This is a genomic window from Pseudomonas sp. ICMP22404 (genome assembly GCF_006227205.1).
GTDB lineage: Bacteria > Pseudomonadota > Gammaproteobacteria > Pseudomonadales > Pseudomonadaceae > Aquipseudomonas.
Window position 1 is genome coordinate 1 of the sequence record NZ_VCNG01000006.1, and the last position, 56,367, is coordinate 56,367.

Consider the following 56,367-nt stretch of genomic DNA (forward strand, 5'->3'; position numbering starts at 1 on the left):
GCACCCGGACAAACCGGTGATGGACTACGAGGCGTTCTTCCGCGAACGCCAGGAGGCCCGTTACGGTGGCAAGGGTGGGCCGAAGTGCTGTTGACCCGACGGCCCTGAGGTAACCCCCCTGTGGGAGCGAGCCTGTGTGAGCCTGTGGGAGCAAGGCTTGCCCGCGAAGGCGTCGGGTCAGTGATGAAGATGTCAACTGATCCACCGCTATCGCGGGCAAGCCATGCTCCCACAGTTGTTTTTGGGCGGGCTCAGGGTGTGTATTCGCCACCGATTCCCTGTGGGAGCGAGCCTGCTCGCGATGGCGTTGGGTCAGTGATGAAGGTGTCGACTGATCCACCGCTATCGCGACCAAGGTCTGTTGCTGGCTCACGCTCACTCCGCCAGCAACACCGCCGCGTCGAACCCCACCCGCAGATTGCCCCAATGGCGGCCGCCGAAGAAGAACGGTACGTCGATCTCGGTCATGATTTCCCCGGTGTCGCGCAGGTAGGTCTGGAGCAGGAAGCGCTGGACGTTGCCCGCTGCGCGCAGGCCGATCGGGTCGTTGAAGATCCGTTTATTGCGACACACCGGCAGGTCGACGGCGCGGTCGCCGGTGGGTGGCTTCGAGACCCAACTGTTGTTCACCGGACAGTAGCCCTTGGCGTCGACGATAAACGAGACCTTGCCGCCCGGTGTGCTGCGGGTGAGGGCATCGCAGGCTTCCTGGCAGACCTGGGCAAAGCGTTCGGTGTAGCCGGTCATGTACTGCTTGGGATCGGTGCCGGGGACCAGCTGATAATTCTGGTCGAACAGGTTGAGGCCCTCGCGTTGCAGCGCCTCCAGGCGCACCTGGAGCGTGTCGCGGCACTCGCTGGCGCGGGTGATGGCGGCATCCAGCTTGCCGTGGCCGAGCACGAACCGGCCCAGCAACGCTTGCACCCGTTCAGCAACACCGGAGAGGTCACGAGTGGCGGTCGCCGAATGTTGCATGCGCTGGTCGATCGACTGGCTGTCGGCGTGGATCTGGGTGACCCGTTCGTTGATGCCGGTGTTGGCATCGGCGAACTGCTGGATATGATCGGCGATGTCGGCCAGCTTGCCGTTGGTGGATTCGAAATCAACGATCATGCTCTCGAAATGGCCGGAGGCACGTTCAACGACTTTTTGGGTTTCCCGGGCGCTGTGGCTGATCTGGGTGGTCTGTTCGTGGGTGGAACCGACTTCTTCGAGCATGGCGTCGATGTTGCGTGAGATGTCGTCCGTGGCCCGGCTGACGTTCTGCGCCAGGGTTCGCACTTCATCAGCCACCACGGCGAAACCCCGGCCGCTCTCGCCGGCACGGGCAGCTTCGATGGCGGCGTTGAGGGCCAGCAGGTTGGTCTGGGCAGAGATCTGCTGGATCAGCCCGACGATGGACTTGATGCTCGAAGAACGTTGGTTCAAGGCCCCCACCAGGGTGGCGAATTCATTGAGGCTGCCGGCGATTTCGCCGATGTTGCCGGTCACTTCCAGCAGCTCGGCATAGGAATCGCGGGCCATGCTCAGGTTCTGCGCGGTGGTGCTGGAGATGCCCTGGGTCTGGCGCGAGACTTCTTCGATACGGTCCACGGCGGAGTTGCTCTGCTCCATCACTTCCTTGGCGAAGCGTGCCTGGTGGGTGGCGCTGTCGCTGGAGTCGCTGATGTTCTTGAGCGAGCGCGCCGACTCCACGGCGATGTGCACGGTGAGCGCCTGGACGTTGCTGATGATTTCACGCTGCTTGGCCAGGAAACGGTTGCAGGTGCTGGCCAGTACGCGGATTTCGTCATGGGTCACCAACGGCAGGTCCCTGGACAGGTCGCCTTCGCCGTTGGCGATCTCCTCCAGCGCCCGGGTCATGGCGGTGACGGGGCGTACGATGAGATGGCGAAAGTACCAGACCATGAAGCTGATCATGCCCAGCGTCAGGAGCGCACCGAACAGCAGGGCCTGGGTCAGGCTGTCGAGCCGGCCCTCGATCTGCCCCAGCAGGGCGGCGTCGAGCTGCGCGTTGCGCAACTGCGCGACGATGTCGGTACGGGCGCTAAGGGCCACCCAGTACAACAACCCGCTGACGATGACCAGCAGGAAAAGGCTTGAGAGTTTCTTGGTGAGCGTATCGAAAAATTGCATTTCGATGGACTCGTACAAAGCCTTCAACGTCTGCATGCCATAGCTCCTGGGCAAAAAAACCTCTCAATGGAATACATTCGACCGCGAGGGCCAAAGCTTTAGCGAGTTAGGGCGTTTTGATATCGCTTTGGCCACCTCGTGTGTTTGATGTGCGGAGGATTTGTGGGAGCGAGCCTGCTCGCGATGAAGGTCTCCCATCCAGGCAGGCGGTGACTGATACACCGCTATCGCGAGCAGGCTCGCTCCCACAGGGGGCGGGCGTGGTTATGAGGTCCATAGAAAGTATTTACTGGGAATCATTCTCAAAGTATATTCGCTCGCATTAACGTTCCCTGTGAGTGCCGCGTCTTGAATCGTTCCACCCCTCCCGCGAATCGCAACGTCTTCATCAAGTGTGTATTGCCGACTTTGTCCTGCTGTTTCATCGCAAGCCCGCTGTGGGCCCAGGACGTACTCGAACTGCCCACCACGGACATCCAGGGCAGCCGCATCACTCAAGATGAGGGCTACACGGCGTCGCAGGCCAGCACGGCGAGCAAAAGCGACGTACCGATCAAGGAAGAGGCACAATCGATCAATGTGGTGACCCAGCAAACGCTGGACGATTATCAGGTGCGCTCGCTGGACGACGCGATGAAGTTCGTCAGCGGCGTCAGCCAGGGCAATACCTTGGGCGGTTCGCGGGACTCGCTGATCAAGCGTGGTTTCGGCACCAACGACGATGGCTCGATCCTGCGCGACGGCGTGCGTTCGAACCTGGGGCACAACTTCAGCGCCACCACCGAGCGGGTCGAAGTGCTCAAGGGCCCGGCCTCGATGCTGTACGGCGCGCTGGAGCCTGGCGGTTTGATCAACGTCATCAGCAAAAAGCCCGAATACACCCAAAGCACCACGCTAAGCGGCTCGGCCTATAGCGAAGGCGGCGGCACCATGGCGGTGGACACCACCGGGCCGCTGGGCGATACCGGGCTGGCGTATCGGCTGATTGCCGAGCGTGGTCATGAAGATTACTGGCGCAACTACGGCGTGAATGAAAGTACGCTGGTTGCGCCGTCCCTGGCCTGGACCGGTGAGCGGGCTTCGTTAAACCTGAGCTATGAGTACAACGAATATTCCAACCCGTTCGACCGTGGGACGGTGTTCACCGATGGGCATCCGGCGGATATCGATTATGACAAGCGCCTCGACGAGCGCTGGGCCAAGAGCGTGGGGATTCGCGAGACGGCGACGGCACGTTTCGAGTATGAGCTGAGCGAGGCGTGGAAGACTCGCGTGACTTATGGCTGGAACAATGATCGGTACAGTCTTTCGATTGCGCAGCCCAATACGTTGACAGGCAATACGTTGCGTCGGGCAGCCAACGGTGCCCATTACGATGATGAAACCCGTTATGCGAGTTGGGATTTCATCGGCAAACAAGAGCTGCTTGGTCAGCGTCACGATCTGTTGATCGGTGCTGATAACCAGGTATCCGATCAGTATCGCGGGAAGACCTACCGCAACGCGGTACGCGGTGGTTTCGATATCACTTCACCGGTCTATGGCAACTTGCCCGAGCCTAGCCTGGTCAGTGCCGCCCAAAGCGATTTGCGCAACGAATTGACTTCCAGCTCCCTGTACTTGAAGGACAACTGGCACCTCGATGACCGTTGGATCCTGGTCTTTGGGGGGCGCTACCAACATTACGACCAGTACGGCGATCAAGGACTGGGCAACAGTTACAGAGTGAATCGCGATGACAACGGCGATGCCTTCGTGCCGTTCCTTGGTCTTGTCTACAAAGCCACCGACACGTTGTCGCTGTACGGTAACTACAGCCGCTCGTTCAAGCCGAATGACACCGTTGACGATGCCGGTAATACCTTCGATCCGGAGGAGGGGCGCAGCTACGAAGTGGGGGCCAAGTATGATCCGCTGCCGGGCTTGAACATCAACCTCGCGCTGTTCGATATCTTGAAGAAAAACGTCGTGACGTCCTCCACGGTCGGCGGCGTGACCCTGGCGGAAGCGGCTGGCAAAGTCGGCTCCCAAGGGCTGGAACTGGACATTACCGGGCGCCTGTCCGAACGCTGGGACCTGATCGGCACCTACGCCTACACCCACACGGAAATCCTCGACGACCCGGACGACGAAGGCCATCGCCTGGGGGACGCCCCGAAGCACACCGCCAGCCTGTACCTGACCCACCACTTGAACGTCCCGGCCGAATTCGGCGCCTGGCACGCCGGTGGCGGCGCTCGCTACGTCGGCGAGCGCGCGGCCAACAATGCCAACGATTTCTGGTTGAGCAGCTACACCGTCGCCGATGCCTTCCTGCGCTGGGAGTCGCCGGTATTCGGGTACAAGACGTCGCTGCAACTGAACGTGGACAACCTGTTCGACAAGCAGTACTACCCGTCCTCCACCGGCAGCCAATTGCAGGTTGCCGTCGGGGAACCGCGTACCGCGCGCCTGAGTGCCAGCGTGACCTTCTGATCCTTGAAACAGAAAATGCCCGGACCTTCAAGTCCGGGCATTTTCATGGAGCATCTTTTCCTTCAGGCCGCCTTCGCGAGCAGGCTCGCTCCCACAGGGAAGTTAGGGTGAATACAGAATAAGTGCACACCTGCGCCCCATGTGGGAGCGAGCCTGCTCGCGATAGCGGTCTGACTAGCCGGAACAATTACCGAAACGCCGGCACCACGTGCTTGATGAACAGCTCCAGGGATTTCTTCTTCTCCGCATGGGGCAGGCTGTTATCGCACCAGAAGCTGAACTCGTCGACGCCCAGTGCCTGGTAGTACTTGATGCGGGGAATGATTTCTTCCGGAGTACCGATCATGGCGGTCTTGTGCAGGCTCTCCAGTTCGAATTCCGGGCGGCCGGCGAATTTCTCTTCCGGGCTTGGCGCCAGGAAGCCATTGACCGGGGTTTCCTTGTTACCGAACCAGGCGTCGAAAGTGCGGTAGAACTTCGCGATGGCCTTGGCTCCGACTTTCCAGCCATCGGGATTATCCTCCGAGTGCACATGGGTGTGACGCAGCACCATCAATTGCGGGCGCGGCACATCGGGGTTGTTGTCCAGGGCTGCCTGGAATTTGTTCTTCAGGTCGAGGACTTCTTCGTCACCCTTCATCAACGGCGTCACCATGACGTTACAGCCGTTGGCGACGGCGAAGTTGTGTGAGTCCGGGTCGCGGGCAGCGATCCACATGGGCGGGTTCGGCTTCTGGATCGGCTTGGGCACGCTGGTGGAGGTCGGGAATTTCCAGATGTCGCCGTCATGGGCGTAGTCGCCTTGCCACAGTGCCCGTATCGCCGGAACCATTTCCCGCAGTGCCTGGCCGCCGGAGGCCGCTGGCATGCCGCCGGCCATGCGGTCGAATTCCACTTGGTAAGCGCCACGGGCCAGGCCGACTTCCATGCGGCCGTTGCTGATCACGTCCAGCAATGCACATTCACCGGCTGCCCGCAGCGGGTGCCAGAACGGCGCGATGATGGTGCCGGCGCCCAGGTGAATGGTGGTGGTCTTGGCCGCCAGGTAGGCCAGCAGCGGCATCGGGCTTGGCGAAATGGTGTATTCCATGGCGTGGTGTTCGCCGATCCAGACAGTGCTGAAGCCACCGGCCTCGGCCATCAGGGTCAGTTCGGTGAGGTCTTCGAACAACTGGCGATGGCTGACGCTTTCGTCCCAGCGCTCCATGTGTACGAACAGGGAAAATTTCATGGCGCTATCTCTTGATGATTGACGATCGGTTCAGGCGAGGACGGGCAGGGCGCCCATCTTTCCGTGGCAATAAACCAGCGGGCCTTGGGTGTGTTGCGGCACGATCAGGTTCTTCACGGCGCCGACCATGATGGCGTGGTCGCCGCCTTCGTATTCGCGCCACAGTTCGCATTCGATGATGGCGGTGGCGTTGCTCAGCAAGGGGTTGCCCAGCTCACTCAGGGTCCATTCGATGCCCTGAGCCTTGTCCTTGCCTTTGCGGGCGAAGGCATAGGCTTCGTTCTGTTGCCCGCCGGAGAGCAAATGGATGGCGAAGCGCTTGTTGCGGATCAGCACCGGGTAGGAATCGGAGCTGTAGTTGGGACAGAACAGCACCAGGGCCGGGTCCATCGACAACGAGCTGAAGGCGCTGGCGGTGAGGCCGACGATCTGCCCGTCGTCATCAAGGGTGGTGATGACCGTCACGCCGGACGGGAACGAACCCATGACTTGTTTGTAAACGTTGGCATCAATCATTTAACAGTCCTCGTACGCAGGCGGTAATGACTTCGTGTTCATCAATGAGCACCGGCGGCTTTGTTCAGGTCGCTCTCGGCCCATTGGGTGTAGACACACGCATCGGCAGCGGCCCAGCGCACCCGCACCGGGTCGCCAGCCTTGAGTGGCATGCCGGCGGCGGAAAGGGCCTTGACGGTCATGGCGGTGCCGCCGGACGTCACCACGCTGCAAGTCTGGCTTTCGCCGAGGAACAGCACCTCGACGACCTTGGCCGAGACTTCATTCCAGCCGGCTGCCAATGGCGCTTGGGCGGCCTGCTCGGTGCTCAGGGCCAAGGCCTTTTCCGGGCGTACCATCAGCAACACGTCCTGATCGGTTTGCAGGCCGGCGGTCAGGCGGATCGACAGCGACTGGCCTTCGAAGGTCGCCACCGCATTGCCCTGGGCCTTGAGCTTGAGGAAGTTGGAGTTGCCCAGGAATGACGCGACAAAGGCATTCGGCGGGTTCTGGTAGAGGTCGTAACCGGTACCCAGGCCGACGATCTTGCCGTGGCTGAAAATGGCGATGCGCTGGGACAGGCGCATGGCTTCTTCCTGGTCGTGGGTCACGTAGACGATGGTGATGCCCAGACGCCGGTGCAACTGGCGCAGTTCATCCTGCAGGTCTTCACGGAGCTTTTTGTCCAGGGCACCAAGGGGTTCGTCCATCAGCAGGATGCGTGGTTCATAGACCAGCGCCCGGGCGATGGCGACCCGTTGCTGCTGGCCGCCGGAGAGTTGCGAAGGGCGGCGATGGGCAAACTGCTCCAATTGCACCAGCTTGAGCATCGCGTCGACCCGCCGGTCGCGCTCGGCCGGCGCCAGTTTGCGGATCGCCAGCGGGAAGGCGATGTTGTCGCGCACTGACAAATGCGGGAACAGCGAGTAGCGCTGGAACACCATGCCAATGTCGCGCTTGTGCGGCGGGACGTTGACCAGGGATTTGCCGTCCACCAGGATCTCGCCGCTGCTGGGGGTTTCAAAGCCGGCCAGCATCGACAGGGTGGTGCTCTTGCCCGAGCCGCTGGAGCCGAGGAAGGTCAGGAACTCACCGTCCTGGATCTCCAGGGCGATATCGTCGACGGCGGCAAAGTCGCCGTAGTGCTTGTTCAGGTTGCGCAGGCTGACCAGGGTCTTGTTGTTCTGTTGTGCAGGGTCTTTGACGGCACTCATTGTGTTCTCCTAGGCGCTCAGGCGCTGATTTCATTGCGCCGGCGCAGGGCGGCGGCGATCACCATCACCAACACCGAGAGGCCGATCAGCAGCGTCGAAGCGACGGCGATCACAGGCGTCAGGTCCTGGCGCAGGGTGGTCCACATCTTTACAGGCAGGGTTTGCAGGGTCGGGCTGGCCATCATCACGCTCAGCACCACCTCGTCCCACGACACCAGGAACGCGAACAGGGCGCCGGCGATCATGCCCGGGCGGATGGCCGGGAAGGTGACCTTGAACACCGCTTGCAGTCGCGAGGCGCCGCAGATCACGGCGGCGTCTTCGATGGACTGGTCGAACAGCTTCAACGAGTTGATGATCGAGATGATGGTGAACGGCAACGCGACAATCACATGGCTGACCACGAACGCGAACATCGTGCCGGTGTAGCCCAGCTTGAGGAACAGCGCGTACACCGCCACGGCGATGATCACCAGCGGCACGATCATCGGCAGGGTGAACAGGCCGTAGAGCATTTCCCGTCCCGGAAACCGACCACGCACCAGAGCAAACGCGGTGGGCAGGCCCAGTGCGACGGCGCAGAGGGTGGTCAGTACCGCGACCTTGAGGCTGGCCAGCGCGGCGCTCATCCAGTCGGGGTTGGAGAAGAACTGGCCGTACCATTTGAATGTCCAGCCCGGTGGCGGGAAGACCAGCCACTGGGATGAGCCAAACGACAGCAGCACGATGAATACGATCGGCAACAGCAGGAACAACCCGATCAACCCGGTCGTGAAGTACAGACCGAAGCGCATGCGCCGGCTCATGGCATTGGGAGTCAGGAGCATGACGATTTACCTCGCGTTACTGGCGCCAACCGGGGATTCCGGCTGGAGCTTCAGGTAGAAGTAGAACAGCACCAGCGTGATGACGATCAGCAACGCGGCACCGGCGCTCGCCAGGCCCCAGTTGAGGAACGATTGCACCTGCTGGATGATGAATTCCGGCAGCATCATGTTCTGCGCACCGCCGAGCAGCGCCGGGGTGACGTAGTAACCCAGGGACATCACGAATACCATCAGGCCGCCGGAAAACAGCCCCGGCCGGCACAGTGGCAGGAACACCCGGAAGAAGTTGGTCCAGGGACTGGCACCGCAGATGGAGCCGGCCTGCAGGATCATCGGGTCGATGGCCTGCATGGTGGCCTGCAACGGCAGGACGATGAACGGGATCATGATGTAGCTCATGCCGATCACCACGCCGGTGAGGTTGTGCACCATCTCCAGCGGCTGGTCGATGATCCCCAGGGCCATCAGCGCCTTGTTGATCACCCCGGAGGCTTGCAACAGCACGAGCCAGGAATAGGTGCGGGCCAGCAGGCTGGTCCACATCGACAGCAGCACGATGTTCAGGATCCAGCGACCCCAGCCACGGGGCACCAGAGTGATGGCCCAGGCCAGGGGAAAGCCCAGCAGCAGGCTGAACAACGTCACCAGGCCGGCCACCGAAAAGGTGTTGAGCAGCACTCGGGTATAGGCCGAGTTGGCGAACAGTTGCTCGTAATTGCCCAGCCCGGGCACCGGCTCCAGCACGCCACGCAACAGCAGGCCGATCAGCGGCGCCAGGAAGAACAGGCCAAGGAACAGCAGGGCGGGAACCAGGTTACCGGCCCCGCGCCAGCGTTGGGCCAGCGACGGACCCGTCGCTGCCTTGGCGGATGCCACGCCGGCAGCGCCAGGGGCGCTCCCGGTGTGCTGGGTTGTCGTTGCCGACATTTTCATTTGACCAGCCATTCGTTCCACCGTGTCGCGATGTCCTGACCGTTCTTGGCCCAGTACGCGAAATCGAGCGTGATCTGATCCTTGGCGTAGGCGGTCGGCAGGTTGGGAGCGAGCACCGAATCCAGGCGCGCGACGCTATCGACGTTGACCGGCGCATAAGCGGTCAGGTTGGAGAAGTCGGCCTGGCCCTTGGCACTGCTGGAGTTGGCCAGGAACTTCATGGCGGCGGCCTTGTTCTTCGAGCCCTTCGGCACGACCAGGATGTCGGCCATGACCAGGTTCTGCTTCCAGCTCACGCCCACCGGCGCGCCGTCCTGTTGCAGTGCATAAATCCGGCCGTTCCAGAACTGGCCGAGGCTGGCTTCACCGGATGCAAGCAGTTGCTGGGACTGGGCGCCGCCGCCCCACCAGACGATGTCTTTCTTGATGGTGTCGAGTTTCTTGAAGGCGCGATCCAGGTCCAGGGGATAGAGCTTGTCTTGGGGAACGCCGTCAGCCAGCAGGGCCAGTTCCAATACGCCAGGGCTCGGCCATTTGTACAGGGCGCGTTTGCCAGGGTAGGTCTTGGTGTCGAACAGCGCGGACCAGTCCTGCGGTCTGCCGGCACCGAGCTTGCCCTCGTTGTAGCCGAGGACGAAGGAGAAGTAGAAAGAACCTACGCCGTGGTCGGAAACGAAGCGTGGATCGATCTTGTCGCGTTGGATGACCGAGAAGTCCAGGGGTTCGAGCAGGCCTTCGGCGGCGGCGCGCAAGGCAAAGTCAGCCTCGACGTCAACCACGTCCCACTGCACGTTGCCGCTCTCGACCATGGCCTTGAGTTTGCCGTAGTCGGTCGGGCCATCCTGGACCACGGTGATGCCGGTGCTCTTGCTGAACGGGTCGGCCCAGGCCTGTTTCTGTGCATCCTGGGTAGTGCCACCCCAGCTGACGAAGTTGACGCTTTCGGCGGCCATCGTCGACTGGCTGGTGATACCTAGCAAGCCAGCAAAAAGAATGGCAACTGCGCTTTTCTTCAACACCATTTTCACGCCCTCATTGTTGTGTTTATTGAGCGGGCTTGTGTGTGCCCGCTTATCGGGAGCTGTAGGTCCATCTGGCTTTGCAGGACCGGGCCAAGGGCCGGATGGCTGTGCTTTCCCTTCCGCGCGCACTTGGCTGAAACGTTCGGTCTATGGAATATCATATTATGGTATTCCAAACTTTCTGCAAGCATTTTGCCGTACCGGCTATCTGTCCAAGGCAGATTTTTCTTTTGATTTTTTCCGAGGCAGCCACCGACCCTGTGGGAGCGAGCCTGCTCGCGATAGCTGCCTGACATTCGGCTTTGCAGTGACTGAACAACCGCTATCGCGAGCAGGCTCGCTCCCACAGGGTTTCGGTGTGATCTCGGAGTTATCCGGTAAACGGAATGCTCTCCACCACCTCCAGGTCGTACCCCGTCAAACCGGCATACTTGAGCGGCGGTCCCAGGTGGCGCAGTTTGCCGACGCCCAGGTCCTGGAGGATCTGCGCCCCGGTCCCGACCTCCGAATAGATGCGCGATTGGGAGCGGCTGAACTGGCGTGGTGGCTGGGTGAGTTGCGGCACGCGCTCGAGCAGTGCCTGGGAGGATTCGTGGTTGGCCAGCACGACCACTACGCCGCAACCTTCTTCGGCGACCCGTTGCAGGGCCGCCCAGAGTGTCCAGTTGGACGGGCCGTTGTATTCGGCGCCCACCAGGTCCCGTAGCGGGTCGATGACATGGACCCGCACCAGGGTCGGCGCTTCCCGGCGAATGTTGCCCATGACCATCGCCATGTGTACGCCGCCCTCGATGCGGTCCTCAAAGGTGAACAGCCGGAAGGTGCCGTGCACGGTGGGCAGTTCCCGTTCACCGATGCGTACCACGGTGTGTTCGGTGCTCAGGCGATAATGGATCAGGTCGGCGATGGTGCCGATCTTGATCCCGTGTTTGCGGGCGAACACTTCCAGGTCCGGGCGGCGGGCCATGGTTCCGTCATCGTTCATCACTTCGACGATCACCGACGCCGGTGTGAATCCGGCCAGGCGCGCCAGGTCGCAACCGGCTTCGGTATGCCCGGCACGGGTCAGGACACCACCTTCCCGGGCGCGCAACGGAAAGATATGCCCCGGCTGCACGATATCGCTGGGACCGGCATCGGCGGCGACGGCCGCGGCCACGGTGCGCGCCCGGTCGGCGGCAGAAATGCCGGTGGTCACGCCGGTGGCGGCCTCGATGGACACGGTGAACGCTGTGCTGAACACGCTGCCATTGCTCGGCACCATCTGTTCCAGTCCCAGGCGCTGGCAGTGTTCGTCGGTCAAGGTCAGGCAGATCAACCCGCGAGCTTCCCGGGCCATGAAACTGATGGCTTGGGCGCTGCAGCAATCGGCGGCCAGCAGCAGGTCGCCTTCGTTTTCCCGGTCTTCGTCGTCCACCAGCAACACCATCTTGCCCTGGCGGTAGTCTTCGATGATTTCTTGAATACTGTTAAAGGCCATGTAGGGCTCTCTTGTTCGATGGGATGCATGATGGAAACCGCTTGTGGTATACCATAATACAAATTAACGCGAGAGGTCACTATGAAGGCGTACTGGATTGCTCATGTGGATGTCACCGACGCTGATCAATATAGCCAATACACCCAACGGGCTCCGGCGGCATTTGCCTTGTACGGCGGTCGGATGCTGGCCCGGGGCGGGCGTAGCGAGGCGATGGAAGGCAGGGCCACGCCGCAGCGTAGCGTGGTGATCGAATTCGATTCCTACGAGCAGGCGCTGGCCTGTTATCACTCGCCGCAATACCAGGAGGCCAAGCACCACCGCAAGGATGTGGCCCGGGCCGAAGTGATCATCGTCGAGGGTGTACCGACCCCGTAAGCGCGGGTGTTGGGTCACTCACTTGTGGGAGCGAGCCTGCTCGCGACAGCGGTGCTCCAGTCGCTGCAATGTCGAATGATAGGCCGCCATCGCGAGCAGGCTCGCTCCCACAATGGATTTTTGGTGTGCGCAGGGTCTGTGTACGGCATCGAACCCTGTGGGAGCGAGCCTGCTCGCGATAGCGGTGGCACATTCAACGCGGATGCAGGCAGGCCTGGCGTCTTCGCGGGCAAGCCCGCTCTCACAAAGGGGTCAGCGGATGAAGTGGATTTTGCCGCTGTCGTCGTTGCCGATGTAGATGCCATAGACCCCGGCCTGGCGCTCCTCGATGTAACGTTCGAGGATCTGGCGGATGGCCGGGTAGTAGATGCTGTCCCAGGGAATGTCCTCCGGGGCGAAGAACTGGCAGGCGAGGGTTTCCGGGCCGAACTGGCCGGTGATCTCCAGCGCGATGGCACGGAAGATGATGTACACCTCGCTGATCTTCGGCACGCTGAAGATCGAGTAGGGCGAGACGATCTCCGCGCGTACGCCGGTTTCTTCCCAGACTTCCCGCAGCGCCGCCTGCTCGGTGGTTTCGTTGCCTTCCATGAATCCGGCCGGCAGGGTCCAGGTGCCTGGACGTGGGGGGATGGCGCGCTGGCACAACAGGTATTTGCCGTCCTGCTCGATGATGCAGCCGGCAATGATCTTCGGGTTGACGTAGTGGATGTAGCCGCAACCGCCACACATCAGCCGCTCATGGGTATCGCCCGCCGGCAGGCGTTGACTCAGGTCGCTGCCGCCACACTTTGGACAAAAGCTCGGGCTGAACATGTCAGTGTCCTATACGGGGTTCTTTCAGGGCGATGGGGGCCGTGATTTCTGGAATGGCGCCGGTCTCTTCCTGCTTGCGCTTGAGGTACTCCAGCGCAACCTTGGCCGCGGCTCGTACGTGGTCCACCGAAGCCTGGTGGGCGGCCAGCGGATCGCCACTCTTGATGGCCTCGACGATGCGTTCCATTTCCTGGTTGCTGGCGCCGCGGCGGTTTTCCTGGGACACCGAAGTGGCCCGCAGGTAGCTGATGCGCGCCTGCAACTGGCGCAGTTGGGTCGCGGCCACATGGTTGCCGGAGCCTTCGAGCAGCACGTCGTAGAAACCCTGCACCGAATCCAGCACCTGTTGCAGCTCACCGTCCTTGAGGGCCTCGCGGTTTTCCTTCAGGGCCTTTTCGAGGGCCTTGATGTCCTTGGCGCTGGCGCGCAGGGTGAACAGCTGGACGATCAGCCCTTCGAGCACGCAACGCAGCTCATAGATGTCACCGGCATCGCTCAGGGTGATGATCGCTACCCGTGGGCCCTTGGCATCGGCGAACTCCACCAGGCCTTCGGACTCCAGGTGACGCAAGGCTTCGCGCACTGACGTGCGGCTCACGCCCAGGCGATCGCACAGGTCGCGCTCGACCAGACGATCTCCCGGCAGGAGCTGGAAGTTCATGATGGCGCTACGCAGCTTATCCAGCACGATCTCGCGCAGGGTGACGGGGTTTCGATTGACCTTGAAGCTGTCGTCGAGTGGCAGGCGTTTCATGGGCGTTGCTCTTTAGGTGGCTGTCCATGCAAAAAGAGCACGTCGATCACCATGACGTGCTCTTTGCGAAAACAGCCAAGGTTAACTGGAGGCCTCGGCATCGGCTTCAGCGAAGGCTTCGCGGGCGAGCCGGAAACTGTCGACGGCCGCGGGTACGCCGCAATAAATACCGACCTGAAGCAGGATTTCGCGTATTTGTTCACGACTCAGGCCGTTGCGCAAGGCACCGCGTACATGCAGCTTGAGTTCGTGAGGTCGATTGAGGGCTGAAATCATGGCCAAGTTTATCATGCTGCGTTCCTTGAGCGACAAACCCTCACGGCCCCAGACGTGACCCCAACAGTATTCGGTGACCATCTCCTGCAATGGCCGGGTGAAGTCGTCGGCGTTTTCGATGGAGCGTTTCACATAGGCTTCGCCCAGCACCTGGGTGCGGATCTGTAGGCCTTTTTCATATTTCTCGTTGCTCATTTCGATTGTCTCCCGTGGGGCTCAGAGCCCGCCCATCAGGGTGTATTTGAGTTCAAGGTAGTCCTCGATGCCATACTTGGAGCCTTCGCGCCCCAGGCCCGACGTCTTGACGCCGCCGAACGGCGCCACCTCGGTTGAAATCAGCCCTTCGTTGATGCCGACCATGCCGTATTCCAACGCCTCGCTCATGCGCCAGGCCCGGCCCAGATCGCGGGTGTAGCAATAGGCGGCGAGCCCGGAATCGGTGTCGTTGGCCATCTGCACGGCCTGGGCCTCGTCGTCGAAGCGAAAGACCGCCGCCAGTGGGCCGAACGTTTCTTCCCGGGCGACTTTCATCTGCGTCGTGACGCCGACCAGTACTGTCGGCTGGAAGAACCCGTGCCCCAAGGCATGGCGCTCGCCGCCACAGATCAACCGGGCACCGTGGGCGAGGGCGTCCTGCACGTGGTCCTCGACCTTGGCGACGGCCCGCTCATTGATCAGCGGGCCCTGGCTGACGCCGGCCTCGAAACCGCTGCCGACCTTCAATTGCACCACGCGCTCGGACAGACGTGTGACAAACGCATCATGAATGCCGTCCTGCACCAGGAAGCGATTGACACAGACGCAGGTCTGTCCGGCATTGCGGAACTTGGCGATCAGCGCACCCTCCACCGCGCGCTCCAGGTCGGCATCGTCGAAGACGATGAAGGGGGCGTTGCCGCCCAGTTCCAGCGAGACCTTCTTCAAGGTTGGCGCGCACTGGGCCATCAGCAATTTGCCAATGGCCGTGGAGCCGGTGAACGACAGCTTGCGTACCAACGGGCTGCCTGTCAGTTCACCGCCGATGGCCACAGCGTCGCCGGTCACCACGTTGAAGATCCCCGCTGGAATCCCGGCCTGTTCCGCCAGGGCCGCCATGGCCAAGGCCGAGAAGGGCGTTTCCGGTGCGGGCTTGACGATGCAGGGACAGCCTGCGGCCAGGGCGGGGCCGGCCTTGCGAGTGATCATCGCCGCCGGGAAGTTCCACGGGGTGATGGCCGCGACGACACCGATGGGCTCCTTGCTCACCACGATCCGGGCATCGCCTTTGTGGCTGGGGATGGTGTCGCCGTAGATACGTTTCGCTTCTTCGGCGAACCATTCGATGAAGCTGGCGGCGTAGAGGATTTCGCCCTTGGCTTCGGTCAATGGCTTGCCTTGTTCGAGGGTGAGGATTTCTGCCAGTGCATCGGCGTTTTCAAGCATCAGCCCGTGCCAACGCTTGAGGATCTGGCTGCGCTCCTTGGCGATCAGCCCGCGCCAGGCCGGCCAGGCCTTGTTGGCGGCGGCGATGGCCTGGCGGGCCTGTTCGGCGCCCAGGTTTGGCACCCGGCCGATCAACTCGCCAGTGGCCGGATTGAAGATCTCCTGGCAGGCGCCATCGGGTGCTTCCAGCCATTGGCCGTCGATGTAGGCCTGCTGGCGGAACAGTTGCGAGGCTGCTGGACTCATGCCGGCTCCTGAAATAAAGATGGAAAATGACGCCTGGCGCTACCTTGTGGCGAGGGGATTCATCCCCGCTGGGCTGCGCAGCAGCCCTAAAACAGACAGCTCCGTGCGTCATGTCAATGAAGTTGCCTGTATTGGGGCCGCTGCGCGCCCCAGCGGGGCGGTGCGACGTTTCGCTAAATCCCCTCGCCACAACGGTGTTCGGCTCAGGTTCTCCTTGCGCCGTTCAGGCCAGGGTGGGCAAGGCGCCCAACTTGCCCTTGTGGTAGATCATCGGCGTGACCGGCTGCTCGGGCAGGATCAGGTGCTTGACCGCGCCGACGATGATCGCGTGGTCGCCACCGTCGTATTCGCGCCACAGTTCGCACTCGATGATCGCCGTGGCCTTGGCGAGGATCGGGTTGCCAAGGTCGCTCAGGTGCCAGTCGATGCCCTTGGCCTTGTCCTTGCCTTTACCGGCGAAGGCGTAGGCTTCGGCAGTCTGGTCGGCGGACAGCAGGTGAATCGCGAACTGCTTGCTGTCCCGCAGGATCGGGTAGGTGTCGGAAGCGTAGTTGGGGCAGAACAGGACCAGCGCCGGGTCGATCGACAGTGCGCTGAACGCACTGGCGGTGATGCCGACGATGTTCCCTTCAGGGTCCAGGGTGGTGACCACCGTGACGCCGGAGGGGAACGAGCCCATGACTTCTTTGTAAATGCCGGGTTCGATCATGGCGGCAGTCTCCTAGCGCATCACGAAGGGGTCAGGCATCGGTGCCTGAGAAAGGTTGATCCACACCGTTTTCAGTTCGGTATAGGCCAGCACCGAATCGATGCCGCTTTCACGTCCGTAGCCGCTGTTCTTGAAGCCCCCGATGGGCGCCATGGCCGAGACAGCACGGTAGGTGTTGACCCAGATGATGCCCGAACGCACGTCCCGGGCCAGGCGATGAGCGCGACCGAGGTCGCGGGTCCAGATACCGGCGGCGAGGCCGAACTGCGAGTCGTTGGCGATGGCCAGGGCTTCGGCTTCGTCCTTGAAACGAATCACCGAGGCCACCGGGCCGAAGACTTCTTCCTGCATGATCTTCATCGAATTGCGGTCGCATTCGAACAGGGTCGGTTCATAGAACCAGCCTTCGCCCAGGTTCTGCGGACGCTTGCCACCGAGGCGCAGCCGCGCACCCTCGGCAATGGCATCGGCCACCAGGCCTTCGACCACCGCCAGTTGCTGGGCGGTGGCCATCGGGCCCATTTCGCTGCTGTCGTCTTGCGGGCTGCCGATGCGGATGCGCTTGGCGCGCTCTTCCAGGCGCGAAACGAATTCGTCGTAGATGTCGTCCTGCACCAACAACCGCGAGCCGGACACGCAGCTCTGGCCCGACGCCGCGTAGATCCCGGCAATCGCACCGTTGACGGCGCTGTCGAGGTCAGCGTCGGCGAAGATGATGTTGGGCGACTTGCCCCCCAGTTCCAGGGACAGCTTGGCAAAGTTTTCCGCGCTGCTGCGCACCACATGGCGAGCCGTGGCGGCGCCGCCGGTGAAGGCGATCTTGCGCACCAGCGGATGGCGGGTGAGGGCGGCGCCGGTGCTGGGACCGTAACCGGTCACGACGTTGACCACGCCTGCTGGAAAGCCGGCCTCCAGCGCAAGGCGCGCCAGCTCCAGGATGGTCGCCGAGGCGTGCTCGGACGGCTTGATCACGATGGTGTTGCCGGCCGCCAGTGCAGGGGCAAGCTTGATCGCGGTCAGGTACAGGGGGCTGTTCCAAGGAATGATTGCCGCCACCACGCCCATGGCTTCATGCACGGTGTAGGCAAACATGTCCGGCTTGTCGAGGGGCAGGGTGCCGCCTTCGAGTTTGTCGGCCAGGCCCGCGGTGTAGTGGAAAAACTCTGGCAGATAGCCGACCTGGCCGCGGGTTTCGCGGATCAGCTTGCCATTGTCGCGGCTTTCCAACTGAGCCAGTTGTTCCTTGTTCTCGGCGATCAGGTCACCGAGACGGCGCAGCAACTTGCCACGGGCGGTCGCGGTCAGGCCACGCCAGGCAGGGCTTTCGAACGCCATTTGCGCAGCCTGGACGGCGCGTTCGACATCGGCTTCGCCAGCATCGGGCAGTTCGGCCCAGGCTTGGGCCAGGGCCGGGTTCAGGCTTTCGAAGGTCTTGCCCGACAGCGCATCGACCCATTCACCGCCGATGCACATCTGGAAACGTGCGAGCGTCATGCGACGATCCCCTTTATTGGATGTTGTTGGGAGTACGCCTTGTCCAGGAACTCCAGCAGCAACTGGTTGACCAGGCGTGGCGATTCTACCGGCATCATATGCCGCTGTTCGGCGAGTACGGCAACGGCCGCACCGGGAATGCGCGCGGCCAGTTGTTCGGCCATTTCGGGGGTTGAACCCGGGTCCAGTTCGCCAGTGGCGATCAGCGTCGGTGCCTGGATGCTGCCCAGGTCATCGGCGCGGTACATGTCCTGGGTGGCGAACAGTTCGTAAGTGGTCAGGTAACCCTGGGGATCGTTCTTCGCCAAGGTCTGGCGCAGCGCAGCGATCTGTGCCGGGTTGGCCGCTTGATATTCGCGGCTGAACCAGCGCGACAGTGCCGCTTCGGCGTTGGCATCCGGACCATGCTCGGCCGCCTGGGCGGTACGGGCGATGACCCCGGCACGTTGCTCGGGGCTGCGGTTGAACACACTGTTGAGTACCACCAGGCCGTGCAGGCGTTGCGGGTAATGGAGGGCGAAAGCGCGCGCCACCAACCCGCCCATGGAGAAACCGATCACCGTGGCCTGGGGCAGTTGCAGGTGGTCGAGCAGTTCCAGCAACTGGTCGGCGTAGCCGAGCAGACCGGTGCCACTGGCGGGACGCGGGCTGGCGCCATGGCCAAGCATGTCATAGGCAATCACGCGGTACTTCGAGGCCAGGCCAACGACCTGGCCACCCCACATTTCTTTGTTCAGGCCGACGCCGTGGATCAAGACCACGGGCTGGCCTTGGCCGGTCGCCAGGTAACTGGTGCCTGCCGGGGTGAGTTCAGCGGTGGGCCGAATCATGGAGCGCTCCTGCATACCTTTTCTTGTTGTGGGGGCCGGGCTGGATCACTGCGCCTTTTCGGCGGCCAGTTCTTCCAGATCGATGTAGCGGTTGCCGATGCGTGGATGCAGACGACCGCCATCGGCGCAACCCAGCACCACGACGATTTCGTCGGCGCGCGGTGCGTCTTCGATTTGCATTTCCAGGGTGATGTAGTGCGAGCGCAGGCCTTCGTCGTCCTTGTGCATCATTGGGATCTGGATCGAGGTGCCAGGGCCGCCGCGCTTGTTGGTGAAGCTCAGGTAGCTCTTGGCCTTGACCGCTTCGCGGTAGTGGTTGCCGAAGCGCAAGGTATGGATCACGGCGGAAGCATGCTCGATTTCACCGTCGGCGCCGACGACGGCGGCCTTGCCGTAGGCTTCGATTTTCTCGGCGCCGCCGATGATGCCCACCAGGCGCTCGACCATCAGTGCACCAAGGTCGGAACAGTTGGCGCGGATTTCCGGCTTCAGGTCTTCGACGAAACCACGGCCCAGCCAAGGGTTTTTCATGACCACCGCCAGCCCGACCATGGTCACCGGCTTATCAGTGACCTTGCCACCTTCGATAAAGGTTTCTTCGACATAGCTGACGATCTTGCGAATTTCGAAACTCATGAGCTGCTCCGTAGACGGGTAAAAGGTGTCTGTGCGTATGATGGTATACCATAATACTGCTGGCGCAAGTACCTCCGTTGAGTTTGTTCGCGAGGAGACGACAGAAGGCCAGCCTTTGGGGCTAATGCCAGTCAGTTAAGGATCAAACGGCGCAACGCCTGTGGGAACAAAGCTTGCTCCCACGGGTTTGTGGCTTCACTGACTGGCATGCGAGGCCAGGCTCCGGTATCGCCAGTGAGTACAAATTTCCCCATTTCAGGGCAGCTGATGACAGTTACGTGATTCGTTGCACCGATTCGACTCGTTCCGCTACGCGCTGCCGCAAGCCGAAATAATCGTTCCAGCCCTTGAGCGGCTTTTCAGTCGCCAGAACGAAAATAAATTTCGCTTTAGCGTACGTTTACGCCGGTTTTTCCAGTTGTATGCGTATATGCCGTGCGTAGGCACAGCCTTTGCTATGGTTCCTGGGGGGAGGCCATCGCACCGACGGCTTTATCAAGCGGAGACATTCATGGCGCGGATCTAACCGGCGGCGCACGTCATCCAGACGCAAAGGCCACAGCAGAGACGGATGTCTATCGAGGTGCTCAGAGAAAACAGGGCTCATTAACGCAAGGCAAGGCCGGACCATTGGAATGACGAAGTAATAAGAAATGCCGTGTAGAACGCGGCTGGGAGTTGGCTATGCCCCGAGCTTTTTTTGATGAAATGTATGATGCCAAGGGTGACTGCCGCCCGCATTACCAAGCCTTCGCACGTTGGCTGGCGGACACGCCGGGCGAACTGCTCGATCAGCGCCGACGCGAAGCCGACCTGCTGTTCCATCGAGCGGGGATCACCTTCACCCTGTACGGGGACGAGCAGGGCACCGAGCGGTTGATACCCTTCGACATCATTCCCCGCAGCATCAAGGCCAGTGAATGGCAAAAGGTCGAGCAGGGCTGCATACAGCGGGTCCAGGCGCTGAACATGTTCCTGGACGACATCTATCACCAACAGCGCATCCTCAAGGAAGGCATCATTCCCGCCGAGCAGGTGCTGGCCAACGAGGGTTACCAGATTGCGATGCAGGGCCTGAACCTGCACCGGGGCATTTACGCCCATATTGCCGGCGTCGACCTGGTTCGTGACGGTGACGGCAGTTACTACGTACTGGAGGACAATCTGCGCACGCCCAGCGGCGTCAGCTACATGCTCGAAGACCGCAAGATGATGATGCGCCTGTTCCCCGAACTCTTCGCTGCCCAGCGTGTGGCGCCCATCGATCATTACCCGAACCTGCTGCTCGACACCCTCAAGAGCTCGAGTCCGCTGGATAACCCCACCGCGGTGGTCCTGACCCCCGGTCGCTTCAACAGTGCCTACTTCGAACATGCGTTCCTGGCTCGGGAAATGGGTGTGGAACTGGTGGAGGGCGCCGATCTGTTCGTGCGCGACGACCATGTCTACATGCGCACGACCGCCGGTCCCCAGCAGGTGGATGTGATCTACCGGCGTCTCGACGATGCCTATCTCGATCCGCTGTCGTTCAATCCCGATTCGATGTTGGGTGTGCCAGGCCTGATCGCCGTCTACCGTGCGGGCAATGTGGTGCTGGCGAACGCGGTCGGTACCGGCGTCGCCGATGACAAGTCGATCTACCCCTACGTCGATGAGATGATTCGTTTCTACCTCACCGAAGAACCGATCCTGAAGAATGTCCCTACCTGGCAATGCCGCAAGCCTCAGGAACTGTCCCATGTGCTGGCGAACCTGCCCGATCTGGTGGTCAAGGAAACCCAGGGCTCCGGCGGCTACGGCATGCTGGTGGGGCCGGCGGCCACCGCGGCGGAAATCGAAGACTTCCGTGCACGACTCAAGGCCCGTCCCGAGGCCTACATCGCTCAACCGACCCTGAGCCTGTCCACTTGCCCGACCTTTGTCGAAAGTGGCATCGCGCCGCGTCATATCGACCTGCGGCCGTTTGTGCTCTCGGGCAAGGAGACCCGCCTCGTGCCGGGTGGCCTGACCCGCGTGGCGCTTCGCGAAGGCTCGCTGGTGGTGAATTCGTCCCAGGGCGGTGGTACCAAGGACACTTGGGTAGTGGAGGATTAAGACATGCTTTCAAGAACCGCTTCGGACCTCTACTGGATGTCCCGCTACCTGGAGCGCGCCGAGAACCTGGCGCGCATGCTCGAAGTCAGTTACTCGCTGTCGCTGATGCCCCAGGCCGGGCGCAGCGACGGCCATGCCGAGCTGGCGATGTCGCTGCTGGCGGCCGGTACGCTGGACGACTACAACACCCGTTATGGCGAGCTCAACAGCGAACACATGCTGCATTTCTTCGCCCTGGATGACACCAACCCCGGCAGCATCTACAGCTGCCTGCGGGCGGCGCGGACCAATGCCCATGCGGTGCGTGGGCGCATCACCGCCGACATGTGGGAAAACATCAACGCCACCTGGCTGGAGATGCGCAACATCGCCAGCAATGGCCTGGGCCGCTACGGCATCAGTCATTTCTGCGAATGGGTCAAGGAGCGTTCGCATCTGTTTCGCGGGGCGACGTCGGGCACCATCATGCGCAACGATGCCTACTGTTTCATTCGCCTGGGGACGTTCATCGAGCGGGCGGACAACACCTTGCGCCTGTTGGATGCACGCTACGAAATGTTTGGCGAAGAGTCGGAAGAGGTCAGCGACAATTCGGCGCGCGGCTACTACCAGTGGAGTGCCTTGCTACGGGCGCTGTCGTCGTTCGAGGCGTTCAACGAGATCTACCGTAATGCGCCGAATGCCGAGCAGGTTTCGGAGATGTTGCTGCTGCGTGCCGACGTCCCGCGTTCGTTGCATGCCTGCATCGAGGAGCTCGATCAGATCCTCGCCAGCCTGCCAGGCCACAACGGCCGTCCGGCCCAGCGCCTGGCCGCGGAGCTGAATGCGCGCCTGCGTTATTCCGGGATCGACGAGATCCTGGCATCGGGCCTGCACCTTTGGCTGACCGACCTCATCGACCAGATCCGTCATCTGGGCCAGACCGTTCACGAGTCCTATCTGGAGGTCGTATGAAACTGTCCATACGCCACGACACCACCTACCGCTATGCCGATGAAGTCTGCACCAGCATCCAGTTCCTGCGTTTGACTCCGAGGGACAGCCAGCGCCAGCGCGTCCTGCAATGGCATCTGGAGTTACCTCGTCTGGTGCGCAGCCAGCTCGACCCCTACGGTAACATCCTGCACGTGATGACCATGGACGAGCCCCATGGCGCCTTGGTACTGACCGCTTATGGCGAAGTGGAAATCCATCAGGCGGTGGAGATGGAGCCGGACTCGCAGTCGCCGCTGCCGTTCCTGCGCACGAGCCGTCTGACCCAGGCGGATGACGCGCTCAGCGCCTTTGCCATGGAGCAATGTGCAGGGCGGCGCGATCGGGCTGCACTGGTCGATCTGATGGAGGGCCTTGCGGCGCGCATGCCCTATAGCCCGGGCACGACCGCTGTCAGCAGCACAGCCGCCGAGGCGTTTGCCGGCGGTGCGGGCGTCTGCCAGGATCATACCCATGCCTTCCTGGCCTGCGCGCGCAGCCTCGGTATTCCGGCGCGCTATGTCTCCGGTTATTTGTACACCGAAGATGAAACGCATCTGGCGAGCCATGCCTGGGCCGAAGCCTGGCTGGACAACGGGTGGTACAGCTTCGACGTGACCAACCGCCTGACCCGCCCCGACCGACACCTGAAGCTGGCGGTCGGCCTGGACTACCTCGACGCCTGCCCGGTACGCGGCATGCGCCGGGGCGGCGGGGCAGAGCAGATGCAGGCGCGGGTGCAGGTGAACTCGATGGTGCAGGTGCAACATCAATAAGCGAGACATTCGCTGAAGCTGAAGGCCTCATCGTCGGATCCCTGCCCGGAGCAGGCTCCCTCCCACAATGGAAGTGGCGTCGGACGCAAATCCAGCGACCACCCGAATCTCCCGTGGGAGCGAGCCTGCTCGCGATGGCGGCTGCACATCCAACATCTTCGTCATCTGACCCACCGCTATCGTGAGCAGGCTCGCTCCCACAATGGGACTGGCGTCGGGCGCAAATCCCGCGACCACCCGAATCCCCCGTGGGAGCGAGCCTGCTCGCGATGACGGCTGCACATCCAACATCTTCGTCATCTGACCCACCGCTATCGTGAGCAGGCTCGCTCCCACAATGGGACTGGCGTCGGGCGCAAATCCCGCGACCACCCAAATCCCCTGTGGGAGCGAGCCTGCTCGCGATGACGGCTGCACATCCAACATCTTCGTCATCTGACCCACCGCTATCGTGAGCAGGCTCGCTCCCACAATGGGACTGGCGTCGGACGCAAATCCAGCGACCACCCGAATCCCCCGTGGGAGCGAGCCTGCTCGCGATGACGGCTGCACATCCAACATCTTCGTCATCTGACCCACCGCTATCGCGAGCAGGCTCGCTCCCACATGGGACTGGCGTCGGGCGCAAATCCCGCGACCACCCAAATCCCCTGTGGGAGCCGGGCTTGCCCGCGAAGGCGTTCGTACATTCGCTACCGGATGAACGGCGGTTTATAGTCGACGGCCATCTCGCGTTTCCAGGAAGGAGCCGTATGTCAGAGCCCACGATTACCATCGCCCGATTCACTGAAGCCCATCTCGACGCGGTCACCGCGCTTTACAACGACCCGGCGGTGACCCGTCAGGTGCTACAGATGCCGTTCCAGTCCACCGAAGTGTGGCGCAAGCGTCTGGCGATGGATGATGAGCGCCATGTGAAACTGGTCGCGCTGCATCAGGGCACAGTCATTGGCAATCTGGGGCTGGAGCAGTACTCGCGCGTCCGCCGTGCCCACTGCGGGAGTCTTGGCATGGGCGTCGCCGTCGCCTGGCAGGGCAAGGGGGTGGGCTCGATGCTGCTGGCCGCCGCGTTGGAGGTGGCGGACAACTGGATGAACCTGCGGCGGGTGGAACTGACGGTATACGCCGACAACGAGGCCGCCGTCGGGCTGTACCGTAAATTCGGCTTCGAGACGGAAGGCCTGATGCGTGACTATGCGGTGCGTGACGGGCGCTGGGTCGACACCCTGGCCATGGCGCGGCTGCGTTGAACAGGTAGCAGCTGCTGGCGCACCGAAGTCGGGTGCGTGAGTACCTGCCGGTCAATCCAAGGCAAACGCCACCGCCGCCCGCGCATGCAGGTGGGTGGTGTCGAGCAGGGGCAGGGCGCTGTGCTCGGGTTTGATCAGCAGGCCGATTTCCGTGCAGCCCAGGATGATCGCCTGGGCGCCACGTAGGGTCAGGGACTCGATGACCTGCTGGTAGACCTGGCGCGATGCCGGGTTGATCACACCCACGCAGAGTTCGTCATAGATGATGCGGTGCACCGCCTGGCGCTCTTCTGCGTCGGGGACCAGCACGGTCAATCCTTGGGCACTTAGCCGATCCTTGAGGAAGTCCTGCTCCATGGTGAACGCCGTGCCCAACAGGCCGACCGTCACGGTTCCTCCGTCGAGGGCGGCCTGGCCGGTGGGGTCGGCGATGTGCAGGAATGGAATCGAAATGGCCGACTGGATCTGCGCCGCCACCTTGTGCATGGTGTTGGTACACAGCACCACGCACTCGGCACCGCCGGCCTGAAGACGTCGCGCGGCATCCACCAGGATGGCGGCGGCATCGTCCCAGCGCCCGGCGTGCTGAGCCTGCTCCACCGGGCCGAAATCGACGCTGTGCATCAGCAGTTGTGCCGAGCGCAACGGCCCGAGCCGGTCCCGTACCTGCTGATTGATCAAGCGATAGTATTCGGCGCTGGATTCCCAGCTCATGCCGCCGATAAGGCCGATGGTGCGCATTGGATGTCCTCGGGCAATGGCCTGTGTCGACGGGACCGGCCTGCCAGGAGTCTCCAATTGTTCAGGAGCGGATGCCAGAGGAACATCAACTGTAACGCTCATCTTTGCGTCAGGTGTCATGGTGTAGTGACTTTTCTCCGCTAGTCCAAGGCAAATCTGGCATGGCGACACCTGTCATACCGAATCACTGAACCAAGGCCTGCTCCTCTGCGGAGTAGCTGAAGGAGGCCTTGCCGCCGAGGCTGGCGGCCGGTGTCAGGCGAATGATCGGCACCACGATCTTTGGACTGGTGGAGTTATAGAAGTCACGTTGATTGTATTGGGCATCGGCCAATCCCTTGCTGTTTCCTGCGATATAGAAAAAGGCCAGGATCGGAAAAGTGTTGGGCCGTCCCGGAGTCCAGGTCTTGATAATGATCTCGTTATGATCGTTGAAGACCTGGGTCGCGTAGGCTGGAGTCTTAGCCGCCAGCAGCGCCCTGGACCGCAACGACTCCCTGAACGCAGGTGCGGCAAACGTATTGCGGTCATCGCTGACATCAAACCCGCATTGCTGAATGGGGTGCTGGGCATTGGGGTCGGGATAGGTCCATACATACACCCATTGCTCGGCGATCGTAACGTTATGGTACTGACACAGATTGCTGTGATAAGGATAAAAGGGGTGGGGGCCGCAAGGTGGGCTGCGTTGCTGGGTCCATCCATCCATGGGGTATGAACACATGTAAAACAGCTGGGCCTTGCCTGCTGGAGCCTCGAGGAAGGGGTACAGGATATAGCCGTTCTGGTAGTCCCAACCGAATGCGTTGCCCCCAAAGTTGGTGTCCGCTCTCATATAAGAAAAGGACACGGCGCCGTTCTGTAAGGAAATCGGACTGGGGTCCCAGACTTTATAGACATTGAGTGGGTCTTTTATGGTGAGCCGGAGGGTCACGCCCGAACAAAGGAATGCCGGTTGGGATTCGGTCTTGTTGCAGTTGGGGAAGTTGCGATTATACAGCGTGTCCAGGTAAGCGGCGGTGTCTGGTCCGTCGAGTATTTGAACACCATCAGCCATAGTGATTTCGGGCGGTTTTGTTGCAATTGGCGCACAACTGACCATCAGCGTGATCAGCAGCATGGCCATTAATCCACTTGATCTACGCATGATGAGTTCCTGGCTCCTGCGGCCAAGAACTCGTCTGTCGTCTCGGCGGCTGGCTTTATCAAACCTCTCTCGGACGGTATTGACTACTGTCAGGTCTGACAGGTGATGGGCATAAAACCCGCTACTCATCACTTGCAGGACGTCCATTCACAACCGGCGAAGAGGCGGGTTTCCCCTCTGTAGGGCAAGTTACTTTCATGCCTGAGCGGGCGAAAGAACCGCCCATTGGCTATACCTGTAGTCCCGCCCTCGTCTCGTGTGGCTTACAGGAGTGCCAGCATGAAACTCGCGTCAATGATGGGTAGCGTATGCATCGTCTCGCTCACCTTGGTGGGTTGTTCCAGCAACGTCACTCAGCCGGACGAATACTCCGGGTTCCTGGGGGATTACAGCCGGCTCAAGGAAGAAAAATCACCTTCGGGGGTCGCGGTGATGCGTTGGGTCGATCCGAAGATCGAGCCGGGCAAATACACCCATCTCTATATCGAACCGACGCAGCTGTACCCCAAGCCGCAGCCGACCGTGAAAATTCCCCAGGCCACCTTGTCCGGCATCACCGCGTATTACGACCAGGCGCTCAGGCGAGAGGCCAGCAAGTCCTTGCCCCTGGCGACCGGTCCGGGGTCGGGCGTATTGGTGATGCGTGCGGCCATCACCGCCGTGGGCAGCAAGACCGAGGGCCTGAAACCTTACGAGGTGGTTCCGATTGCACTGGTGGCGGCCGCCGTCAGTACCGCCAGCGGTATTCGTGACCAGGAAACCACGCTAGGCACCGAGGCGGTGTTCCTCGACGGCGGGGACAATGCGGTGATCGCCCAGGTGGTGCGCAAGGGCACGGGCAGGCCATTGTCCAACGACTCCCAGGTGATGAAACCCGATGACGTCAAGGGCGTCATCGACGGCTGGGCGGCGGATCTGCACCAGTCGTTCCTGAAGCTCAAGGACAAGTAGCGGTATTCAAGCGATGACTTTTTGTGTCTAACCATAGGTCGCGGCGGTATTTCATGGTTAACTCCGGCCTCGACCTTTTTCAAACATGTCAGAAGGAATCCGTTCATGGCTCAAGTCACCCTCAAAGGCAACCCGGTTCAAGTCAATGGCCAGTTGCCGCAAGCCGGTTCCAAGGCGCCAGCCTTTTCCCTGGTTGCCGGCAATCTGTCGGACGTTTCCCTGAAGGATTTCGCCGGCAAGCGCAAGGTCCTGAATATTTTCCCAAGCGTCGACACCCCGACATGCGCCACGTCCGTGCGTAAGTTCAATGCCCAGGCCAACGAGCTGAACAACACCGTCGTGCTGTGCATCTCCGCTGACCTGCCGTTCGCTCAGGCGCGTTTCTGCGGCGCCGAAGGCCTGGAGAATGTCCAGAACCTGTCCACCCTGCGCGGTGCCGAGTTCATCCAGAACTACGGCGTAGCCATCGCTGACGGTCCGCTGAAGGGTCTGACCGCCCGTGCCGTGGTCGTGCTGGACGAGAATGACACCGTACTGCACAGCGAATTGGTCAAGGAAATCGCCGAAGAACCAAACTACGACGCTGCACTCGCTGTCCTGAAATAAGGGCTCTGATCAGAGTATTTATTACAATTGTTAACGGCCTGGCTCTGCCCAGGCCGTTTTCATTTGTACTTCAAGCGTTTAGCCTGCAACCCGATACGTAAGCCCAAGGTAAATTGCCGGTAAAGGCGCTTTGCTAAATACCTGCCAGTGCTTATCGTTCAGCCTTCCATAAAAGATGCCCACGCGCCCAATGGTTGATCACTCCATGCAATCCTCTGTTCCCCGCAATTCCCGTCGCTGGCTGTTCAGCCTGTTCGTCGTATTGGTCGTCGCGGTGCTGGCCTGGAAATTCTGGCCGGCCGGCGCGGATCACAAGTCCGCTGCAGGACAGAAAGCCGCCGCTGGACACATGGGGCGTTCGGGCGGCATGCGGCCCGGGTTCGGCGGTGCGACGGGGCCGATACCGGTTCGGGTGGCACCCGCCGTCACCGGGGATTTCCCGTTGTATTACAAGGCGTTGGGCACGGTCACGGCGCTCAATACGATCAACGTGCGCAGCCGGGTGGGCGGTGAGCTGGTCAAGATCGCCTTCGAAGAAGGGCAGATGGTGAAGGCGGGGGACCTGCTGGCCGAGATCGATCCGCGTCCCTACCAGAACGCCTTGCTGCAGGCCGAAGGTACGTTGCTGCAGAACCAGGCCCAGTTGAAAAACGCCCAGGTCGATCTCGAGCGGTACCGCGGCCTGTATGCCGAGGACAGCATCGCCAAGCAGACCCTCGACACCGCGGCTGCGCTGGTGGGGCAGTATCAAGGCACGGTCAAGACCAACCAGGCGGCGGTCAACGACGCCAGGCTCAACCTGGAGTTCACCAAGATACGTGCACCGATCTCCGGGCGCGTAGGCCTGCGGCAACTGGACATTGGCAACCTGGTGGCGGCCAACGACACCACGGCCCTGGCCGTCATCACCCAGACCCAACCCATCAATGTCGTGTTCACCCTGCCGGAAAACAACCTCGACACGGTGCTTGCCCGTTACCGCAGCGGCGCGAAGCTGCCTGTCGAAGCCTGGGACCGTGGCGATGTGAAACTCCAGGCCAGCGGCGTGCTGCAAAGCCTGGACAACCAGATCGACATCACCACCGGCACCCTGAAATTCAAGGCCCGCTACGATAATCGTGAGCAGTCGCTGTTCCCCAATCAGTTCGTCAACGTGCGCCTGTTGGCCGACACGCTTAAGGGGGTGATCCTGGCGCCGACCGCAGCCATTCAGTTCGGCACCAATGGCACCTTCGTCTACGCCCTGGAGGGCGACAAGAAGGTCACCATCAAGCAGCTCAAGGTCGGCGCCAGTGACGGCGAAAATACCGTGATCACGGAAGGACTGGCCGCCGGCGACCGGGTGGTGCTCGAAGGCACCGACCGTTTGAAGGAAGGCAGCGAGGTGGAAGTGGTCAACGACAGCCAGGATGTGCCCACCACGCCAACCGAACACCTGCAGGGCAAGCCTGCGGCAGCCCCGGCTGAACCCGCCGTGGCCGACAAGGCGAAAAAGGGCGGCGCATGAATCTCTCGCGGCTGTTCATCCTGCGCCCGGTCGCGACTACGCTGAGTATGCTGGCCATTGTCCTGGCTGGCCTGATCGCCTATCGGTTGCTGCCGGTGTCGGCATTGCCCCAGGTCGACTACCCGACCATCCGTGTCATGACCCTGTACCCGGGCGCCAGCCCCGACGTGATGACCAGTGCCGTGACCGCGCCCCTGGAGCGGCAGTTCGGACAGATGCCGGGCCTGACGCAGATGGCGTCCACCAGCTCCGGTGGCGCTTCGGTGATTACCCTGCGCTTCAACCTCGAAATCAACATGGATGTCGCCGAACAACAGGTGCAGGCAGCGATCAATGCGGCCACCAACCTGTTGCCGACCGACCTGCCGGCGCCGCCGGTATATAACAAGGTCAACCCGGCCGACACCCCGGTCCTGACCCTGGCGATCACCTCCAAGACCATGCTGCTGCCCAAGCTCAACGATTTGGTGGACACCCGCATGGCGCAGAAGATCGCCCAGATCAGCGGGGTCGGCATGGTCACCATCGCCGGCGGGCAGCGCCAGGCGGTGCGGATCAAGGTCAACCCCGAAGCCCTGGCGGCCAACGGTCTCAACTTGGCGGACGTGCGCACCCTGATCGGTGCTTCCAACGTCAACCAGCCCAAGGGCAACTTCGACGGTGCGACCCGGGTGTCGATGCTCGATGCCAACGATCAGTTGACCTCGCCCAAGGACTACGCCGAGCTGATCCTGGCCTACGCCAACGGCGCGCCGTTGCGGCTCAAGGACGTGGCGCAGATCGTCGATGGCGCCGAGAATGAGCGCCTTGCTGCCTGGGCCAACGAAAACCAGGCCGTGCTGCTGAACATCCAGCGCCAACCGGGGGCCAACGTCATTGAAGTGGTGGACCGGATCAAGGCACTGTTGCCGAGCATCACCGACAACCTGCCGGCCGGCCTGGACGTTACCGTGCTCACCGACCGCACCCAGACCATCCGCGCTTCGGTCACCGACGTGCAGCATGAACTGCTGATCGCCATCGCCCTGGTGGTCATGGTGACGTTCCTGTTCCTGCGCCGTTTCAGCGCCACCATCATCCCGTCGGTGGCCGTGCCGTTGTCGCTGATCGGTACGTTCGGCGTGATGTACCTGGCGGAGTTCTCCATCAACAACCTGACACTGATGGCCCTGACCATTGCCACCGGTTTCGTGGTGGACGATGCCATCGTCATGCTGGAGAACATCGCCCGTTATATCGAGGAGGGCGACAGCCCGCTGCAGGCCGCGCTCAAGGGCGCGAAGCAGATCGGCTTCACGCTGATTTCCCTGACGCTGTCGCTGATTGCGGTGTTGATTCCGCTGTTGTTCATGGCTGACGTAGTGGGGCGCTTGTTCCGTGAGTTCGCCATCACCCTGGCCGTGGCAATCCTGATTTCCCTGGTGGTGTCCCTGACCTTGACCCCGATGATGTGCGCACGCTTGCTCAAGCGTGAGCCGAGGGAGGATGAGCAGGGGCGTTTCTACCGTGCCAGCGGGGCGTGGATCGACTGGCTGATCGCCGCCTATGGTCGCAAGTTGCAATGGGTGCTCAGGCATCAGCCGCTGACCCTGCTGGTGGCGGTGGGCAGCCTTGTGCTTACGGTGGTGTTGTACCTGGCCGTGCCCAAGGGGTTCTTCCCGGTGCAGGACACCGGGGTGATCCAGGGCATTTCCGAGGCGCCGCAGTCGATTTCCTTCGCCGCCATGAGCGAGCGCCAGCAAGAACTGGCCAAGGTGATCCTCGCCGACCCAGCGGTGGAAAGCCTGTCTTCGTACATCGGCGTGGATGGCGACAACGCCACCCTCAACAGCGGCCGGCTGCTGATCAATCTCAAGCCCCACAGCAAGCGAGACGACAGCGCCAGCGAGATCATTGCCCGCTTGCAGCCGCAACTGGATCGCCTGGTGGGCATCCGCCTGTTCATGCAGCCGGTGCAGGACCTGACCATCGAAGACCGGGTCAGTCGTACCCAGTACCAGTTCAGCCTGTCGTCACCGGACGCCGAATTGCTCACCCTGTGGAGCGGGCGATTGGTAGAGGCGCTGGCTCGCCAGCCGGAGCTGACCGACGTCGCCAGCGACCTGCAGGACAAGGGGCTCCAGGTCTACCTGGTGATCGACCGTGACGCCGCATCACGCCTGGGCGTGTCGGTGTCGAACATCACCGATGCGCTGTATGACGCGTTTGGCCAACGGCAGATTTCCACCATCTATACCCAGGCCAGCCAGTACCGGGTGGTGTTGCAGGCCCAGTCCGGGGAGAAGATCGGCCCGCAGGCTCTGAATCAGATCTACGTCAAGACCACCGATGGTGGGCAGGTGCGCCTGTCGAGCCTGGCCCGGGTCGAGGAGCGTCAGGCCCAATTGGCGATTGCCCACATCGGCCAGTTCCCGGCGGTGATGATGTCGTTCAACCTTGCGCCGGGTGTGGCCCTCGGCCATGGGGTGGAGTTGATCGAGAAGGTCCAGCACGATATCGGCATGCCGGTGGGCGTGCAGACTGAGTTCCAGGGCGCGGCCCAGGCGTTCCAGGCCTCGTTGTCGAGCACCTTGCTGCTGATCCTGGCGGCGGTGGTGACCATGTACATCGTGCTGGGCGTGCTGTACGAGAGCTATATCCACCCGATCACGATCCTCTCGACCTTGCCCTCGGCGGCCATCGGTGCCTTGCTGGCGTTGATTCTCAGTGGCAACGACCTGGGCATGATCGCGATCATCGGCATTATCCTGTTGATCGGCATCGTCAAGAAGAACGCGATCATGATGATCGACTTCGCCCTCGATGCCGAGCGCAACCAAGGGATCGATCCGCAGACGGCGATCTATCAAGCCGCATTGCTGCGCTTCCGGCCAATCCTGATGACCACCCTGGCGGCCCTGTTCGGCGCGGTACCGCTGATGCTCGCCACCGGCTCCGGCGCGGAACTGCGCCAGCCCCTGGGGCTGGTGATGGTAGGCGGGTTGTTGGTGAGCCAGGTGCTGACGCTGTTCACGACGCCTGTTATCTACCTGTATTTCGATCGCCTCGGGCGGCGCTTTGCCCGGGTTGATGGGAAAGAGGTGCAGGCATGACGGCTTGTAGAACGATGACCACCATGCGCCCAGGGCGGAGGAGCTTTTTGTGGCGAGGGGACTCATCCCCGTCAGGCTGCGTAGCAGCCTCTTTTGTGAGCGCTGCGCACTCAAGCGGGGATAAATCCCCTCGCCACAAAAGCGCTCGCCGCTTGAAGCTTGCGGCTTGGAGCTATTGCCCATGAACCTCTCCGGGCCCTTCATCAAGCGCCCCGTCGCCACCATGCTGCTGAGTTTCGCCATCATGCTGCTTGGCGGTGTGTGCTTCGGCCTGCTGCCGGTTTCGCCGCTGCCGCAGATGGATTTCCCGGTGATCGTGGTCCAGGCCAACCTGCCGGGGGCCAGCCCGGAGGTGATGGCTTCGACGGTGGCGACGCCCCTCGAACGCTCCTTCGGCGCCATCGCCGGGGTCAATACCATGAGCAGCCGTTCCAGCCAGGGCTCGACTCGGGTGATCCTGCAATTCGACCTGGACCGCGATATCAACGGGGCGGCGCGCGAAGTGCAGGCGGCCATCAATGCCTCGCGTAACCTGCTGCCCAGCGGTATGCGCAGTATGCCGACCTATAAAAAGGTCAACCCGTCCCAGGCGCCGGTCATGGTGCTGTCGCTGACCTCGGACGTATTGGAGAAGGGCCAACTCTACGACCTGGCGGCCACCATTCTGTCCCAGAGCCTGTCCCAGGTTTCAGGTGTCGGCGAAGTGCAGATCGGCGGCAGTTCGCTGCCGGCGGTTCGCATCGAGCTGGAACCGCAGTTGCTCAACCAGTACGGCGTGGCGCTGGATGACGTGCGCAAGACCATCGCTAACAGTAACGTGCGCCGGCCCAAGGGTTCGGTCGAGGATGACCGGCGCATGTGGCAGGTCCAGGCCAACGACCAGTTGGAGAAGGCCAAGGACTACGAAACCCTGATCATCCGTTACCAGGACGGCTCGGTGCTGCGGCTCAGGGACGTGGCGAAGGTCGCCGACAGCGTCGAGGATCGCTACAACAGCGGTTTCTTCAACAACGATGCCGCGGTACTGCTGGTGATCAACCGCCAGGCCGGCGCCAACATCATCGAGACGGTCAATGAAATCAAGGCGCAACTGCCGGCGTTGCAGGCGGTGCTGCCGGCCAGCGTCAAGCTGAACCTGGCCATGGACCGTTCGCCGGTGATCAAGGCCACCCTGCACGAAGCGGAAATGACCCTGCTGATCGCTGTTGCCCTGGTGGTGCTGGTGGTGTTCCTGTTCCTCGGCAATTTCCGCGCCTCGCTGATTCCGACCCTGGCGGTACCGGTGTCGCTGGTGGGCACGTTCGCGGTGATGTACCTCTACGGTTTTTCCCTGAACAACCTGTCGTTGATGGCGTTGATCCTCGCCACCGGGTTGGTGGTGGATGACGCCATCGTCGTGCTGGAAAACATTTCCCGGCACATCGACGAAGGTGTGCCGCCGATGAAAGCCGCTTACCTCGGTGCCAAGGAGGTGGGCTTCACCCTGTTGTCGATGAACGCCTCGCTGGTGGCGGTGTTCCTGTCGATCCTGTTCATGGGGGGCATCATCGAGAGCCTGTTCCGCGAGTTTTCCATCACCCTGGCGGCGGCCATCGTGGTCTCGCTGGTGGTGTCCCTGACGCTTACGCCGATGCTCTGCTCGCGCTGGCTCAAGCCCCATGTGCCCGGACAGGAAAACCGTTTGCAGCGCGAGAGCCGGCGTCTCAACGACTGGATGGTTCGTGGCTATGCCACCAGCCTGGACTGGGTGCTGCGTCATCGACGCCTGACCTTGTTCAGTCTGCTGGTGACCATCGGTGTCAACGTCGCCCTGTATGTGGTGGTGCCAAAAACCTTCATGCCGCAGCAGGACACCGGCCAGTTGATCGGTTTCGTGCGCGGCGATGACGGCCTGTCGTTCAACGTGATGCAGCCGAAGATGGAAATCTTCCGCCGTGCGGTGCTCAAGGACGACGCGGTGCAGAGCGTGGCGGGCTTCATTGGCGGCAACAACGGCACCAACAACGCGTTCATGCTGGTGCGCCTCAAGCCGATCAAGGAACGGAGCATTTCCGCGCAGAAAGTCATCGAGCGCTTGCGCAAGGAAATGCCCAAGGTCCCCGGCGCCCAACTGATGCTGATGGCCGACCAGGACCTGCAATTCGGTGGCGGCCGCGAGCAGACCACCTCGCAATACTCCTACATCCTGCAAAGCGCTGACCTGGCGTCCCTGCGTGAGTGGTACCCCAAGCTCGTGGCCGCTTTCCGGACCTTGCCGGAGTTGACTGCCATTGACGCCCGGGACGGTGGTGGGGCTCAGCAGGTAACACTGGTGGTGGACCGCGACCAGGCCAAGCGCCTGGGCATCGACATGAACATGGTCACCGCCGTGCTGAACAACGCCTACAGCCAGCGCCAGATTTCGACCATCTATGACAGCCTGAACCAGTATCAGGTGGTGATGGAGGTCAATCCCAAGTACGCCCGGGACCCGAATACCCTGGAGCAGGTGCAGGTGATCACCGCCGACGGCGCGCGGGTGCCGTTGTCGACCATCGCCCATTATGAGAACAGCCTGGAGGATGACCGGGTCAGCCATGAAGGCCAGTTCGCTTCCGAGAGCATTTCCTTCGACATGGCCGAAGGCGTGACGGTGGAGCAGGGCACGGCCGCCATCGAGCGGACCATCGCCAGGCTCGGCATGCCCGAGGACGTGATCGTGAAAATGGCCGGCACCGCCGACGCCTTCGCGGCCACCCAGAAGAGTCAGCCGTTCATGATCCTCGGGGCATTGCTGGCGGTGTACCTGGTGTTGGGCGTGCTGTATGAAAGCTACATTCATCCGCTGACCATCCTGTCCACCTTGCCGTCGGCCGGGGTCGGCGCGCTGCTGTCGATCTACATGCTAGGCGGGGAATTCAGCCTGATTTCCCTGCTGGGGCTGTTCCTGCTGATTGGCGTGGTGAAGAAAAACGCGATCCTGATGATCGACCTGGCCTTGCAACTGGAGCGGGGTGGGCAGGCACCGTTGGAGTCGATTCGCAGCGCCTGTCTGTTGCGCTTGCGGCCGATCCTGATGACCACGCTGGCGGCCATCCTCGGTGCCGTGCCCCTGTTGATCGGCGGCGCCGAAGGTTCGGAGATGCGCCAGCCGCTGGGCCTGACCATCATCGGCGGGCTGGTGTTCAGCCAGGTCCTGACGCTTTACACCACTCCGGTGGTTTACCTCTATCTCGACAAGCTGCGCCATCGCTTCAACCGCTGGCGCGGCGTGCGCACCGATGCTGCCCTGGAAACTCCGCTATGAACGACCGTTCGTTTTTCAATCTTGTCGCGCCGCTGGCGACTGCCCGTGGCTCGCGGGCACTGAGCCTGGCGCTGTGCGTGGCCATGCTCAGCGCCTGTGCGATTGGCCCGGATTACCAGCGCCCGCAGGCCGCCGCGCCAGCGCAATACAAGGAAGCCCAGGGTTGGCGCCAGGCCAATCCGAGCGATGCCCTGGGCCGTGGTGCCTGGTGGGAGTTGTACGGGGACGCGCAGCTCAATGGCCTGGTGGAAAAACTCAATACGTCCAACCAGACCGTGGCCCAGGCCGAAGCCCAGTACCGCCAGGCCCAGGCCCTGGCGCGCAGTGCCCGGGGGGCGTTTTTTCCCTCGGTGGACCTGACCGTCGGCAAGAACCGCTCCAGCCAGGGCACGGGCAGCAGCAGTTCGAGCCTGAGCAGCTCGTCCAGTGGCATCCGCGACACCTACAGCGCCCAGGCCGGGGTCAGTTGGGAGGCTGATGTCTGGGGCAAACTGCGGCGCACCCTGGAGGCCGATGAGGCCAGTGCCCAGGCCAGTTTCGCCGACCTGGCCGCCATGCGTCTGAGCCAGCAATCGGAACTGGTGCAGAATTACCTGCAATTGCGGGTGATTGACCAACAGAAACGTCTGCTGCAGGCCACCCTGGAGAACTATCAGCGTTCGCTGAAGATGACCGAAAACCAGTACCGAGCCGGGGTGTCCGGCAAGGACGCAGTGGCCCAGGCGCAGAACCAGCTCAAGACCACCCAGGGCGACTTGATCGACCTGATCTGGCAGCGTGCTCAGTTCGAAAATGCCATCGCCGTGTTGATGGGCTTGCCTCCGGCTGAGTTCAACCTGGCGGAAACCCAGGACATTCCGTCCTTGCCGCAAGTCCCGGTGGCACTGCCATCGCAGTTGCTCGAACGGCGGCCGGATATCGCCTCGGCGGAACGCTCGGTGATGGCCGCCAATGCCAACATCGGCGTGGCCAAGGCGGCCTATTACCCGGACCTGACCCTGAGCCTGAGTGGCGGCTACAGCAGCAGTACCTATGACAACTGGATCAGCGTACCGAATCGCTTCTGGTCGGTGGGGCCACAACTGGCCATGACGTTGTTCGACGGCGGCCAGCGTTCGGCGGAAGTCGACCGCAGTGTCGCGGCCTACGACCAGACCGTCGCCACCTACCGCCAGACCGTGCTCGACGGGTTTCGCGAGGTGGAAAACTACATGATCCAACTCAAGGTGCTGGAAGACGAAGCCCGCGTGCGCCAGGAAGCCCTCGACGCCGCGCGCGAATCCTTGCGCCTGACCCAGAACCAGTACAAAGCCGGACTGATCGCCTACCTCGACGTGGTGACCGTCCAGGCCACCGCCCTGAGCAACGAGCGCAGCGTGCTCAGCCTGCAGCAGAGCCGGTTGATCGCCAGCGTGCAGTTGATCGCGGCGTTGGGCGGGGGGTGGGATGGGCAGGTGGAGGCGGACGAGTGATCGGAGGTCGCAGCAGGAGACAGTTCTGGAGAACAACTGTGGGAGCAAAGCTTGCTCGCGATAGCTGTGGACCAGCCTCCCGGGATGTTGAGGCTGCCGACCCCATCGCGAGCAAGCTTTGCTCCCACAGATTCAAGTCCATGGTCCAGTGACTGCCATCGTCTTCAATCATGCGAGGTGACCGTCCAGGCCACCGCCCTGAGCAACGAGCGCAGCGTGCTCAGCCTGCAGCAGAGTCGGTTGATCGCCAGCGTGCAGTTGATCGCGGCGTGGGATGGGCAGGTGGAGGCGGACGAGTGATCGGAGGTCGCAGCAGGAGATAGTCCTGGAGAACAACTGTGGGAGCAAAGCTTGCTCGCGATAGCTGTGGACCAGCCTCCCGGAACGTTGAGGCTGCCGACCCCATCGCGAGCAAGCTTTGCTCCCACAGATTCAAGTCCATGGTCCGGTGACTGCCATCGTCTTCAATCATGCAAGCAAGTCCTGCTTTTGGCCGATGCACTGCCTACGACCTGTCTCAATGGCTTGTTATAGTTCAAGCCTCTTTTCAGCCGGTAAAGGATCACTGCCATGTCGCAATACCAAGCGTTCAACGTTGAACTTGCAGACAACATCGCCCATGTGCAGATCAACCGCCCGGACAAGATCAATGCAATGAACGCCGCGTTCTGGAGCGAGATCATCGAGATCTTCCACTGGATCGATGACACCGACGAAGTGCGGGCAGTGGTGCTGAGCGGTGCCGGCAAACATTTTTCCTCAGGGATAGACCTGATGATGCTGGCCGGCGTGGCCAACGAGCTGGGCAAGGATGTCGGCCGCAATGCCCGCCTGCTGCGACGCAAGATCTTGCAGCTGCAAGCCTCGTTCAACGCCGTGGACAACTGCCGCAAACCGGTACTCGCGGCGATCCAGGGTTATTGCCTGGGCGGTGCCATCGACCTGATCAGTGCCTGCGACATGCGTTACGCCGCCGAGGACGCCCAGTTCTCCATCAAGGAAATCGATATCGGCATGGCCGCCGATGTTGGCACATTGCAACGCTTGCCCCGGATCATCGGGGACGGCATGCTGCGTGAACTCGCTTATACGGGGCGCACGTTCGGTGCCGATGAAGCGCGGAGCATCGGCCTGGTCAATCGTGTCTACAGTGATACCGCCAGCCTGCTCGACGGCGTGATGGGCATCGCCCGGGAAATCGCCGCCAAGTCGCCGATTGCCATCGCCGGCACCAAGGAAATGATCAGCTACATGCGCGACCACCGCATCGACGACGGGCTGGAGTACGTCGCCACCTGGAACGCCGCCATGTTGCAATCGGCCGACTTGCGCGTGGCCATGGCCGCCCATATGAGCAAACAGAAACCCGAATTTCTGGATTGACTGACCATGATTTCACGCTGGACCACCGCAGTACGCGATACCGATCTTCCCGGCGGCTGGGCCGTGGCCCGCAGCCCGGAAGGCTTCCTGTTCGATGACAACGGCGCGCTGTTTCCCCGCGAATGGCTCAAGCGCCAGGACCTGTCGGTCCTTGCCGAGCATGGCATCGGCCACCTGGATGGCGAGCCGGTCTACCTGTTGGAACTGCACGCTTCCCAGGATATTCCCGGTTGCAACTGGAAAGGCCTGCGGGCCTTCATGCTCGAAGACGACCACACGCTGTTCAAGGTGCTGGGCTATGCGGCACAGATCGGCACCTGGGCTCGAGAACACCGTTTTTGTGGCAGTTGCGGCAAGCGAATGGGCCAGATTCCGCTGGAGCGGGCGATGTATTGCGATGTGTGCGACCTGCGGCACTACCCGCGGATTTCGCCGAGCATGATCGTGCTGATTACCCGCGGCGATGAAGTCCTGCTGGCCCGTTCGCCTCGCTTTGTCGCCGGGGTCTACAGCACCCTGGCCGGGTTTGCCGAGCCGGGCGAGTCGGCCGAGGATTGCCTGGTTCGCGAAGTGCGTGAGGAAGTCAGCATCGAAGTGAAGAACATCCAGTACATGGGCAGCCAATGCTGGCCGTTTCCGCACTCGATGATGCTGGGCTTCCACGCTGAATACGCCAGTGGCGACATTGTGTGCCAGGAAGATGAAATCGAGGACGCCCAGTGGTTCAACGTCCACGACTTGCCACCGTTGCCGGCTTCGCGCTCCATCGCGCGCTACCTGATCGATCTCTATGTGGCGCGGCGCTTAGGCCACGTTGAACCAGTGCTGCCAGGCTAGGCGCACGGTCAGACCCAGGACCACGGTGATGAACACGGGCCGGATGAACTTTGCGCCGCCACTGATGGCGGTGCGGGCGCCGAAGAACGCGCCGATCATCACCGAGAGGCCCATGCTCAGGCCAATGATCCAGTCCACTTGCCCCGAGAGCATAAACACCACCAGCGCCGCGATGTTGCTGACGAAGTTCATGCTGCGGGCCACGCCACTGGCCTTGACCAGGTCGATGGGGTAGAGCAGCAGGCTGCTGACGGTCCAGAACGCGCCCGTGCCGGGCCCGGCCACGCCATCATAGAAGCCCAGGGCGAACCCCTGAGGTGATTGCCACTTCTTTTTGATCGGCGCATCGCTGTCCAGCGGCGCCTTTGGCGTACCGCCGAACAACAGGTACAGGCCACAGGCGAAGACGATCACCGGCAGCATCTTGTTCAGCCATTCGGCAGGCAGGTAATGCGCGACGACGGCACCGCTCAAGGCGCCAACCAGCGTGCCGACCAATGCATGGGTCCACTGCTTCGGATCGAACAGCTTGCGCTTGTAGAACGTGAAGCTGGCCGTCGCCGAGCCGAAGGTCGCGCTGAGCTTGTTGGTCCCCAGGACCAGATGTGGCGGCAGGCCGGCGGTCAGCAGCGCCGGGGTGGTCAGCAGGCCGCCGCCTCCGGCGATGGCATCGATGAAGCCGGCCAGGAATGCGACAACGGCAAGAATGGCGAGGGTGGTGAGGTCAACGCTGAGTTCAAAAGGCATGGAAAAGGCTTATTCGGCAGGTCGCAGAAGGGCTGCGGGGAAGGCCGGTATGTTACCCATAATGGCTCTGGCCTGCGACTCCGGTATGAAATCGCCGTGAAACCCGTGGCGAGGGAGCCTGCTCCCAGGCCGGGTGGCCGCCCCCTCGTCATGGCCCGATCACTCCGGCCGAAACACTGCGCGCAAACAGTTTTCACACTTGTCCTTGAACATCGCATAGCCCTCCACCGACTGCTCCAGCCCCATGGGATGGGTGAGCAGGTAGGAGGGGTCCAACTGACCGTTCTGGATGTACTCGAACAGTCGCGTCACATAACGCTGCCCTGGTTGCTGGCCCGAACGCAAGGTCAGGGACTTGTTGACGATGGCCCCCATCGGAAACTTGTCCAGCAGACCGCCGTATACCCCGACCACCGACACCGTGCCGCCCTTGCGACAGGCGCGGATCGACTGGCGCAGCACCGTTGCACGCTCGGTGTGCAGGCGCATCATTTGCTTGGTCTTGTCGTAGTAATAATCGACCTCGGTGCCGTGGGCCTCCATGCCCACGCAGTCGATGCAGCGATCCGGACCGCGGCCACCGGTCAACTCCAGCAAGGCCGCATGCACATCGATGGTTTCGTAGTTGAGGGCAATCGCGCCGGCCTTCTCTTCAGCGAGGCGCAAGCGGTCGGGGAAGCGGTCGATGGCGATCACCCGCTCGGCCCCCAGCAGGTAGGCGCTGGAAATCGCCATCAACCCGACCCCACCGCAGCCCCAGACCGCCACGGTGTCACCCGGTTGGATATTGGCGTTATCGGCGGCGAAAAAACCGGTAGGCACTGCATCGGAGACGAATACGGCTTGTTCGTCGCTGACCCCTTCGGGGACGGTGAACAGATTGACATCGGCGAATGGCACGCGGATATAAGTGGCGTGGCTGCCCGCAAAGCCGCCGAAGGCGTGACTGTAGCCGATAATGCCGCACGCTGGTTGGCCATAGGCGATGTCTGTGGCGCTGGGGTTGGGGTTGGAGTTGTCGCAGCAGGAAAAGTCCGCGCGCTGGCAATGCTCACACTCGCCACAACCGAGGATCGACACGGTGACGACCCGGTCGCCTTTCTTGAACTGTGTGATGGCCGAGCCGGTTTCCACCACCTCGCCCATGAACTCATGGCCGATAATGTCGCCGGCTTGCATGGTCGGCACGTAGCCGCCCAGCAGGTGCAGATCCGAACCGCATACCGACGACAACGTCACCCGGACGATGGCGTCGCGGGGACTGAGAATGGACGGATCCTCGACGGTTTCGACTTGCAGCTTGTTGGGGCCTTGCCAGGTCAATGCGCGCATCAGGCAGTTCCTCCATTGAGAGGTGTGGGTGACGAATCGTTCGATGCGGGGGGAGTGGAGCTCGCCGGATGGATGAACAGGAAATCCTTCTCACCGTGGGGCCAGATTCTGTTGGTAATCACTTCACCGGTTTCCAATTGCTGCTTGATGCTGCGCAGCAGATGCAGCAAGGCTTTGTCCGAGAACCTGGAAATGGCGGCGACCAGGGCATAGCCGGCGGCCCCGAAGGAGGGCTGGCAGGCCACGATAATCTTGATCTGCGTGCCCCGGCCCGGCGGCGCATCGCTGAAGTGCATCTGGATATCGTGTTTGAACCGGGTGCCCGGTGCGGCCAACCAGTGCAGCTTGCGGCCTTCCTTGGGTTCACTCTGTTCGAGATCGCAATGCAAGGTCTTGTCCCTCGGCCCATGGGCTACCCAGCGGTAGGTACGCTCACCGGTCTGTTCGATGGTATCGACCCAAGGCACCAGGGCACCCAGGTTGGCCGGGTTGCGGCAGAACGCAAAGACTTCCTCCCTGGGTTTGCCAACGGTGATGCTGCGGGAGATCACCTTGCTTGAGTCCCAGCCTCGATCCTGCTCGAAAGCCTGCTCGAACGGGCTGTGGGTCAGCGCTTGCTTGACCCGGCACGAGCCTGAGTAACCGCGCCACGCCGCGCAAGCCCCCAGCAGGATTTGCGGCCAACCCCTGAATCCGCCCTGGCGCAACCCGTTGGCGATCAGCAAGGTCCCGGCCAGCAGCGATACCGCACGCTCCGGTGTATCGAGATTGGGTCGCGACGGACTAGGCACCGCAGCCCGGCTCGCTACCAGTGGTGGACGTTCAGTCATGATGGTTTTCCTTATCAATCCGAAGGCGACATAAGGAATGAGCTGGTGGGGCTGTGGTTGTTCCATCGAGATCGCGGGTTTCCGATGAGGCGGATTTTCACCGGGTGCGGTTGACGATCACGGCACGGCTGCAGGGCCTCGCGAACGAGAGGGGAAAGGCTGGCCCGCCGGACGATTTTTTTTTGAAATCAAGGGGTTGTCAGCTTTGGCAAATGAGTACATAATTGCGCCCATCGAACGCGTTGGGGCGTAAAAAATCTCAATGTTTTCAAGGAGATAGCGCTTAGTTAGCGATTTCTTCCGATCAGGTTGGTACACGGTTGATGTGGTTTCATTGCATCAGGCGTTCTGAGGCCGAATAGCAAAATGGTTATGCAGTGGATTGCAAATCCACCTACGCCGGTTCGATTCCGACTTCGGCCTCCACTATAAAAAAGCTCTGTAGATCTATGATTTACAGAGCTTTTTTCTTTATGGAGCAAAGAAGCTTTTTGTCTTGAAAAGGACATGGGCAACCTTGCTTCGTCGGGGAGGGATGTATATATTTCGTCCCTCTGCTGCACTGGCCTCGACACTGTCGGATCCCTGATCCGCCGCTTCCACGGGGCTTGACCGCGCTACCGCCCGAATGGCGAAACTGGTAGACGCATGGGACTTAAAATCCCCCGCTCGTAAGGGCGTGCCGGTTCGATTCCGGCTTCGGGCACCATATAAAACAAAGGGTTGCATGAGATATCTCAAGCAACCCTTTTTGTTTGCGCTCAGTTTACCGGTGGCGTCGAAGGTCCTCATAACCGTCGCCTGAATGCCTCCAGTATCTGCCGCGTGCCTTTCTTCATCTGCAATTGTGCAATGGTATCCAATGGTTGCCAGAGACAATCACTGATTTCGTTCCGTGGGCTGGCCGCCCCGGTATCGCTGACCGACGCTTCGAATACGTGGTGCAGCGTGTCCCCGTCATTGATGCGCATCAGGTACAACAGGCTCTCGGCGTCCAGTCCGGTTTCTTCTGCTAGCTCCCTGAGCGCGGCGTCGGCGTGGCTTTCGCCACGCTCGACGGTGCCGCCCGGCAAGGTCCAACGGCTGTTGGATTTGCGCACCAGCAGGATATGGCGATTTTCTTCGCAGATGACGGTCGCTCGAATTTTCATGGGCAGTGCTTGTTCAGTGACTGTCATTAAAGTGAAATATAACTGAAACATTCGAGCCGTGTGTCATCGGCGACGCTAAACAACGATTCTCGGCTCATACTGGTATGACCGCAGCGTTTCGGGAAAGACTGAACTTCATTTGCGCCTTGATTCCTTGCCTGCCAGCGACCCTGGCACTAGACGCGTCGATGACCGGCCATCGCCAAAAATGAATCAGATCGGAAAAAAGGTATCCATGTTGGGTGGATGGCCGACCCCGGGCAGTGGGGAGAGAGGAAAGATGACCACTGTTGAAGATTTCAAAGTCAAATCCCATGAGCTCCTGGTGGAGCTCGACACGGCGACATCGGACATGATGACGCTCATTTGTGCCCATCAGATGACAGGCGCGGCTTGGGAGGAGGTCGTACGGCGCCAGCATGAAGCCTACGAACGATGGGTCGCCTATCTGAACGAGCGTTCATAGACCTGCCGATAGCAGATTCTTTGAACGGACCCGGAGTGCCTGTGCCTAATCACTCGTGGCCTGCACCGCTCATTCGTACAGGCCACGAGACCGTCAAGAGGATTGGGCCATGTCTGAATCAGCCAGTTATTTCGGGATCGCTGTCGCGGTGCTTCTGTTGCTCGTGGATTTGTGGGCGATCGTCAGTGTGTTTCGGAGTGACAAGTCGACCGGAACCAAGGCGGGTTGGGCCTTGCTGTTGGTCATTCTGCCGGTGTTGGGTTTGATCATCTGGGGCGTGGCCGGGCCACGGGGCATCAAGGAAGGCCCGTCATCGCCGGAGCACAGCAAGGGCTAGGTTGTTCCAACGGCCGCGGGTCCTTCCACGGTCTTTTGCTCTTGATGCAAGACCCGCCGCCGCTGCCTTTCAATAACGAGGCGCAAAAAGATTGCGCGTTCCATCGGCGTTGCGGCTGGTAGAACTCAGGAGAAGCCTGGCTGACGCAAAGCGTTAGCGGAATTTGGGCAAGGGCCGTTCAATGGGCTTGAGGGATGACAGCGCGTGCTTGATCGATGGAACGTCTTTATCGATATCGTTCAGGCGATCCCGGATACGCATGGCGGTTGGATGGCCGCCATTGTGGTCGACCCAGTCGGCGATTTCCTTGCACGCCGCGGTCAGGCGACTCTGGCGCGATTCCAGCAGGGTGAGCAGGGTGGTGATGGACTCTTTTTCGGACATGTCACACCTCCATTCAGGATTGATGAGGCAGCACGAAACCCGCCTCAGACGGGTCGTACTTGTCGTTTAAAGCGTAGTTGAGTTATTGCCAGTTTGCCGGGGAATCCGGCGCCCGACGAGTAGTCGGCGCGCCGAACGAATGAAGGTCATGGAATCAGCCAGATTCCTTGATCCAGCTGGGCGCAACGCTCGCTCGCCAGCGCACGTCGGTGATGCCGTATTTTTCCGCAAGGGGTTTGGTGACCCGCTTGACCTTCTCCCTTCCGAACTTGGGTATGCGCCCGACACCCGCGTCGCAACTGGCCCAATGCCAAGCTTCAGAGTTATTCATCACTTCGGCTCGAATGATGAATGACTTGGGCTCGCCATGGAGCATGTAGTCGATGATGTAAAGCGATGGCCCGCCCATAAATCCTCCCTAATTAGTTCTATACGGATGGATGCGGAGGCGTTCGGAAAATTCAATCGGATTTCCAGACGGTCGAAATAGACCGGTCAGGCGCCAGGTCTGGTCAATGGCAAGCGAGACGAAGCAGTGCTCACCGCCAGGAACCAAACCCGGTTAACCTTCTCCAAGGTGGGCTTCAAACATCATGCGCCAGGGAGCGGAGGCGTAGCAGTGCGGTATTACCTAAAGGCAGAACATGAAAAACATCGCCAGGGCGCTGGTCATTGCGGTCATCGCCAGCGGTTTGTCGGGGTGCATCGGCTCACCCATCGAATTGACTGCGCAAACCGAGCAACGTTTGCGTGAGCAACCCCCGATCCGTTTCCTGCTGACGTTCGATGATGGACCCAGCGCATCGTCCTTCTGGAACCCGAGCGTTGACGTGCTCGATGCCCTTGCACACAACCCGATACAGCCGGGGATCAAGGCCGTGTTCTTTGTCCAGACCCGTGCCCCCCGTGCTGGGGACAGCGATATTGGTCGATCGGTGATGCGGCGTGAGCAAAGCGAAGGCCACATACTGGGTTTTCATACGGCCACCCATTGGCACACCAATCATCGCTCCCTGAGCCCCGAGGAGCTGGAGCAGTCGCTCATCGACGGTGGGGCCGACATAGCCGCCATTACCGGTACGGCGCCAACCCTGGTCAGGCCGCCGTTCTGGAGTTATGACCGGCGCACATTCGCGGCCTACCAGCGACACGATATGCAGGTGTTGCTCACCGACCTGAGCGCCAACGACGGCAAGGTCTGGGGGATTACCTACAGTCCGCGACGGCGGATCAACCTGACCCGCCAGCTCTCCGAAGTGCGCGAGCGCATTGCTGCCGGCCAATTACCGGCAGTCGATGGCGTGATTCCGGTGGTAGTGACGTTTCACGATCTCAATCGCTATACCGCTCGACATGCCCGTGAATACCTGCAGATCCTGCTCGACAGCGCCAGGGCCACGGGCGTGAGGACCGACGCCAAGCCGTTCTATGACGATCGCCAGGCACTGGAGCGGGCGGCCATGGCGCGTACGGTCAAGGAAAGCGGCCAGCCGGTGCGCCTGCCCGGTCTGTGGGATTGGCTCTGGGACTCGGATTCGCACTGAAGGATGTGGCGACGTTCGGTCGGCACCCTGGCGAAACTGAGTGTAAGGTAGGCGATGCAACCCTTGTTTATACCGGAGGAGGTGACGATGAGTACCGCAATGCTGACGAAAATGCACATCAACGGTTATGACGTCCTCAGCGTAAACAGCGGCCCGTGGCGGGTCTGTACCCAGGCTGACCGGTTGGGTTCCTTCGCTTCGCGTGAAGAAGCGCTGGCCTACGCCGCGGCGTTGCCGGCCAGAAGAAACCGCGAGGCGCGGTCGACGAACGCCAAATAACCGCTAACCCTGTGGGAGCGGGCTTGCCCGCGAAGGCGGCGGCAGATCCGGCCTCGATGCAACTGACCCAACGCCATCGCGAGCAGGCTCGCTCCCACAAGTATTCCGAGTGATCACAGCAGCTGTAGTTGCCAGCAAGACCTGTGGGAGCGAGCCTGCTCGCGATGGCGTCGGCACGTCCGCCAACGATGTCGCCTTGCTCAGGGCTGTGCCAGTTCCAGCGGAATCTCCAGCGTGAAGAGGGCGCCTTGACCAGGTCCATCGCTGTGGACATGGAGGCGACCATTCATCTCGACCGCTGCCAAGGCGCAGCTGTGCAAACCGAACCCATGGCCATCCTTGCGCGTCGTGAACCCGTGGTTGAAGATGCGGGCCAGATTATCGGGAGCGATGCCTTCACCTCGATCCTTGACGCTGAGGCATAACGTTGTGCGGTCGACAATCCGTATGCCTAAGGTCATTTCCCGTGGTTCGGAAACATGGGACATCGCGAATTTTGCATTACTGATCAGATTGATCAGAACCAGCAGCAGCCTGTGTTTATCGCCCAGGATCGTGGGCGCGTCCTGATAGTCCTTGATGACCGTGACGTGGTGCCGGCTCAGTGCCCCCGAGTTCATGCGCAACGCATCTTCGAACAAGTCACTGACGTTGAGCGGCTCGATCAGTCGCGCCGCCCCGGCATAGGATTGTTGGGTGGTGACAATTTCCTTGATGTGGTCGACGCTCTTGGTCAATTGCGCCAGTTCATCGATCAGCAGTGCTTGCTCGGTGGCGATGGAATCGACCAGTTCGTTGAAATAGCGAGGAAGTAATTTGCCCTTTTCATCGAAGGTCATGAACTGGCCCAGGTCCTCGGCGTGTTCATTCATCATCTTGACCGCTTTTCCGAGCCCCAGTGTCTTGCTGTTTCTCAATTTACGGGTGACCAGCTCCGCGGAGATGTTCACGCTGTTAAGCACGTTTCCGACGTTGTGCAATACGTTCGTGGCAATCTCGGCCATGCCCGCCATCCGTGCCGCATCCACGAGTTCGCGCTCGGCTTCTCTCAATTCGCGGGTGCGCTCCTCGACCCGTTCCTCCAGTCGGTCGTTGGACGACTGCAACGCGTGGTTGATCAGGTTAATGACGGCATAGCTGCGCACCAGTCGTACGGCCAGGTAGATCATCAACAACGCCATGAGGGTGGCACATACGGCCAGGTAGATATGATATTGACGGTCTGTTGCGGCGGTCCGGCGCTGTGTCTCATTCAACAGTTCAGTGATGCTGTCCAGTTCTTGGGCCACCGGAATGACGTTGATGCGCTCAAGCAGATCATTGACGATCGGCTGTTCCTCGATAATCGACCGGACATGCTGCGTCAGTGTGATAAAGGGCGGCTGAGAGGAGGCCGGCAACTGACGGATATAGTCTTCCAGCTCGCTTAACTGGCTCTCTACTTCCTTGGCTTTGTCTGCCGTGACATACGTGGCGTACTCCAGTGTCGTCAATGTCAGCTCAAGAACATTGGAGGCTGCTGTCAGACGCTCCGTCGCATTACCCGTCATCAACGCCTTGAGCTGTGCCTGAATGTCGTCTTCGGCCGCGGGCAGCGCATCCAGGGCGGTACGCAAGTTCGCGTTGTGCTGTTCGAACGCTTCTACCAGCAGGGTCTTGTTCTTGATCGCATCCACATAGCCCTGGCGCCTGGAGTTCCAAAGGGCGGCCAAGGGGCCGGCGTTGTTGAGCCGTTCCAGTTGCTCCCATCGGCTGCCTGCTTCCGCCGGTGGGGCCAGTGACAGATTGTTATTGACGCCGATCTTTTTCCTCAGAATCTTGACGTTCCAGTTGGCGTCGGATTGCTTGAGTTGCCGGATGAAGTCGCGGGACTCGAAATAGGTCGTGGTGTCGTAGGTATAGGACTTGATCAGAAAGAATATCAAGGCCGAGAAAACGGCCAGTGCGACGGCCAACAAGGCAGGCCACTTATATTTTTTGATAATCGTGGTCACGCTGTTCTCCTGTCCAGGGCGTTGCTCGACGGAGTCGCCGGGCTTCCGAGTCGGGCACGGTTTTCAGGGAATGGAACAATGAGCTGAGGCTGTATGGGGCGGATTGGCTGGCGCGCCGGTCTGTTTTTGCCTGGGTACACGTTGAGCTCCCTGCTAACGGTGAACTGCGGGTTCGTCACTCGGGCCAGTGTAGCGCTAACGGGAATGGGGCGAAGTTCCCTGCTGAGGGAACAGGCGCGGCCAGGGCAGGCCGCGCCGCAGAATTACTTGGTGTCGATGAAGGGCAGGGCGCCATTGGGCAGCACGGTAGTCGGCAAGACCCCGTTCCAGCGCTCGGCCTTGGTCAATTCCACCAGGTTCTGGTTGCTGGCCAGGGCCTGGGCCCGAGCCTTGATCGCTTCGGCTTCGGCTTTGCCACGCAATTCGGTGGCCAGTGCATCCGCCTTCGCCTGGGCGATCTGCGAGTCGGCTTCCGCCTGGGCCTGGGTCACGCGAATCTGTGCCTGGACCTGCTCGGTGGCGAGCTGCTGCTCGCGGGTCTTGACCTGGACTTCCGCCGCCATGCGCGCTTCGATCGCTTTCTCGTAGGCGTCACTGAAGTCGATATTTTCGACCTGGACGCTGTCGATGATCACGGGGCCGGTGATGGTGGATTTGATGGCGCTCGAAATATCGTTGACCAGTTGGACGCGGTTCTGCACAGCGGCCACCGCGTTGAACCTGCCGAACACGTTTTCCACCTGGGTCGGCACCTGCCGGCTGATCATCCGGTCGCGGATACCTTCGATGTCCTTGAACTGGCTGTAGACCTTCGCCACGTCCGCTGGCGCAATATGCCAGGACACCGATACCTTGAGTTGGGCGGACTGTTGATCCTTGCTGTAGGCCTGGAGGTCTTCATAGGAAGTGACCTGGCTTTGCACACTGATCAGCCGCACGGACTCGATGAAGGGGGTCTTGAACGACAATCCCGGCTCCACGACCCCGACCAGCGCGCCGTTGCGCAGCAGCACGCCGCGTTCGGTTTCGTCGACCGTGTACCAACTGCCAAAGAATACGCAGAGCAAGACGATGCCCATGATTGCCGCAACGAGGGAGCCAATGGTTTTTCTGGTCACTGTTCTTTCCTTTGAGTGAGGGCTGGGGGTTGCGATGTGCCGTATCCAGCACCGAAGTCGACAGCTGTTTTCTGAACGCCAGACACGAAAAAGCCCTGAATGATCAGGGCTTTAACGTACAAATATGGCGGAGGCGATGGGATTCGAACTCATGGACCTGTTACAGTCGACGGTTTTCAAGACCGTTGCCTTAAACCACTCGGCCACACCTCCGTATTGCGTTGCGGGCGCCATAATACCCGAATGAAACACACTGTCAAACTCTCTGCGTAGCTTGTTACAGGGCGTCTGTTATGATCCTTGCCACTGAATGTTTCAAACCGGAGGAGTGTCGCCATGCGCGAACAGGATTACGCAGTGAACAACAGCGTGCAGGCCGAGCAGCTAGAGGTTAGCCGTGTCCTGCGCAACACTTATGGCCTGCTGGCACTCACGCTGGCTTTTAGCGGTGTGATGGCCTACGTCGCCCAGCAGATGCATGTCGGCTACCCGAACGTGTTCGTGGTGCTGATCGGCTTCTATGGGCTTTTCTTCCTGACCAACAAACTTCGTGATTCGGGCTGGGGCCTGGTCTCGGCGTTCGCCCTGACCGGCTTCATGGGCTTCATACTCGGCCCGATCCTCAACCTTTACCTCAAGATGCAGGGCGGCGCTGAACTGGTCAGCTCGGCCTTTGCCATGACCGCACTGGTGTTCGGTGGGCTGTCGGCGTATGTGCTGATCACCCGCAAGGACATGAGCTTCCTGGGCGGTTTCCTCACTGCCGGGTTCTTTGTACTGGTGGGGGCGATGCTGGTCAGTTTCTTCTTCCAGATCAGCGGCCTGCAATTGGCGATCAGCGCCGGTGTCGTGCTGTTTTCCGCGCTGATGATCCTGTACCAGACGAGCGCCATCATTCATGGCGGCGAGCGTAACTACATCATGGCCACCATCAGCCTGTATGTATCCATCTACAACCTGTTCATCAGCCTGCTGCAGCTGTTTGGCCTGATGGGCCGTGACGATTGATTGCAATGTGCTACCCAGAAGCCCGCTTCGGCGGGCTTTTTTTCGCCCGCGATTTGTATTGTGGCCATTTGCCTCAAAAGTGCCGCTATGTGATGGCGACTTTGAATAAATGATCTACACCTATGGCAAGGAAGCGGTATTGCCAGGAAGGTCTGAAATGAATCGCTTGCCCTGCGAACTCTCGCATCAACCCCTGAAGCACCTTGTGTTCGGCGACCGGGCCAGGACCGACCGTGTCCGGCTTTGAGCCGAAGGAGGTCATTCACACCTTAGAAAGTGGACCGTGACAGGCTTGGCACCGTGCCGCCTGAAAACAGAAGGAGGTCCTGCGCATCGGTCAGGAAGCCGATGAGAGGGCACCTCCCTATAAGGAGATATTGTATGAACCATCCCCAAGGAAAAGTCGTTGCGTTTCTGATCTTGGCAGGCGCGATGTCCGTGACCTGCGCCCACGCTGGAACCTTCCCTGATTTTGGCTATGCCCCTCCCAAAAGTGATTATTCCGGAGAGCTTTTCCAGCTCAGCCAGAACTATCCCACCGTGGCGCCGGGCGCATCTTCGATGCCTGCGTTCTTCAAGCAGCTCCCCAAAACATTCTCCAACGACTTTGAAACCTGGCGCCCCTATATGAACGAGGCGAAGAAATACTGCCTGGAGGGCAATACCGGGATTGGCTGGAATGTGCAGAAAAACAAGGTTCGCCAGTGGTATCACATGCCTTGGCAGCATTACGGTCTCAATGGTCGTGAGGGTATCCACGGGCTTACCAAGGAGGCGCCGATCCAGCCCCAACAGTTGGCGAGTACGCAAACCGGCAGTGGGCAGACTTACGCGGTGGGCATCTACAACGACATCGGGGCGTACACCATTGGCCAGGTCTGGAAAGACCCGCAGAACCCCGATCCGAGCTACACCTCCAAACCCAAGGGCTTCGGCAACGGCACGGTCGTGTGCAAGGCGCTGTTTGCCGATATCGACGTCAGTACGGTGCCGTTCCTGGTCAATCCATTGCTCTGGAAGGCTTACACCGCCAAGACGTTCACTTCGACAAGCCGTGCGGTAACCAATGTTGCGCTGATACAGATGGACATCGCTGTGCGCGACACCCGGGTGAGCGAGACCGGCTGGCTCTTCGGCACTTTCCAATACAACGGTACCATTACCGGTAAAGCGAATTGGGACAACCTGGTGCCGGTGGGGATCATGTGGGGGAACGATCCCCAGGAGAACGGCCATGCGTTCACCAACCCGACGCCCACCGAAACCAAAATCAACCCGGCGTTGAAGCAGACCGCAATCAATGCCAATACCAAGGAACTGCCGCCGACTCATCTGGGCTGGAACGGGCGCCTCAATGGTCCGGTGGACAATCCCCAGGCGTCCTGCACGAGCTGCCACATGACCGCGGAATACCAGCAACGGGCGCCGATGAACCCGACGTTCCAGGCCAATCCGCCGCCAGTCGGGGGTGATGTCTGGATGCAATGGTTCCAGAATATTCCGGCCGGGCAGCCTTTCTCACCGGCTACACAAAGCACGGACTACAGCTTGCAATTGTCCGGAGCCCTGGCCAACTTCTATAACTGGAAGTGCAACCTCAGTGGGGTTTATGCGGACAAAAAGAATGCGTGCGACAAGGCACAGCCCCTCACGTTGATGAAAGAGAGCAATGTGCCCGAGGAGGAGGTGTACAAGGTACAACGCAGCCCGGAAGCGGAATAACGTAAGCCCGGCCTCGGTCCATCGCCGAGGCCGGATCCGGCTCAGGCCATCGGTGGCAGGCGCCGTTTGACCGGGGTCTTCTTGACGATGGCGGTATTGGTTTCGGCAAGGACATTGAGCTTGTCCAGTAAGCTATCCAGCTGTTCCATCGAGCGCACGTGCAGTCGGGCGATGAAGCAATCGTCGCCAGTCACCTTGTCACATTCGGTAAATTCGGCGATGGCCTGGATCTGCCGTTCCACTTCCTGCAACTGCCCCGGTAATGGGCGGATGCGGACAATGGCCTGAAGCTGGTAGCCGAAGCACTTCGGGTCAACCTCAACGGTATAGGCCCTCAGCACGCCGCGTTCCTCAAGCCGCCTCAGGCGCTCGGCCACGCTGGGTGAGGAGAGGCCGCTCAGGTTCGCCAGGGCTTTGAGCGAGCGCCGTGAATCTTCCATCAGCGCACTGATGAGGATCTGATCAATATCGTCCGTCATGTCGACTCCGTTAGGCGAATGCCTGAAGTTGCCTTGATAAAAAAGGTCGAACGGCAGTTTAGCCTTTTTCAGCCCATGGAGAAGCCGTTCACTGGCTTGGCATACTGTGCCCCACTTGCTGAAGGAGTCTGATGATGGACAAGACCTTACGTCGCGGTTCGCTGGAAATGACCGCCGCCATGCTGATTTCCGGAACCATAGGCTGGTTCGTGCTGGTTTCCGGCTTGCCGGTGCTGGATGTGGTGTTCTGGCGTTGCGTATTCGGCGCGGCCACCTTGTTGCTGATTTGCGCCGGTTTCGGTTTTTTACGCCGGGATATCCTGACCCGCACCACATTTTTATTGGCGGTGCTCAGTGGGGTGGCAATCGTTGGCAACTGGGTGTTGCTGTTCGCCTCCTACTCACGGGCCTCGATCGCCATCGGCACTGCGGTGTACAACGTCCAACCGTTCATGCTGGTGGGGTTGGCTGCGCTGTTCCTGGGGGAGAAAATCACCGCGCAAAAGCTGTTCTGGCTGATGGTGTCGTTTCTCGGAATGCTCGCAATTGTCAGCGCCCACGGTGAACAAGGGCAGGGCAGCGGTGAGTACCTGATGGGCATCGCCCTGGCCCTGGGGGCGGCGTTGCTGTACGCCATTGCCGCGTTGATCATCAAGCGCTTGACCGGTACGCCACCGCACTTGATTGCGCTGGTGCAGGTCAGCACCGGTGTATTGCTGTTGGCTCCCTGGGCAAATTTCTCGGCGTTGCCGCAACAGCCCGAGGGCTGGGCCAGCCTCGTCACCCTCGGCATGGTCCATACCGGGGTCATGTATGTGTTGCTGTACAGCGCGATCCAACGCTTGCCGACCGCGATCACCGGCGCGCTGTCATTCATCTATCCAATCGCGGCGATCTTCGTCGACTGGTTCGTCTTCGGCCATCGCCTCGAACCGCTGCAATGGCTGGGTGTGGCGGCGATCCTGCTGGCGGCTGCCGGCATGCAGCAGGGCTGGGGCATCAAGGCGCGGCGTCCAGCCCTGCAGTAACGCGGGTCAGAAGATGTAGTCGGTGGTCAGGAAGTTCGAGTCCCGCTCGCGGATGATGTCGCTGATCAGCGCCTTGTTGCTCTCCTGGAATTTGGTCGCCACCAGGGTGCGGATCGAAAAGGTACGCAACGCATCGTGCACGGACAAGGTGCCCTCCGCCGAATTCTTCCGGCCGTTGAACGGGAAAGTATCCGGTCCGCGTTGGCACTGGGCATTGATGTTGATGCGCCCTACCTGGTTGGCGAACGTGTCCACCAGCTTGCCGACTTCAGCCGGATGAGTACCGAAGATGCTCAGTTGCTGGCCGAAGTCGGACTCCAATACGTAGTCGATTACGGTATTGAGATCGCGATACGGCACGATGGGCACGACCGGGCCGAACTGCTCTTCGTGATAGACCCGCATCGCGGTGTTTACCGGATAGAGCACGGCGGGGTAGAAGAATGAGCTGCGGGATTCGCCGCCGTGTGCATTGGTCACCGTCGCACCTTTGGCCACCGCATCGTCCACCAGGGAGCGTAGGTAATCGATCTTGCCGGCCTCGGGCAGTGGCGTCAGCGCCACGCCGTCCTCCCACGGCATGCCCGGCTTGAGCGCGGCGAGCTTGGCGTTGAATTTCTCGATGAATGCGGGTGCCACGTCCTCATGGACGAAGAGGATTTTCAACGCCGTGCAGCGCTGGCCGTTGAAGGACAGCGAGCCCGTCAGCGCTTCGCTGACGGCATTGTCGAGGTCGACGTCCGGCAGCACCAGTCCCGGGTTTTTCGCATCCAGCCCCAGGGCGGCGCGCAGGCGGTGCGGGCGCGGATGGAGCTTCTTCAGGTCACTCGCGGCCTTGTTGGTGCCGATAAAGGCAAAGATGTCGATCTTGCCGCTGGCCATCAACGCGCTGACGGTTTCCCGGCCGCTGCCGTAGATCACGTTGATCACACCCGCCGGGAAACTGTCGCGGAAGGCTTCCAGCAGCGGACGCACCAGCAGGACGCCGAGCTTGGCCGGCTTGAATACCACAGTGTTGCCCATGATCAAGGCGGGGATCAGGGTGGTGAAGGTCTCGTTCAGCGGATAGTTGTAGGGCCCCATGCACAGGGCCACGCCCAGGGGCACGCGACGGATCTGCCCGAGGGTGTCCTGTTCCAGCTCGAAACGGCTGGAGCGCCGGTCGAGTTCCTTGAGGGCATTGATGGTGTCGACGATGTAGTCGCAGGTACGGTCGAACTCCTTCTGGGAATCCTTGAGGTTCTTGCCGATTTCCCACATCAGCAGCTTGACGACGGCCTCGCGCTGCTCGCGCATGTGCGCCAGGAAGGTTTCCACGTGGCGGATACGCTCGGCCACCCGCATCGTCGGCCACAGGCCCTGGCCACGGTCGTAAGCCCGGACGGCGGCGTCCAGGGCGGTGAGGGCGGTTTCGGCATCCAGCAGCGGTGTACTGCCGAGCACCACCTGTTCGTCGCCTTGTTCTGCGGCCAGGTACACCGGGCTGCGCACGACGGCCAGCGGCCCCGGCCAGGTCTCGAGGACACCATCGACCAGGTATTCACGCTGCTCGATCCGCTCTTCGAGGCGATAGGCCTGGGGGATATCGGCGGCACTGGGAAACAGATTGGCGAGGAGGTTGGCTGTGGTCATGTCGTTACTCCATCAAAGAAATGAACCCTGGACGACTCACCGTCGTCTTCGCTTCCAGGGTTATACGCCTTAATGGGGGGAGTTTTTAAGTGGCAAGGGCCGGCAGCTGCGTTTTTGCCGACCCGGATGCGCAATGCTGCTCACTTGAGACTTGCGCAGTTCGGTGTCTCACCAACGCATCCGTACGCCCAGGCTGGCAATCACGCCATTGAGGTCGTTGTCGTCGACGTCGCTGCTGTAATCGGCGCTGACGTACAGGCTCACCACGGGCGTGACCCGGGCGACCAGGCGCAGGCCCAGCTCGACGGTGGAGGATTTTCGGCTGCTGCTGATCTTGTCGACCTTGTCCAGGGAGAGGGTGTCGGCGCTCTGGACGGTGTGCCACAGGTTGGTCCGCACGTAGGGTTCCACGCCGAGGCCGTTGACCTCGTAAGTGCCTTTGAGCCGTGCCCCCACACGTCCGCTCCAGGTACTCAGTGCACTGCTGTTGCCGTCCTCGGCGTTACCGGTGTCGAGGGTCACACGCTGGTTGATCAATTGCGCCTGGGGTTCGACCACCCAGTTGTCACTGATACCGATGGGAAAGCCGCCCTCGACCGACAACGTGACGGCGTTGCCTTCGGCCGCCTGGCGCTGGCCTTGTTCGGTTCGGCTGTAACCGTTGACCCGGCCGCCACTGGCGCTCAGGTCTACATGCCAGCCAGCGGGGCCGGTGAGGCTCCAGTAGGCGCCCAGGTTCGTTCCGTGCAGGTTCAGCGCATCTGTGCCCGGCTCGGCCATGGCCGGGCTGACCAGCACGCCGCCGACATTGGCGATGATCTGGCTTTG

General features: G+C 61.1%; 51 protein-coding genes, 3 tRNA genes and 1 pseudogene (1 of these 55 only partly in view). 25 read left to right on the plus strand and 30 right to left on the minus strand.

Annotation, left to right across the window (positions count from 1 at the left end; translation table 11 throughout):
- On the plus strand, nucleotides 1-94 hold a 94-nt coding region (locus FGE05_RS12430; protein WP_139645275.1), incomplete at its 5' end, for a CstA-like transporter-associated (seleno)protein.
- Between the two features lie 281 nt (nucleotides 95-375).
- Here the strand turns inward: FGE05_RS12430 and FGE05_RS12435 are convergent.
- Nucleotides 376-2,172, minus strand: coding sequence for a methyl-accepting chemotaxis protein (locus FGE05_RS12435; RefSeq protein WP_139645278.1), 1,797 nt, complete (start codon nucleotides 2,170-2,172; stop codon nucleotides 376-378).
- 312 nt (nucleotides 2,173-2,484) lie between these two features.
- On the opposite strand from FGE05_RS12435, the gene FGE05_RS12445 reads away from it, so the two are divergent.
- Nucleotides 2,485-4,611, plus strand: a complete 2,127-nt coding sequence (locus FGE05_RS12445; RefSeq protein WP_139645282.1) for a TonB-dependent siderophore receptor — start codon at nucleotides 2,485-2,487, stop codon at nucleotides 4,609-4,611.
- Between the two features lie 187 nt (nucleotides 4,612-4,798).
- Here the strand turns inward: FGE05_RS12445 and FGE05_RS12450 are convergent, their stop codons facing one another.
- From FGE05_RS12450 to ribBA, 7 genes are all read right to left on the minus strand, one after another.
- Nucleotides 4,799-5,842 carry an LLM class flavin-dependent oxidoreductase gene (locus FGE05_RS12450; protein WP_139645284.1) on the minus strand — a complete coding sequence of 348 codons (1,044 nt, stop codon included), beginning with the start codon at nucleotides 5,840-5,842 and terminating at the stop codon, nucleotides 4,799-4,801.
- Between the two features lie 30 nt (nucleotides 5,843-5,872).
- Nucleotides 5,873-6,358 carry a flavin reductase family protein gene (locus FGE05_RS12455; RefSeq protein WP_024780828.1) on the minus strand — a complete coding sequence of 162 codons (486 nt, stop codon included), beginning with the start codon at nucleotides 6,356-6,358 and terminating at the stop codon, nucleotides 5,873-5,875.
- 41 nt (nucleotides 6,359-6,399) lie between these two features.
- On the minus strand, nucleotides 6,400-7,551 hold the full coding sequence (locus FGE05_RS12460) for an ABC transporter ATP-binding protein (protein WP_139645286.1): 1,152 nt from the start codon (nucleotides 7,549-7,551) through the stop codon (nucleotides 6,400-6,402).
- A gap of 17 nt (nucleotides 7,552-7,568) precedes the next feature.
- Complete coding sequence (locus tag FGE05_RS12465; RefSeq protein ID WP_139645288.1) at nucleotides 7,569-8,378, minus strand: ABC transporter permease; 810 nt, start codon at nucleotides 8,376-8,378, stop codon at nucleotides 7,569-7,571.
- 6 nt (nucleotides 8,379-8,384) lie between these two features.
- Entirely contained in the window at nucleotides 8,385-9,311 is a 927-nt protein-coding gene (locus FGE05_RS12470) for an ABC transporter permease (RefSeq protein ID WP_139645702.1), read from the minus strand.
- On the minus strand, nucleotides 9,308-10,333 hold the full coding sequence (locus tag FGE05_RS12475; protein ID WP_139645290.1) for an ABC transporter substrate-binding protein: 1,026 nt from the start codon (nucleotides 10,331-10,333) through the stop codon (nucleotides 9,308-9,310). The genes FGE05_RS12470 and FGE05_RS12475 overlap by 4 nt, the downstream gene beginning before the upstream one ends.
- Nucleotides 10,334-10,703: 370 nt before the next feature.
- Nucleotides 10,704-11,813, minus strand: coding sequence for a bifunctional 3,4-dihydroxy-2-butanone-4-phosphate synthase/GTP cyclohydrolase II (gene ribBA / locus FGE05_RS12480; protein WP_139645292.1), 1,110 nt, complete (start codon nucleotides 11,811-11,813; stop codon nucleotides 10,704-10,706).
- A gap of 81 nt (nucleotides 11,814-11,894) precedes the next feature.
- Here ribBA and FGE05_RS12485 point away from each other — a divergent pair, with 81 nt between their 5' ends.
- Nucleotides 11,895-12,191 (plus strand): DUF1330 domain-containing protein, encoded by a 297-nt coding sequence (locus tag FGE05_RS12485; protein WP_139645294.1) that lies wholly within the window; start codon nucleotides 11,895-11,897, stop codon nucleotides 12,189-12,191.
- A gap of 252 nt (nucleotides 12,192-12,443) precedes the next feature.
- On the opposite strand, the gene FGE05_RS12490 is transcribed toward FGE05_RS12485, so the two are convergent.
- From FGE05_RS12490 to FGE05_RS12525, 8 genes are all read right to left on the minus strand, one after another.
- The gene (locus FGE05_RS12490; RefSeq protein WP_041022983.1) at nucleotides 12,444-13,007 is read right to left on the minus strand and encodes an NUDIX hydrolase; all 564 of its coding nucleotides are present in this window, start codon (nucleotides 13,005-13,007) and stop codon (nucleotides 12,444-12,446) included.
- A gap of 1 nt (nucleotide 13,008) precedes the next feature.
- The gene (locus FGE05_RS12495) at nucleotides 13,009-13,761 is read right to left on the minus strand and encodes a GntR family transcriptional regulator (protein WP_139645296.1); all 753 of its coding nucleotides are present in this window, start codon (nucleotides 13,759-13,761) and stop codon (nucleotides 13,009-13,011) included.
- Between the two features lie 81 nt (nucleotides 13,762-13,842).
- Entirely contained in the window at nucleotides 13,843-14,232 is a 390-nt protein-coding gene (locus tag FGE05_RS12500; protein WP_139645298.1) for a carboxymuconolactone decarboxylase family protein, read from the minus strand.
- Between the two features lie 21 nt (nucleotides 14,233-14,253).
- Complete coding sequence (locus tag FGE05_RS12505; protein WP_139645299.1) at nucleotides 14,254-15,705, minus strand: NAD-dependent succinate-semialdehyde dehydrogenase; 1,452 nt, start codon at nucleotides 15,703-15,705, stop codon at nucleotides 14,254-14,256.
- A 223-nt stretch (nucleotides 15,706-15,928) separates the two neighbouring features.
- On the minus strand, nucleotides 15,929-16,414 hold the full coding sequence (locus FGE05_RS12510) for a flavin reductase family protein (RefSeq protein WP_139645301.1): 486 nt from the start codon (nucleotides 16,412-16,414) through the stop codon (nucleotides 15,929-15,931).
- Nucleotides 16,415-16,426: 12 nt separating this feature from the next.
- Nucleotides 16,427-17,908: an aldehyde dehydrogenase gene (locus FGE05_RS12515; RefSeq protein ID WP_139645303.1), complete on the minus strand. Its 1,482-nt coding sequence runs from the start codon at nucleotides 17,906-17,908 to the stop codon at nucleotides 16,427-16,429.
- Nucleotides 17,905-18,738 (minus strand): alpha/beta fold hydrolase, encoded by an 834-nt coding sequence (locus FGE05_RS12520; RefSeq protein WP_139645305.1) that lies wholly within the window; start codon nucleotides 18,736-18,738, stop codon nucleotides 17,905-17,907. The genes FGE05_RS12515 and FGE05_RS12520 overlap by 4 nt, the downstream gene beginning before the upstream one ends.
- A 45-nt stretch (nucleotides 18,739-18,783) precedes the next feature.
- Entirely contained in the window at nucleotides 18,784-19,374 is a 591-nt protein-coding gene (locus FGE05_RS12525; RefSeq protein WP_041022990.1) for an amino acid synthesis family protein, read from the minus strand.
- Nucleotides 19,375-20,058: 684 nt separating this feature from the next.
- Between FGE05_RS12525 and FGE05_RS12530 the strand changes: the two genes are divergently transcribed.
- The 4 genes from FGE05_RS12530 (at nucleotide 20,059) to FGE05_RS12550 (ending at nucleotide 24,466) form a co-directional block, all read left to right on the plus strand.
- Entirely contained in the window at nucleotides 20,059-21,468 is a 1,410-nt protein-coding gene (locus FGE05_RS12530) for a circularly permuted type 2 ATP-grasp protein (protein ID WP_139645306.1), read from the plus strand.
- A 3-nt stretch (nucleotides 21,469-21,471) separates the two neighbouring features.
- Nucleotides 21,472-22,422 (plus strand): alpha-E domain-containing protein, encoded by a 951-nt coding sequence (locus FGE05_RS12535; RefSeq protein ID WP_139645308.1) that lies wholly within the window; start codon nucleotides 21,472-21,474, stop codon nucleotides 22,420-22,422.
- Nucleotides 22,419-23,216 carry a transglutaminase family protein gene (locus tag FGE05_RS12540; RefSeq protein ID WP_139645310.1) on the plus strand — a complete coding sequence of 266 codons (798 nt, stop codon included), beginning with the start codon at nucleotides 22,419-22,421 and terminating at the stop codon, nucleotides 23,214-23,216. Before FGE05_RS12535 ends, FGE05_RS12540 begins: the two co-directional genes overlap by 4 nt.
- Before the next feature lie 752 nt (nucleotides 23,217-23,968).
- Nucleotides 23,969-24,466, plus strand: coding sequence for a GNAT family N-acetyltransferase (locus tag FGE05_RS12550; protein WP_047698788.1), 498 nt, complete (start codon nucleotides 23,969-23,971; stop codon nucleotides 24,464-24,466).
- A gap of 51 nt (nucleotides 24,467-24,517) precedes the next feature.
- Here the strand turns inward: FGE05_RS12550 and FGE05_RS12555 are convergent, their stop codons facing one another.
- Both FGE05_RS12555 and FGE05_RS12560 read right to left on the minus strand, forming a co-directional pair.
- Entirely contained in the window at nucleotides 24,518-25,207 is a 690-nt protein-coding gene (locus FGE05_RS12555) for an aspartate/glutamate racemase family protein (protein ID WP_139645315.1), read from the minus strand.
- 184 nt (nucleotides 25,208-25,391) lie between these two features.
- Nucleotides 25,392-26,327, minus strand: a complete 936-nt coding sequence (locus FGE05_RS12560) for a halovibrin HvnC (protein ID WP_257225639.1) — start codon at nucleotides 26,325-26,327, stop codon at nucleotides 25,392-25,394.
- A gap of 306 nt (nucleotides 26,328-26,633) precedes the next feature.
- On the opposite strand from FGE05_RS12560, the gene FGE05_RS12565 reads away from it, so the two are divergent.
- From FGE05_RS12565 to nudC, 9 genes and pseudogenes are all read left to right on the plus strand, one after another.
- Nucleotides 26,634-27,305, plus strand: coding sequence for a DUF3313 domain-containing protein (locus tag FGE05_RS12565; protein ID WP_139645319.1), 672 nt, complete (start codon nucleotides 26,634-26,636; stop codon nucleotides 27,303-27,305).
- Nucleotides 27,306-27,410: 105 nt separating this feature from the next.
- Complete coding sequence (gene tpx / locus FGE05_RS12570) at nucleotides 27,411-27,911, plus strand: thiol peroxidase (RefSeq protein ID WP_024779993.1); 501 nt, start codon at nucleotides 27,411-27,413, stop codon at nucleotides 27,909-27,911.
- Between the two features lie 190 nt (nucleotides 27,912-28,101).
- Nucleotides 28,102-29,418 carry an MdtA/MuxA family multidrug efflux RND transporter periplasmic adaptor subunit gene (locus tag FGE05_RS12575; protein WP_139645321.1) on the plus strand — a complete coding sequence of 439 codons (1,317 nt, stop codon included), beginning with the start codon at nucleotides 28,102-28,104 and terminating at the stop codon, nucleotides 29,416-29,418.
- Entirely contained in the window at nucleotides 29,415-32,510 is a 3,096-nt protein-coding gene (locus FGE05_RS12580) for an MdtB/MuxB family multidrug efflux RND transporter permease subunit (RefSeq protein WP_139645323.1), read from the plus strand. The genes FGE05_RS12575 and FGE05_RS12580 overlap by 4 nt, the downstream gene beginning before the upstream one ends.
- A gap of 181 nt (nucleotides 32,511-32,691) precedes the next feature.
- Nucleotides 32,692-35,796 carry an efflux RND transporter permease subunit gene (locus FGE05_RS12585; protein WP_139645325.1) on the plus strand — a complete coding sequence of 1,035 codons (3,105 nt, stop codon included), beginning with the start codon at nucleotides 32,692-32,694 and terminating at the stop codon, nucleotides 35,794-35,796.
- Nucleotides 35,793-37,268, plus strand: coding sequence for an efflux transporter outer membrane subunit (locus tag FGE05_RS12590; RefSeq protein ID WP_139645327.1), 1,476 nt, complete (start codon nucleotides 35,793-35,795; stop codon nucleotides 37,266-37,268). Before FGE05_RS12585 ends, FGE05_RS12590 begins: the two co-directional genes overlap by 4 nt.
- A gap of 177 nt (nucleotides 37,269-37,445) precedes the next feature.
- Nucleotides 37,446-37,568: pseudogene (locus FGE05_RS30105) on the plus strand (hypothetical protein); the annotation flags it as partial.
- A 270-nt stretch (nucleotides 37,569-37,838) separates the two neighbouring features.
- The gene (locus FGE05_RS12595) at nucleotides 37,839-38,651 is read left to right on the plus strand and encodes a crotonase/enoyl-CoA hydratase family protein (RefSeq protein WP_139645329.1); all 813 of its coding nucleotides are present in this window, start codon (nucleotides 37,839-37,841) and stop codon (nucleotides 38,649-38,651) included.
- A gap of 6 nt (nucleotides 38,652-38,657) precedes the next feature.
- Nucleotides 38,658-39,488, plus strand: coding sequence for an NAD(+) diphosphatase (gene nudC, locus FGE05_RS12600; protein WP_139645331.1), 831 nt, complete (start codon nucleotides 38,658-38,660; stop codon nucleotides 39,486-39,488).
- Here nudC and FGE05_RS12605 read toward each other — a convergent pair.
- The 3 genes from FGE05_RS12605 to FGE05_RS12615 form a co-directional block, all read right to left on the minus strand.
- Nucleotides 39,456-40,235 (minus strand): TSUP family transporter, encoded by a 780-nt coding sequence (locus FGE05_RS12605; protein WP_139645333.1) that lies wholly within the window; start codon nucleotides 40,233-40,235, stop codon nucleotides 39,456-39,458. The two genes, nudC and FGE05_RS12605, sit on opposite strands and share 33 nt — an antisense overlap.
- A 159-nt stretch (nucleotides 40,236-40,394) precedes the next feature.
- Nucleotides 40,395-41,567: a zinc-dependent alcohol dehydrogenase gene (locus tag FGE05_RS12610; protein ID WP_139645335.1), complete on the minus strand. Its 1,173-nt coding sequence runs from the start codon at nucleotides 41,565-41,567 to the stop codon at nucleotides 40,395-40,397.
- Nucleotides 41,567-42,397 carry an SRPBCC family protein gene (locus FGE05_RS12615; protein ID WP_176563006.1) on the minus strand — a complete coding sequence of 277 codons (831 nt, stop codon included), beginning with the start codon at nucleotides 42,395-42,397 and terminating at the stop codon, nucleotides 41,567-41,569. Before FGE05_RS12615 ends, FGE05_RS12610 begins: the two co-directional genes overlap by 1 nt.
- Nucleotides 42,398-42,749: 352 nt before the next feature.
- Here FGE05_RS12615 and FGE05_RS12620 point away from each other — a divergent pair.
- Together FGE05_RS12620 and FGE05_RS12625 are read left to right on the plus strand one after the other, a co-directional pair.
- Nucleotides 42,750-42,823, plus strand: a tRNA-Cys gene (locus FGE05_RS12620).
- Between the two features lie 196 nt (nucleotides 42,824-43,019).
- Nucleotides 43,020-43,106, plus strand: a tRNA-Leu gene (locus FGE05_RS12625).
- Between the two features lie 79 nt (nucleotides 43,107-43,185).
- On the opposite strand, the gene FGE05_RS12630 is transcribed toward FGE05_RS12625, so the two are convergent.
- Nucleotides 43,186-43,548 (minus strand): NUDIX hydrolase, encoded by a 363-nt coding sequence (locus tag FGE05_RS12630; protein ID WP_139645338.1) that lies wholly within the window; start codon nucleotides 43,546-43,548, stop codon nucleotides 43,186-43,188.
- A gap of 280 nt (nucleotides 43,549-43,828) precedes the next feature.
- Between FGE05_RS12630 and FGE05_RS12635 the strand changes: the two genes are divergently transcribed.
- Both FGE05_RS12635 and FGE05_RS12640 read left to right on the plus strand, forming a co-directional pair.
- Nucleotides 43,829-44,014, plus strand: a complete 186-nt coding sequence (locus FGE05_RS12635; RefSeq protein WP_139645340.1) for a hypothetical protein — start codon at nucleotides 43,829-43,831, stop codon at nucleotides 44,012-44,014.
- A gap of 109 nt (nucleotides 44,015-44,123) precedes the next feature.
- On the plus strand, nucleotides 44,124-44,351 hold the full coding sequence (locus tag FGE05_RS12640; RefSeq protein WP_139645342.1) for a PLD nuclease N-terminal domain-containing protein: 228 nt from the start codon (nucleotides 44,124-44,126) through the stop codon (nucleotides 44,349-44,351).
- A gap of 153 nt (nucleotides 44,352-44,504) precedes the next feature.
- Here FGE05_RS12640 and FGE05_RS12645 read toward each other — a convergent pair whose 3' ends face one another.
- Nucleotides 44,505-44,735: a hypothetical protein gene (locus FGE05_RS12645; protein WP_139645344.1), complete on the minus strand. Its 231-nt coding sequence runs from the start codon at nucleotides 44,733-44,735 to the stop codon at nucleotides 44,505-44,507.
- A gap of 154 nt (nucleotides 44,736-44,889) precedes the next feature.
- Nucleotides 44,890-45,144: a DUF6555 family protein gene (locus FGE05_RS12650; RefSeq protein WP_041022040.1), complete on the minus strand. Its 255-nt coding sequence runs from the start codon at nucleotides 45,142-45,144 to the stop codon at nucleotides 44,890-44,892.
- Between the two features lie 235 nt (nucleotides 45,145-45,379).
- Between FGE05_RS12650 and FGE05_RS12655 the strand changes: the two genes are divergently transcribed.
- Both FGE05_RS12655 and FGE05_RS12660 read left to right on the plus strand, forming a co-directional pair.
- Nucleotides 45,380-46,279 (plus strand): polysaccharide deacetylase family protein, encoded by a 900-nt coding sequence (locus FGE05_RS12655; RefSeq protein ID WP_139645346.1) that lies wholly within the window; start codon nucleotides 45,380-45,382, stop codon nucleotides 46,277-46,279.
- Nucleotides 46,280-46,366: 87 nt separating this feature from the next.
- Entirely contained in the window at nucleotides 46,367-46,558 is a 192-nt protein-coding gene (locus FGE05_RS12660) for a DUF2188 domain-containing protein (protein ID WP_139645348.1), read from the plus strand.
- Nucleotides 46,559-46,758: 200 nt separating this feature from the next.
- Here the strand turns inward: FGE05_RS12660 and FGE05_RS12665 are convergent, their stop codons facing one another.
- From FGE05_RS12665 to FGE05_RS12675, 3 genes are all read right to left on the minus strand, one after another.
- On the minus strand, nucleotides 46,759-48,552 hold the full coding sequence (locus FGE05_RS12665; protein WP_139645350.1) for a DAHL domain-containing protein: 1,794 nt from the start codon (nucleotides 48,550-48,552) through the stop codon (nucleotides 46,759-46,761).
- Between the two features lie 263 nt (nucleotides 48,553-48,815).
- The gene (locus FGE05_RS12670; RefSeq protein ID WP_139645352.1) at nucleotides 48,816-49,670 is read right to left on the minus strand and encodes a prohibitin family protein; all 855 of its coding nucleotides are present in this window, start codon (nucleotides 49,668-49,670) and stop codon (nucleotides 48,816-48,818) included.
- A 125-nt stretch (nucleotides 49,671-49,795) separates the two neighbouring features.
- A tRNA-Ser gene (locus FGE05_RS12675) sits at nucleotides 49,796-49,883 on the minus strand.
- Nucleotides 49,884-50,006: 123 nt separating this feature from the next.
- Between FGE05_RS12675 and FGE05_RS12680 the strand changes: the two genes are divergently transcribed.
- Entirely contained in the window at nucleotides 50,007-50,678 is a 672-nt protein-coding gene (locus tag FGE05_RS12680) for a Bax inhibitor-1/YccA family protein (protein WP_139645354.1), read from the plus strand.
- Between the two features lie 381 nt (nucleotides 50,679-51,059).
- Complete coding sequence (locus FGE05_RS12685) at nucleotides 51,060-52,400, plus strand: hypothetical protein (RefSeq protein WP_139645356.1); 1,341 nt, start codon at nucleotides 51,060-51,062, stop codon at nucleotides 52,398-52,400.
- Nucleotides 52,401-52,441: 41 nt separating this feature from the next.
- On the opposite strand, the gene FGE05_RS12690 is transcribed toward FGE05_RS12685, so the two are convergent.
- A complete protein-coding gene (locus FGE05_RS12690) occupies nucleotides 52,442-52,879 on the minus strand; it encodes an Lrp/AsnC family transcriptional regulator (RefSeq protein ID WP_139645358.1) in 438 nt (145 codons plus the stop codon).
- A gap of 134 nt (nucleotides 52,880-53,013) precedes the next feature.
- Here FGE05_RS12690 and FGE05_RS12695 point away from each other — a divergent pair, with 134 nt between their 5' ends.
- Nucleotides 53,014-53,907, plus strand: a complete 894-nt coding sequence (locus tag FGE05_RS12695) for a DMT family transporter (protein ID WP_139645361.1) — start codon at nucleotides 53,014-53,016, stop codon at nucleotides 53,905-53,907.
- A gap of 6 nt (nucleotides 53,908-53,913) precedes the next feature.
- Here FGE05_RS12695 and FGE05_RS12700 read toward each other — a convergent pair whose 3' ends face one another.
- Nucleotides 53,914-55,539, minus strand: a complete 1,626-nt coding sequence (locus tag FGE05_RS12700; protein ID WP_139645362.1) for an NADP-dependent glyceraldehyde-3-phosphate dehydrogenase — start codon at nucleotides 55,537-55,539, stop codon at nucleotides 53,914-53,916.
- A gap of 168 nt (nucleotides 55,540-55,707) precedes the next feature.
- Nucleotides 55,708-56,367, minus strand: the 3' portion of a protein-coding gene (locus tag FGE05_RS12705; protein WP_139645365.1) for an autotransporter outer membrane beta-barrel domain-containing protein. It continues 255 nt past the right edge of the window; 660 of the gene's 915 nt are visible here — the last part of the coding sequence; its start codon lies beyond the right edge, outside the window — the gene reads right to left on this strand; the stop codon is at nucleotides 55,708-55,710.

Excerpts from the sequence above, each read along its gene's own strand:
- FGE05_RS12435 (WP_139645278.1), bottom strand. The coding sequence starts at position 2,172 with ATGCAGACGTTGAAGGCTTTGTACGAGTCCATCGAAATGCAATTTTTC.
- FGE05_RS12450 (WP_139645284.1), bottom strand. The coding sequence starts at position 5,842 with ATGAAATTTTCCCTGTTCGTACACATGGAGCGCTGGGACGAAAGCGTC.
- FGE05_RS12455 (WP_024780828.1), bottom strand. The coding sequence starts at position 6,358 with ATGATTGATGCCAACGTTTACAAACAAGTCATGGGTTCGTTCCCGTCC.
- FGE05_RS12460 (WP_139645286.1), bottom strand. The coding sequence starts at position 7,551 with ATGAGTGCCGTCAAAGACCCTGCACAACAGAACAACAAGACCCTGGTC.
- FGE05_RS12465 (WP_139645288.1), bottom strand. The coding sequence starts at position 8,378 with ATGCTCCTGACTCCCAATGCCATGAGCCGGCGCATGCGCTTCGGTCTG.
- FGE05_RS12470 (WP_139645702.1), bottom strand. The coding sequence starts at position 9,311 with ATGAAAATGTCGGCAACGACAACCCAGCACACCGGGAGCGCCCCTGGC.
- FGE05_RS12475 (WP_139645290.1), bottom strand. The coding sequence starts at position 10,333 with ATGGTGTTGAAGAAAAGCGCAGTTGCCATTCTTTTTGCTGGCTTGCTA.
- ribBA (WP_139645292.1), bottom strand. The coding sequence starts at position 11,813 with ATGGCCTTTAACAGTATTCAAGAAATCATCGAAGACTACCGCCAGGGC.
- FGE05_RS12485 (WP_139645294.1), top strand. The coding sequence starts at position 11,895 with ATGAAGGCGTACTGGATTGCTCATGTGGATGTCACCGACGCTGATCAA.
- FGE05_RS12490 (WP_041022983.1), bottom strand. The coding sequence starts at position 13,007 with ATGTTCAGCCCGAGCTTTTGTCCAAAGTGTGGCGGCAGCGACCTGAGT.
- FGE05_RS12495 (WP_139645296.1), bottom strand. The coding sequence starts at position 13,761 with ATGAAACGCCTGCCACTCGACGACAGCTTCAAGGTCAATCGAAACCCC.
- FGE05_RS12500 (WP_139645298.1), bottom strand. The coding sequence starts at position 14,232 with ATGAGCAACGAGAAATATGAAAAAGGCCTACAGATCCGCACCCAGGTG.
- FGE05_RS12505 (WP_139645299.1), bottom strand. The coding sequence starts at position 15,705 with ATGAGTCCAGCAGCCTCGCAACTGTTCCGCCAGCAGGCCTACATCGAC.
- FGE05_RS12510 (WP_139645301.1), bottom strand. The coding sequence starts at position 16,414 with ATGATCGAACCCGGCATTTACAAAGAAGTCATGGGCTCGTTCCCCTCC.
- FGE05_RS12515 (WP_139645303.1), bottom strand. The coding sequence starts at position 17,908 with ATGACGCTCGCACGTTTCCAGATGTGCATCGGCGGTGAATGGGTCGAT.
- FGE05_RS12520 (WP_139645305.1), bottom strand. The coding sequence starts at position 18,738 with ATGATTCGGCCCACCGCTGAACTCACCCCGGCAGGCACCAGTTACCTG.
- FGE05_RS12525 (WP_041022990.1), bottom strand. The coding sequence starts at position 19,374 with ATGAGTTTCGAAATTCGCAAGATCGTCAGCTATGTCGAAGAAACCTTT.
- FGE05_RS12530 (WP_139645306.1), top strand. The coding sequence starts at position 20,059 with ATGCCCCGAGCTTTTTTTGATGAAATGTATGATGCCAAGGGTGACTGC.
- FGE05_RS12535 (WP_139645308.1), top strand. The coding sequence starts at position 21,472 with ATGCTTTCAAGAACCGCTTCGGACCTCTACTGGATGTCCCGCTACCTG.
- FGE05_RS12540 (WP_139645310.1), top strand. The coding sequence starts at position 22,419 with ATGAAACTGTCCATACGCCACGACACCACCTACCGCTATGCCGATGAA.
- FGE05_RS12550 (WP_047698788.1), top strand. The coding sequence starts at position 23,969 with ATGTCAGAGCCCACGATTACCATCGCCCGATTCACTGAAGCCCATCTC.
- FGE05_RS12555 (WP_139645315.1), bottom strand. The coding sequence starts at position 25,207 with ATGCGCACCATCGGCCTTATCGGCGGCATGAGCTGGGAATCCAGCGCC.
- FGE05_RS12560 (WP_257225639.1), bottom strand. The coding sequence starts at position 26,327 with ATGCTGCTGATCACGCTGATGGTCAGTTGTGCGCCAATTGCAACAAAA.
- FGE05_RS12565 (WP_139645319.1), top strand. The coding sequence starts at position 26,634 with ATGAAACTCGCGTCAATGATGGGTAGCGTATGCATCGTCTCGCTCACC.
- tpx (WP_024779993.1), top strand. The coding sequence starts at position 27,411 with ATGGCTCAAGTCACCCTCAAAGGCAACCCGGTTCAAGTCAATGGCCAG.
- FGE05_RS12575 (WP_139645321.1), top strand. The coding sequence starts at position 28,102 with ATGGTTGATCACTCCATGCAATCCTCTGTTCCCCGCAATTCCCGTCGC.
- FGE05_RS12580 (WP_139645323.1), top strand. The coding sequence starts at position 29,415 with ATGAATCTCTCGCGGCTGTTCATCCTGCGCCCGGTCGCGACTACGCTG.
- FGE05_RS12585 (WP_139645325.1), top strand. The coding sequence starts at position 32,692 with ATGAACCTCTCCGGGCCCTTCATCAAGCGCCCCGTCGCCACCATGCTG.
- FGE05_RS12590 (WP_139645327.1), top strand. The coding sequence starts at position 35,793 with ATGAACGACCGTTCGTTTTTCAATCTTGTCGCGCCGCTGGCGACTGCC.
- FGE05_RS12595 (WP_139645329.1), top strand. The coding sequence starts at position 37,839 with ATGTCGCAATACCAAGCGTTCAACGTTGAACTTGCAGACAACATCGCC.
- nudC (WP_139645331.1), top strand. The coding sequence starts at position 38,658 with ATGATTTCACGCTGGACCACCGCAGTACGCGATACCGATCTTCCCGGC.
- FGE05_RS12605 (WP_139645333.1), bottom strand. The coding sequence starts at position 40,235 with ATGCCTTTTGAACTCAGCGTTGACCTCACCACCCTCGCCATTCTTGCC.
- FGE05_RS12610 (WP_139645335.1), bottom strand. The coding sequence starts at position 41,567 with ATGCGCGCATTGACCTGGCAAGGCCCCAACAAGCTGCAAGTCGAAACC.
- FGE05_RS12615 (WP_176563006.1), bottom strand. The coding sequence starts at position 42,397 with ATGACTGAACGTCCACCACTGGTAGCGAGCCGGGCTGCGGTGCCTAGT.
- FGE05_RS12630 (WP_139645338.1), bottom strand. The coding sequence starts at position 43,548 with ATGAAAATTCGAGCGACCGTCATCTGCGAAGAAAATCGCCATATCCTG.
- FGE05_RS12635 (WP_139645340.1), top strand. The coding sequence starts at position 43,829 with ATGACCACTGTTGAAGATTTCAAAGTCAAATCCCATGAGCTCCTGGTG.
- FGE05_RS12640 (WP_139645342.1), top strand. The coding sequence starts at position 44,124 with ATGTCTGAATCAGCCAGTTATTTCGGGATCGCTGTCGCGGTGCTTCTG.
- FGE05_RS12645 (WP_139645344.1), bottom strand. The coding sequence starts at position 44,735 with ATGTCCGAAAAAGAGTCCATCACCACCCTGCTCACCCTGCTGGAATCG.
- FGE05_RS12650 (WP_041022040.1), bottom strand. The coding sequence starts at position 45,144 with ATGGGCGGGCCATCGCTTTACATCATCGACTACATGCTCCATGGCGAG.
- FGE05_RS12655 (WP_139645346.1), top strand. The coding sequence starts at position 45,380 with ATGAAAAACATCGCCAGGGCGCTGGTCATTGCGGTCATCGCCAGCGGT.
- FGE05_RS12660 (WP_139645348.1), top strand. The coding sequence starts at position 46,367 with ATGAGTACCGCAATGCTGACGAAAATGCACATCAACGGTTATGACGTC.
- FGE05_RS12680 (WP_139645354.1), top strand. The coding sequence starts at position 50,007 with ATGCGCGAACAGGATTACGCAGTGAACAACAGCGTGCAGGCCGAGCAG.
- FGE05_RS12685 (WP_139645356.1), top strand. The coding sequence starts at position 51,060 with ATGAACCATCCCCAAGGAAAAGTCGTTGCGTTTCTGATCTTGGCAGGC.
- FGE05_RS12690 (WP_139645358.1), bottom strand. The coding sequence starts at position 52,879 with ATGACGGACGATATTGATCAGATCCTCATCAGTGCGCTGATGGAAGAT.
- FGE05_RS12695 (WP_139645361.1), top strand. The coding sequence starts at position 53,014 with ATGGACAAGACCTTACGTCGCGGTTCGCTGGAAATGACCGCCGCCATG.
- FGE05_RS12700 (WP_139645362.1), bottom strand. The coding sequence starts at position 55,539 with ATGACCACAGCCAACCTCCTCGCCAATCTGTTTCCCAGTGCCGCCGAT.